The organism is Spirillospora sp. NPDC048911 (assembly GCF_043198015.1).
GTDB lineage: Bacteria > Actinomycetota > Actinomycetes > Streptosporangiales > Streptosporangiaceae > Spirillospora.
In genome coordinates this window covers 115,344-172,050 of record NZ_JBICUD010000012.1, presented here as the reverse complement: position 1 = coordinate 172,050, position 56,707 = coordinate 115,344, and the positions used below count along the sequence as shown (strand labels likewise).

The window sequence follows — 56,707 nt, the reverse complement described above, 5'->3', positions numbered from 1 at the left end:
GCTGGTCGTCCAGGCGAACGAGGAGCGGCGCGTCCTGCTCACCCAGGACCGCGGGCTCCTGCGGCGCCGCGCGTTGTGGCTGGGCGCGTACGTGCGCGGGTCGCGGCCGGACGACCAGCTCGACGACCTGCTCGGCCGGTTCGCGCCCGCGCTGCGGCCCTGGACGCGCTGCACCGCCTGCAACGGCGTGCTCGTCCCCGCCGGCAAGGCGGAGATCGAGGCGCAGGTCCGGGCGGGCACGCTCCGCAGCTACGACGTGTACGGGCGCTGCGGCGACTGCGGTCAGGTCTACTGGCGCGGGGCCCACGGCGGGCATCTTGAGGAGATCGTCGAGAGGGCCACGCGGACGGTCGCGGCGGCCGGCGCGGCGCACGCGTCCCGGGCGGCCGGGGCCTGAATTCGCCTGGGCTTCAACTCCTCCACCCGTCCCGTGCGGCCTATGGAGGGATCATTGGCTGGAGGGGTGATGACCATCAATGTTGTCGTAGGTGCCGCGATCATCCGGGACGGCCTGCTGCTCGCCGCCCAGCGGGCCGAGCCCGCCGAGCTGGCGGGCGGCTGGGAGTTCCCCGGCGGCAAGGTCGATCCGGGCGAGTCCGACCAGGACGCGCTGGTCCGGGAGTGCCACGAGGAGCTGGGCGTCAAGGTCGCCCTCGGCGAGCGCGTCGGCACCGACTGGCCGCTGGGCACCGGAAGTGTCCTGCGCGTCTGGACGGCCGAGCTCGTCGAGGGCGAGCCGCGGGCCCTGGAGCATCTGGAGCTGCGCTGGCTGGGCCGGGACGGGCTCCACGAGGTCGACTGGCTGCCCGGCGACCTGCCCGTCGTCGCGGCCATCGCGTCCCATCTGCGCTGACGCGGCGCGATGTGAGGTGACGGGTCAGGAGATGCGGTTGGCCCCGGCGTAATCGGAGCGCTCGGAGAGTTTGGAGATCTTGACGACGTCGCCGGTCTGCGGAGCGTGCAGGTAGAGGCCGCCGCCCACATAGATGCCCATGTGGTGGAGGCTTCCGCCGAAGTAGACCAGGTCGCCGGCGCGCAGGCCGCCCTTGCCGACCTTGCTGCCCAGCTCGAAGAGGTCGCCGGTGTAATGCGGCAGCCCGGACTTGCCGACCTTCGCGTACGCCCAGACGACCAGGCCGGAGCAGTCGAAGCTGTCCGGTCCCGCGGCCGCCCACACGTACGGGCTTCCGAGCTTGGTGAGGGCCTTGCGGGTCATCTTGGCGGGCAGGTCGGAGCCCCGGATGGTGACGGTCAACCCGGACTTGGGGTCCTTGACCTTCGTGGTGGTCAGCTTGTCCAGCTGCCTGGTGACCTCGTCCACCTTGGCCTTGGCCGCCGCCTTGGCCTTTTCGGCCTGGGCGGCGGCCTGCTGGGCGGCGGTGTTCTTGGCCTGCGCGTCGCGCTGGGCCTGGACGGCCTGGTCGATGCGCGCCTGCAAGGCGTTCACGACGGAGGCCTGGTTCTGGGCCAGGTAGGCCGAGTCCGAAAGTCCCTCGGTGGTGTTGCCCGAGGCGAACATCATGTCGGGGCCGCCGGTCATGTAGTTGCTGGCGGCGAAACGGCTGAGCTGCTCGCGGGCCGGGGCAGCCTGGGCCTCCAGGGCGGCGGCCTGCCGGGTGGCGTCGCGCAGGGCGGCCTTGGCCTTGCCGAGCTCGACGCGGGACTTGTTGTACTGCTCGGTCAGCTTCTCGGCCTCGGTGTTGAGGGCGTTCAGCCTCTTGCGCAGCTCACTCTCGGTGGGCTTCCCCGTCGAGCTCGGGCTGGGGGTCGCGGCGGCCGCGGGGGCCTGGGGAGCCGCGGGAGCCTTGGGGGCGAAGGCGGCGGTCCGTCCGGGGAGGGACGGCGCGGCCTGCGCGGGAGCGACGACGGCGCCGATCGCGATCACAGCGGCGGCGGACGCCGCGCCGGCGATGGGCATGACGAAACGGCGACGCTGGGGATCCGGTGTCAAACCGGTCTTCTCCTCTCCTCGTCCGCCTACCGGGTTAGCTGACGGGCTCGGGCCAGGAGTCGCCCTACCGCGTCGCGCGGACGCGGATTCGCCCCAGGGAGGTGGGTCCCCGGCTCCCCTCGAAGGGGACTCGGCGGTCCGGCCGCCGCCCTGGACAGGGCGCCGAGCGGCCGGATCCGCAGGAGCGTACAAAGGATTGGTAAATGACGCCAAATGGAACCCCCATGACCCCTGGGGCTGGAATGGTCTCTGATGTGCGCGAAAACGCCCTGCTCACAAGGGGTTCCGAGCGTTCGGGGGAGGCGTGCGCGCCGTCTGGATCCGAAGGCCCGGGACGCTGGGGAGAGATTCGCCACAGGAGCGGTCGAACTCTAGGCCCGGGCGGCACAAACAGTGCAAAATAGAGCAATCGGGGCGTAGAGTACGGCGGTTACGCCGCGAACGGCCGGGGCCCGTGGGCACGGCAAGTAGAATCGGTATGGCCGCACGTCTGCGGCAACCTCCAATCCTTCACCCAAGCGAGTTCGCATGCCCTTCTCCACGCGCGATGACCTGCGTAACGTCGCGATCGTCGCCCATGTCGACCACGGCAAGACCACCCTGGTCGACGCCATGCTCTGGCAGTCCGGCGCCTTCCGCGAAAACCAGGCCGTCGATGACCGCGTCATGGACTCCAACGACCTGGAGCGTGAGAAGGGCATCACCATCCTGGCCAAGAACACCGCGGTCCGGCACAACGGGATGACGATCAACATCATCGACACCCCCGGCCACGCCGACTTCGGCGGCGAGGTCGAGCGCGGCCTGTCCATGGTCGACGGCGTCGTCCTGCTGGTCGACGCCAGCGAGGGCCCCCTCCCCCAGACCCGGTTCGTGCTGCGCAAGGCCCTGGAGGCCAAGCTGCCGGTCATCCTGGTCGTCAACAAGACCGACCGGCCCGACGCGCGCATCGACGAGGTCGTCGACGAGACCTACGAGCTGTTCATGGACCTCGACGCCGAAGAGGACCAGATCGAGTTCCCGATCGTCTTCGCCTCCGGCCGCGCCGGCCGCGCCTCGCTCAGCAAGCCCGGCAACGGCGAGCTGCCCGACAGCGAGGACCTCGAGCCGCTGTTCGAGGTCATCAAGAACACGATCCCGGCCCCCTCGTTCGACCCCGACGCCCCGCTCCAGGCGCACGTCACCAACCTCGACGCCTCCAGCTACCTCGGCCGGATCGCGCTCTGCCGCCTGTACGCGGGCACGATCAAGAAGGGCCAGCAGGTCGCCTGGTGCCGCCATGACGGCAGCATCGAGCGGGTCAAGATCACTGAACTGCTGATGACGGACGCGCTGGAGCGCAAGCCCGCCGACGAGGCCGGCCCCGGCGACATCATCGCGATCGCCGGCATCCCGGAGATCATGATCGGCGACACCATCGCCGACCCCGACGACCCGCGCCCGCTGCCGCTGATCACGGTGGACGAGCCCGCGATCTCCATGACCATCGGCACCAACACCAGCCCGATGGCCGGCCGGGAGAAGGGCACCAAGGTCACCGCCCGCATGGTCAAGGACCGCATCGAGCGCGAGCTGGTCGGCAACGTGTCGATCCGCGTCCTGCAGACCGAGCGTCCCGACACCTGGGAGGTCCAGGGCCGCGGCGAGCTCGCGCTGGCCATCCTCGTCGAGAACATGCGCCGCGAGTCCTACGAGCTCACCGTCGGCAAGCCCCAGGTGGTCGCCAAGGAGATCGACGGCAAGAAGCACGAGCCCGTCGAGCGGCTCACGATCGACATCCCCGAGGAGCACCTCGGCGCGGTCACGCAGCTCATGGCGGTCCGCAAGGGCCGCATGGAGCACATGACCAACCACGGCACCGGCTGGATCCGGATGGAGTTCCTGGTCCCGGCGCGCGGCCTGATCGGCTTCCGCACCGAGTTCATGACCGAGACCCGCGGCACCGGCATGGCGCACCACGTGTTCGAGCGGTACGAGCCCTGGTTCGGCGAGCTGCGCACCCGCCCGTCCGGCTCGCTCGTGGCCGACCGCACCGGCCCCGCCACCGCCTACGCCATCACCAACCTGCAGGAGCGCGGCACCTTCTTCGTCGGCCCGACCACCGAGGTGTACGAAGGCATGATCGTCGGCGAGAACTCGCGATCCGACGACATGGACGTCAACATCACCAAGGAGAAGAAGCTCACCAACATGCGCTCCTCCACCGGTGACGAGCTCGAACGGCTCACCCCGCCGAAGAACCTCTCCCTGGAAGAGGCCCTCGAGTTCTGCCGCGAGGACGAGTGCGTCGAGGTCACGCCGGGCGCCGTCCGGCTCCGCAAGGTCGTCCTGGACTCCAAGGAGCGCGAGCGCACCCGCGCCCGTGCGAAGCGGTCCGGCTGACCGCATACCCTGGGCGCGACCCGGCGGGGTTTACCGGCGCCCAGGAGGGTAGGCGAAGCCCCAGCGGGGTGCTCGAACCCGCGTTACGGCGGACCGAACGCTGCGACCGACCGCGGCGGACCGAGCGTTACCGGCCGACCGAGCGCTAAGGGAACGGGGGCCGTCCCCCTCGAAAGGGACGGCCCCCGTTCTCCTTTTGACAGGTGCTCCGGGCCCTCTGGCGGGCGCGGCGCTGATCAGGTCAGCGGACGTCCACGAAGGTCGACTTCAGCGGGAAGTCCCAGTAGTGCGTCGCGTTGCCCTCGTAGTACCACTCGAAGTACATGTCCTTGTAGACCTTGAAGCGGGCCTTGAAGTAGCCCTTGGAGTTGCTCTTCGGGCGGGCGTACCAGTACCACTTCTTCTGGCCCTTGATGCGGCCGACGATGTAGACCCGCTGCCCGCCGAACGGCACGTACCTGTTCTTCGGGTCGTGCGTGAGCACACCGCTGAACGTGACATAGCCGCCCTTGCGGAGCTTGCGCGGCGTCACCTTCCACTTCTTGGTGAGCGCGTTGATCCGGGTGTCGCGCACCACGGCGCTCAGCGTGGGCTTGAGGAGCGGGCCGCCCGCGAAGCGGATCCGGTACCAGCCGTGCACGTAGCCCGTGTAGTACGTGCCGGAGAACGCACCGCCCTCGCGGGTCTTGAGCTTGACCGGCTTCGTCTTCGTACCCAGCGGCAGGCGCTTCCACTTGGATTTCTGGGTGGCGGGCGCGGTCTCGATGACGAGCTCCTTGCCCGCGCTGACCGAGCTGCCGTCGACGGCCGTCAGGCGGCCCGACACGGTCAGCCGGGCGTCCTTGGTCGTCGAGATCTTGAAGCCGACGATCTTGGACGCCGGGGCCTCGGCGGCCGCGTGGGCGCTGGCGGGCACGACTGCCAGTAGAGGCGCGGCCAGCGCGACGGCGCCGAAGGTGCTGAGGGTTCTGCGCATAAGGTTTTTCCCCGGGAGAGTTGTGCATGCGCATCACTGTGAGCGCATACATACAAGACACTCTCGCCACTGGGCAGGTTGTCCGCGAAATGATCACGGAATGACAACACCCACCGGACCAATGACGTCCGCCGCGGAAACGCCGGAAAGGCGGCTGGCACAGCAGGCCAGAAAGGCCACGGGCAGCGCGCAGAACGCCGGAAGGGCGGTCGGCATGGGAAATCCGGGAAGGCGGCGAGCAGCGCGCAGAATGCTGGAAGGACACGGCCACCGCACACAACGCCGGAAGGGCGACCTCTCTCTTGGAGAGGTCGCCCTTCCGGCGTTGCCGGTGTGCTCAGTTGAGCTGGACGGTGCCCGTCACGTCGGCGGCCAGGCGGAGCTGGTCACCGTCGCGGAGGGGGGCTTCGACGCCGCGCGGGAGCCGTTCACCGTTGACGAAGGTGCCGTTGGTGGAGCCCTCGTCGCGTACCCAGGCGGTGCCTGACGGGTCGAGCCAGACGGTCGAGTGGCGCCGGGACACGTTGTCGTACTGCGTGAACGTCGCCGCCACCGGCGACTGGCCAGCGTCGCGGCCCAGCACGAGGTGCTGCCCGACCGAGACCTTGAGCTCACCGGTCGGGAAGTGCACGCGCAGGATCGGCGTGCCCTTGCCGGGCAGGGGCCGCAGGCACGAGTCGCACTGCGAGGCGCCCGGATTGCTCAGCACCGCCTCGCAGTAGGGGCACATGAACGCCGTGTGGTCGGGCGCCGGCCGGGGAGGCTGGCCGATCTGGTCGGGCGGGAGCAGGGTCTGCTCGCGGCCGGGCGGCGGCGGCATGTGCTGCTGGTGCGGGGGCGGCGGGTACCCGTGGTCGCCCGGCATGGGCGGCTGGTGCTGCTCCGGCGCCTGCGGCGCGCCCCAGCCGCCCTGCTGCGGCGGCGGAGCCCCCCAGTCCTGCTGCTGCTGCGGGGGCGGGGGCGTGTGGCCGCCAGGGTGGTGCTGAGGCGCCTGCTGCTGGGGCGGACCCGGCAGCGGGGCCTGCTGCTGCGGAGCCTGCTGGTAGGGGTCCGGCTGGTATGGGTCGGGCTGGTAGGGGTCCGGCGCCTGCTGCTGCGGGGCCTGCTGCTGTGGCGGCGCCTGCTGCGGCGGCCCCCACTGGTCGTGCGCGGGCTGCTGGTGCTGCTGGTGGTCGGGCTGCTGCGCGCCCCAAGGGTCCTGGGGCGGCGGCGGAGCCTGCTGCTGCGGCGCCTGCTGCTGGTACGGATCCGGCATCGACGGGGCCTGCTGCTGGGGAGCCTGCTGCTGGTACGGGTCCGGCGGCTGCTGCTGGTATCCCTGCTGGGGCGGCGCCTGCGGGTAGGGCTCCTGCTGGTAGCCCTGTTGCTGGTAGCCCTGTTGCTGAGGCTCCTGCTGGTAGCCGCCCTGCCCGTACTGCTGTTGCTGCTGACCGCCGTACGGCGGGGGAGACTGAGGCATCGGCGGGGACGGCTGGTTCTCATACCCGCCCGGGCGGCGGCCGCCGCCGGCGCGGGCCAGGTTGGCTCCGCAGCTCAGGCAGACGAGATCGCCGGGCTGGAACGGCTCATCACAGACAGGACAGTTCAAGGTCGCCATGACACATCCCCGGCGCGCACCCCGGCGCGGTCGAGCGTCGATGCGAGGTGATCCATGTCACCCCGTCGCGGGATCCCGATGTAGTACACCCGCCTTCCCTCCGGCCCCTCGTCCACGGACACCTGAACTCGGGGTCCTGCGTCTTCCTTTGCCATATCTCCGTCGGCGACCGCCCCGTACCGCTGGCGTCCCAGGGGGGACAGCGGCACGATCCGCTGGTTCGCCGACCCCCTCCAGAGTAGAGAGCCACTCTCGGGGTGTCGCCCCCCGGGATTGAGCCGGTCGACGTACGGCCCCGTGATGGCGGCGTCACACATGTCCAGGATCTCGCGAGCCTCAGGGTCTCGCGAGAGCCGTGAGTAGACATATCCGCTGAAAACGAGAATGTCCAATGGAATCGTCTCACGTGCGGGGTCCTCCCGCCACGTGCGGATTCCCGCCACCAGGGCCGCCAGGGCCGCCGGCTGCTGGAACGGCTCGCCACCGGAGATCGTCACACCGTCCACCGGGCCGGGCAGCGAGGCCAGCCAGCCCAGTACCGCCTCGACCGGCACGGCCGTGGCGGGGTCCGCCTCCCAGGTGTCCCTGGAGAGGCAGCCCAGGCAGTGAAGCGTACATCCCTGCGTCCAGATTCCGGCCCGGACGCCCGGGCCGAGAGTGGTCACCGGGTAGTGCGCCTTGGCGAGCAGCATCGCGGTCACTGGATGTCCAGGCTGACGATGCTGCCCTCGCGGTGGATCCCGGAGACGGTGATCTTCTCGTCGGGGACCAGGTCGCGGTCGAACAGGGCGCGGGCCAGCGGGTTGACGAAGTAGGCCTCCAGGGCCATCCCGATGCCCCGGCCGCCCTTGTCGAGCTCGCTCGTGCACCACTCGCGCAGCGTGGTGAGCGCGTCGCCCTTGACTGCCAGGACGAGCCGGTGCTCCTCGGTGACCCGCCTGCAGATGTTGCCGAACTGCAGATCGAAGATCTTTTCGGCGGCGTCGGCCGAGATGAAGTTGAACACCACGATGTTGTCGCCGAACCGGTTGAGCAGCTCGGGCCGGTTGAGCACGTCGGTGAAGTGCTCGGCCACCGCGCCCTTGATCCGTCCCTCGACCTCGTCGTAGGTCATGCCGGGCGTGATGTTCTGCACCCGGGTGGGCGCCGGGTGCGCGGGGTCGGGACGGACCGTGATGTCGCGCGCCACCGTGTACATCCCGAGGTTCGAGGTGAAGATCAGGATCGACTCGGAGAAGTGCACGGTGTTGCCGCGGCCGTCGGTGAGGCGGCCGTCCTCGAGGATCTGCAAGAACTTGTCGAGGATCCGTGGATGGGCCTTCTCGATCTCGTCGAAGAGGATCACGCGGAACGGATCCTCGCGGACCGCGTTGGTGAGCTCGCCGCCCGCCTCGTGGCCGACATAGCCCGGCGGCGAGCCGATCAGCCGGTCGCCGGAGCCCTCCCCCGAGAACTCGCTCATGTCGAAGCGCAGGTAGGCCGACTCGTCCCCGAAGACCAGCTCGGTGATCGCCTTGGCCAGCTCGGTCTTGCCGGTGCCGGTCGGCCCGGCGAAGAACAGCACGCCGCGGGGGCGGCTCCCGGACCGGGTGGCCTGGGCGCCGGACAGGCCGAGCACCGCGCGCTTGAGGATGTCGAGCGTCTTGGTGACGGCCTGCCGCTGGCCGATCACCCGCTCGGGGACCCGTTTCTCCCCTTCGAGGACGCGGCGGCGCAGATGGCCGCGGCTCCATGGGTTGTCGAGCACGCCGAGCTTGTAAGTGCGTACGGCGTCCGGAAGATCACCCAAGGAGACGTTGCGTTCCTTGGCGAGCCTCGTCACCTCGATCATCGACTGGAGGGTGAGCCCGTCGGCCTGCTCGGCGAACGCGTCGCACGCCTCGGCCGCGGCCTGGTCGGCGCCCACGTCCGAGACCCCGAAGGCGCGCGCCAGCAGCCGGGCGGTCTCCTGCCGGTCGCCCAGGTGCGGACGCGGGATCGTGATCTCGCGGATGTTCTCGTTGTCGGCCGTCATCCAGGGCGGGAGGTCGCCGGGACGCTCGACCAGCCACAGGATCGGGTTGTAGAGGGGCTTGGGACGCGCGCCCACGACCCGCACGGGCCGGGCGGACCGCGACAGCTTCGTGCAGAAGCGGAAGAAGTCGCGCTCGGCCGGCTCAAGATCGGTGGGGGTCCGGGCGATGCGGGACGCGGAGTCGATCACGAACGCGGCGCGGACGTTCTCCTCCGGGCGCGCCACCGCCGCCAGATGCTTGGTCAGGCCCTCCAGCGACGGCTTCTCGTCGGCCTTGAGCTTGCCGAGCAGCTGCTCGGCTGCCTTGGCGGCCTCGTCGCCGATCTCGTCGTCGGTGTCGGGCAGGACCTGCAGCCCGTCCACCGGATCGTAAACGATCATGCAGGAGAAGCCGCTGGACCGCAGCGACTCCCACAGGAGGTCGCGCAGGGGCAGCAACCGGGCCGACCCGCCCGGCTCCAGCGGCGGCGCCAGGAAGCTGTCGTAGAGGTTGCCCGACAGCACGTACTGGGGGTGCACCGACAACGTCGCGTCCAGCTCGCGGATGAACGGCGGCCAGCCCGGCAGCCGGCCCCCGAGGGTCGGGGATTCAGTCATCACTCACTCCGCTCGCGTTCCCGACGGCGTTCTCGTTGTTCGGTCCGCGTCCTAGTCTGCCGTGCGTCCGCGGCGACAGGCAGTTCCTGGACGCCGGGGTCGAGCCGCCACGTCACGTTCGACCTGATCCCGGCCTCGGCCAGCCGCGCCCGCGCCGCCTCGAACGCCTCGCACCACTCCTGCTCCCGTTCGGCGTCCAGCCGCCGGTCGTCCTCGCTCTCCGCCGGGCGCTCGCGCCGCATCGCGGCCCGGATCAGCCGTCCCCCGGTATTACTGCCCTGCGTACCGAGATCACTACCCTGCGCGCCGCGGGACTCCTTGGAGACACCGCTCGCCTCGCCCGCGTCGTCGATCCGCATCTTGACGCTGTGATCGGGCCAGGAGCCCTTGGTGAGCACGACCGTGCCGTCCTTGGCGGTCAGCGTCTCGAAGCCCGCCTGCACCTCGTACCCCATCTCCTCGAAGGCCGAGGTGACCGAATCCAGCACGTACCGGCGCTCGGCCTCCGCCTGCTCGGCCGCCTCGCGCTCGGCGGCGCGGCGGCGCTCGGCGGCCCGGTGCTCCTCGGTGCGGCGGTTGGCGTCCCGGATGCGCAGGCGTACCTCGGTGAGGACGCCCTCCGCCTCGGCCTCGCTGGGCGCCCCCGCGATCAGCTGAGCCGCCTCGGCGACGGTACGCCGGTCGTCGTCGGTGGCGTCGGGGAGCAGCCTTGCGAGAACGCGTTCGAGTGTCTCTTGGATCTTCTGCGAGCTGAATCCGGCCGTATCCGCGCGTTCCGGCGTCGGCGAGGCGGAGACGTCGGTCGTGAGACCTTCGGCGGGAACGGCGAACAGCTGTGTGGTCACGTCGGCGGCGAGACGTTCGGAGATCCGGTGCTCGGCGGCGTCGAGGACGGTATCGGTGGCGGCGCACCAGGCGGCGAGCTCGTCCAGCGGTTGCTGCTCGTCCGGTGTCAGCGGCGCGGGCAGGTCGACGTCGGCCCCGACCCGGTCGCGCGTCTTGGCGAGCGCCGAGATACGCGCGTTGCGTTCGAGAACGGCGCGCAACGCCTGGTCGTACGCCTGGATCTCGGCCAGCGCCGCGGTGCGCGCCTCCGCCCTGCCCGCGGCGAGGGCGGCGAGCGCCTCGGCGCCCCGTCCCGCGAGACCGGCGCCGCGCCCCAGTACCCGGTTCATCCCCAGGCTGAGGACGACCGCCGCGTCCAGTGCGATGTCGGCCTCGACGCCGCTGCTCACGTGCCGCCTCCTAGGTCATACGTATTGGACGTATCGCGCAAACTCACCGGACGGGCGCTAGACGCCATCCCGAAGGGCCTTCCGTGTCTCCGCCTCGTGCGCCTGGCGCCAGCGGTGCAGCCGTATCCCGGCGGCGGCCGCGTGGGCGGCGGGCGCGGCGAGCAGCACCATCAGCCAGAGCAAGCTCGCGACGGGCGTCACCGCGGCAAGGAGAAGAAGGATGATCAGCAAGGGAACCGTGCCGGCCAGGAGCAGCAGTCCACAGCCTCGGCGCCCGGTCCGTTCCGCTGCGCCGGACAGCGTCTGCGAGGCCTTCGAGAGACCACGTCCCCCTACGCCGAGGAGCTTCGACATCCACGACCACGGTCCGTATCGGAGATAGTCACTTCCCTGCGCGCGCGCCAGCATGACCTCGCTGCCGCATTGCACAACCCAGGCGAGAAACGACAGTGCCGCCAAGGCAACAAACGGCACACCCGAGCTCTTCTGGAACCCGCCCACAGACTGCGTGCCGTTACCTTCATCGCCACCGAAGAAGGCACCGATGACCCAGCTGCCCACAAGCCAGAACGCGAGCAACGGCGACGACCACGCCACGGCACGAGCCACAGCGGCGCCGCGGCCCGCGAGCCGCGCGCGCTCCTTCTCGTCCCAGCGCGCCCGCAGCGCCCGCGCCTCCTGCTCGGCGGCATGCCGCCCCCGGGCGCGAGCCTCCGCGTCCACAGCGGCTTCAGGGGCCGCGCGCACGACCGCCAGCAGACGCAACGGATCGTCCCCCGCGCCCTCCACGAGCCAGGTGAACCACGGCACCGGCTCGGGCACCGCCGCACGCGCCCGTTCCGCCGCCTCGGCCAGCGAACGCCGCGTCTCGGCAGGCCGTGCGGCCAGGGCGAGCAGAGTCAGCAGAACAACCGGCGGGTCGTCGTCCCCAGCTTCAGGCAACCGGGAAGCCAGCCGCGGCGGGGTCGACTCGTGGTCGCGCAACCACCCTGCGAGGCGATTCCAAGAGCCAACATGCGACCGCCACTGCTCATCGACCCGCCCGAGATCTCGTCCCCCCTCAAACCCGGACAGAACCTGCAAAAGATGCTGATCCCAGAGCTCCCTCCCCAGCAGGCATGCCGCCCGGTGGTCAGGATGCGCCGAATCACTCGCCAGAGCCGCCAGCCCAGACAGATCCTCCGAAGTAACGCGCCGCCCCAGAAAGTGCGGCGGCAGCGCCGGATCGAGCCACCGCACCAGATGCAGGAGCTTCACATCCGGAGCGAGCTCCGTAGTCAGATAGCCGTCGATCAGCCCGATACGGCTGTCGTCGAACTCCGACAGCCACTCCCGGAGCGTCCGCCAGGCCTCGCCCGACTCGCCCCGTCCAAAGAAATAAAGCGCCGCGTAGTCCCACTTCTCCACAAGCGCACGCGCCAACTCTTCCCGCTCCACATACCGCCGCCCGTTGAACGGCAGCCCGACCCCGTCCGGCGGATGAGCCACCTCGACCGCGACTGCGGGCGCGCCCCCGTTCAACCACTCGGCGACCTCCCCATCGGCCCACCTTTGGCGCGGATCACGCGTGAGCAGCCCCTGGCACAACATCCGGAACCGCGGATCGGGCACGTCCGCGGACACCGCCCGCGTCGCCAGATGGTCCACGACCGCCGTCTCGCTCAACCCCAGGAACGGCGCCCGCCCGGTCAGCAGCTCCCGCACGATCATGCCCAGCGACCACCAGTCGCGGGCCGGCGACACCTGCCCGGACAACGACTCGGGCGCCGCGTAGGCCAGCGTCCGCGACGACGACGCGAACACCACGCTCTGGTCGAGCACCTTGCTCAACCCGAAGTCGGTGATCGCCACCCGCAACGGATCCGCTTCCAAAATCAGCACATTCTCCGGCTTGAGATCACGATGCACGATCCCCACCCGGTGCAACGCCGCGAGCCCCGCCGAGAGCTGGGCGACGATCGTGGTCACCGCCTCCGCCGGCAGCGGCCCCGCCATCAACCCCCGCAGATTCCCGTCCGGCGCGTAAGCGGTGACCTCGTAGTCGCGCCCGTCCGCGTGCCCGGTCTCCAGAATCCGCACGACATGAGGCGACTGAAGCCCCGGAAGCTTCGCCCACACCTCCCGGTCGGCGTCATAGCCGCGCCGGAAGACCTTGACGACGAACTCCGCCGGCCCGTCCCGCACCAGCAGCAAATCCGACTCGGCCCCCTGAACGGGCAGCTCCGCCACCAGCTCGAAGCGCTCCGCGAGCCCGGCCGGCAACCGCATGAGCGGCCCGCCAGGCCCCCCACCCGCATCCCGCCGGGTCACCCCCGGATCGCGCCGCGTCCCGCCAGGGTCCCGCCGTGTCTCCTGGAAGTCGGCCACCTGCATGCCCCGTCTATACGTCCGCGTAACCCCGCGAGCCTAACGCCGCCGTCTAGATCTTGTCCTTGATCACCCTGAGGTGCTCCACCCCCTTGAACCGCACCACCACCGCCTCCATCACGATGCGTACGAGCAGCGTCTCGAACAGCCACACCAGAGGCGAGGCCACGACCAGGATGACCCCCCAGGCCCAGAAGTCGTCCCAGCTCGCGACGTACAGCCCGAAGCCAAGAAAGATCAGGCACTGCATGCTGATCAGCAACAGCGCGATCACGTACCAGAGCTTGATCAGCTTCGGCGTCACCAGATGGTCGAAATCGGTATCGAAGAGCGCTCCGATCACGCCCTTGGACGCGGGAGCCGCTGCGGCCCCCCGCCCCTCCTCGCCCGGCACCCGAGGCTGCGGACCAGTACCCGGCCCCGGCCCATGCGGATGGGGCCCCGAAACGTGCCCCGGACGCTGCCCCTGGGCTGGCGGCCTTGACGGACCTGGCTGACCGTACGGCCCGGGGGGCGGGGGGTACTGCGGCTGTCCGGAGTCGGACGGGTTCGTCATCGTTGTCTCCTGGGGGGCTGAACCGGGGGCTTGCACAGCCGACCCTAGAACGATTCCCCTCCGCGATGGCATGACCCACGACCGAAGCCCTCCGCAGATATGGGCGGAACCGCCCATATCAGATTTATGACCCGGCCGGGTATTGCAATGCGACATCGCACAAGCAGGCGGCGTTGACGCTCTGAGTCTGGTGCGCTAACTCTGGCTGTACGGGCGGAAGGGACGCACAGAAATGGTCACCATGCGGCGCTGCCGGGAGCCGGTGGCGGGACGGTGAGCAGGGCGGAGCAGGCGGCGGCACAGCTGCAACGGGTCAAGCAACTGGCCGAAGACCACGGCCCCGCCCTGAGGCAGGCGTTCACCGTGCTCCTGGAAGGAGCTCTGATCGGCCCCGCCGGTCAACGACTCCTCACCGCCCTCGCAGAACATCACCGTGACGTGCGTTCGAACTTCTACGCCGCATTCGACGCGGTGAAAGACCTGGCGGCCGAGGCCGAAGGCGGTCCGCCACGTATCGGTGAGCCCTACATCTCCGGCCCGCCCCGCGGCGGCCTGCGGAGCGGCGACGTGCGAAGCGGGTCACCTGACGCCCTGCACCGCCTGGGCGTCGAACTCGATCGTGCAGGTCGCGCCTGGCAGGACGCGGGCCAGACGTTGGCCAACATCCTCGGCGGCCTGGGCCTCAGCACAGCCCCCGCCCAGAACATCGTCCGCGCCGGAGGCTGGGTCTCACAACAGAGACAGGACGTCGTCCGCCGTCGCGACGAACTCCTCAAGGCCGACCAGCAACAGCTTCTGCAGGCCGCCTACGGCACCGTGCGTGGTTTGAGCCAGGCGCTCGGTCAAGCCGACTCCAGCGCACTCGACAAAGCATGGAACGATTACGCCCACCGTTACCTGCCAGGCCTTTGGGAGGGCACCAAAGACCTCGGACTGGCTGGGCTGGCCAGCAACCCGTTCACCGCACCCGCCTATGCGATGGCCAATCCCCGCAGCTGGATGCAGCGCGGACCGATCGGCCAGTTCAAAGGTCTGATCCAAGGTGCCCAGCATCCCGTCTCCTTCGCCAAGGCAATGATCAACTGGGATCTCTGGAAGCGAGATCCGATCCGCGCCTACGGCCAGACCGTCCCATCTATCGTCATCGGCGCCCTCACGCTGGGCACCGGATCCGGCAGCGGCGCAGCCGGCCGTCTCTCCACAGCGCTCCGCCGCACCGGGAAGACCAAGCCTGAGACTCCGGCAACCGACACCGGCGGAGCAGTCCGCGCCTTGGATGAAGCGGCGGACCAGGCAGGAAAGACCGCCCCCCTAGGCAAGCAGAACACCCGAGCACCCTCACCTCCAGCCATCTCCAGACCGACCCCCGATCCCGGCCCTCCGGACATGAAGGTCGCTGGCAACAAGCCGAAAGTAGCCAACGGCGGCGCAGACGCGGGCGACCGTAAGGGCGAGAGGAATGGGGCGCCTCTGCCAGAAGCCTCCCCCAAGGAAGCGCCGCTCCAGTCGCCTCAGGAGCTCATGACGATCGCCCGCTCCGGTCTCAGTCTTCAAGAAATCTTCGATGACCTGGGCCCAGTGACCACCGGACGAGTGATCGGCGAAGTCGCCCGTCAGGATCGCGTGAAGCTCAAGGCAGGGGAAGGCCAGCGCGCTTACATGATGCGGCGTTTCGGGGAGCTCGACGTTCCGCGTGAGAAGCTGGCCGACGTCATGATGCATGCCTCTATGCAGGCCTGGGGTGAAGCCGGATGGTTCAAGCTTCCGAGCGGCGAGATCGCCGTCGTTCCCGGTAAGGATTTCGTCCCAGACACCTTCATCATCCGCGATGATGGCAGCATTTTCACGTGCAAGACCAAGCGGTGGTTTGATCCTGAAACCCACGAGTGGAGGCTCAGGTATCTCGACTGAGCCTGAGCCGGAGAGTCATGGCAGACAATAAGATCAGTGTGCTGGACTACGAGCTATACATCATCCAGACGATGAAGGACGCCCCCGAGGAATGCGTCGACGCCGCGCTCCAACGCGCGGGAGTAGACCGCGCCAGGATGGAGCGGTCCTACCACATCGTCGACCAGCAGAACTTCGCCGTACGTCCCGCCTATGAGGAGAAAAGCAGGATTCTCGGTCCCCCGGTGAGAGAGGGTGTTCGGGAGATCCATGGGCGAGAGGCTCCGATGCGTTCGTTCTTCCTTCCACTATGGGAGGACTTTCTACTCGATATCTACGCAACCCCGGACGGCAGGGTGTGGGACGAACGATTCTCCCGGGCACCGGGCCGCTCAGCGGCAAGGGCCTCCAAGCCCTCCGGGTTGAAGCCTTGGTCGTTCACAAAGGAGGAGGTCAAGTCGCAGTTCAGTGAGCTCGAGGACGATGAACTCTGGCCTCCTTATGAATCCGCCAGCCTTCGTTACAGAGGGCCGGACGGCAAGCACCACGTTTACGAAGTGATCTTTTCCTGGGGCCTCCTGCAGGACGTGAACCCGATCGAGCCGTGAGATGCCTCGCAGTGCTGATGAATTCCCTGAGCCCAGGAAGCCGCGCGTGGACGAAGGCGCTGCGATGATGCCCGAGAACGTCACCCACGTGTGGGTGCCGGTCGCGCCGACCGGTGCGGTGCCGGTCTTGCAGACCGACGCTCGGCGGATCGTTGTGGCGTTCACCTGCGAAGAGACCTTGCCGCCGGAATTCCCGCCCGGTTGCACCGAATGGCAGCACCTTCCCGTGGAGCAGTTGGCGCTCGTCTTTCCGGAGGACGTGGGCCTCTATCTGGAGCCAGGCGGACACATCATGGATCTCGATGCGGCCCGCGGACGCGCCACGGCTCTGGTGAACGCCGCCACTCAGTACCTCGACAAGCAGATCGATGCCGAAGAACTGGCGGACGTCTTCCGCCGGTCGGTCGTCTACTGCCAGGCGGGCGACGAACCCGGGTTCCTCGCGCAGGCCGAGACGGTCGCGGTGTTCAGCTCTTTGATCACTCTTACTCAGGCCATCGGAGACACTGCGTGGTTCTCCAGCACGGGACAGGACGTCCTCGACCAACTCGACGATGGCTACGAGTTGGTCCTCGACCCGTGGACGCCGCACGCCACGGAGATCCCACGAGTCGTCCGATCGACAGAACCGTAGAGCCAGCGTCACGGCTGACGGCGCGGGTCCGAATCTCTCTCAGCCTCCGGTGGGGCCTCCGGCCTGGGCTTGGAGCTCGGCCAGCTTCTTCTTGAGGTCGGGGCGTGCCAGCGGACGGGTCGTGCCGACCCAGTTGGCGCGTTTGTAGGGCTTGACGCCGATGTTGGGCACGCAGGTCGAGCAGCTGGCGACGATCATCTTGTTGGGGCCGATCACCATGCCGACGTGGCCTGGGCGGTCCGCCGACGTGCCCGGGCCTGAGTTGAAGAAGACCAGATCACCGGGTTGTTCGGTGCCCTTCTCCACGCGTACCCCGAACGGCCACTGGCCCCAGGTCGCCGGTGGGATCGTGATGCCGACCTGGCGGTAGGCGGCTTCGAGGAGGCTGGAGCAGTCCCAGGCGTCGGGGCCGTTGGCCCCGAAGACGTAGCGCTTGCCGCGTTGCGCCATGGCGAAGGCGATGATGCGCTGAACGACGCCCTGGACGTTGGCGGGCAGGTTGTTGTCCTGGCAGTCGACGCCGTTGGACTGGACGACCTTGAAGTCTCCGCCGCCGTACTTCTTGGCCCAGTCGAGGACGAGGTTCACGTAGTCCCAGGAGTGGTTGTACATGAAGATGGCAGTACGCATACGTTCTGGTGCGCCGTTGTGCTTCAGGTAGCGAGCGGCTGAGGGAATGGCGTCTTCGGGGTCGTAGCGGTTTTTCTTGTTGTCCTTGTTGCCGTCCACGGCGAAGGCCCTGAACGTGGCCTCAAGGAACTGCATTGGGCCGCCTGCACCAGCATAGTTTTCGCCACTGCTGACGCCGGGGAGTTTGGACGTGCCGTGGCTGGTCTCGACCTTGCCAATGCCGGCCAGGACGTTCCAGGGGATGCCGTAGTCCGTGCCTGCCTTCTTGTAAAGGGCCAGGTAGTTGGAGGGGATGGCACGGGCATCGCTCGCTGCGGCCGGTTGTGCACCTGCCTGCGAGACGTCCACGCAACCGCCACTGCCCGCGCCGCCTCCGCCATACATGAACTGGCTGGCGCCGAACAGCACGGGCAGGATCATCAGCGCGACGAACAACATCGAGACGGCGCCGATCGCCCCGACGAGGAGGGCGTTCCGGCGGTTCATCCGGTGTCACCCGCCTGCCCGGCGTCGGCGGGCTCGAAGGCATAGACCTTGAGGGAGCCGCCGTCCCGAGCCACGGTGACCGCGTACTGCTTGCTGTCGATGCTCTGCTTGCCGGACTTGGTGATCTGCTGCTTGCCGGTGACCAGGAAGATGATCGAGTTGTCTTCGATGTCGCGGACACGGTCGAGCGTCGCCGTGCCCTCCGCGACGGTCTGCTGGGCTCTGCGGTCGTCGAGAATGCCGGGGGCTGACGCGCCGCGTTCGATCTCACCGAGCAACTGCTCGGTGACCATGCTGGCAACCCTGGAGGAGAACACCTTCGGATCCTCATCGAAGCGATACGTGCCCTGTGCCGCGACGAAGCGCTGCGCGAGGTCTGCCGCCGTAGTGAATTCGCGCTGGGAGAACGGCAGGAGACGGTAGATGTCGAAGTTGCTCGGTGCGACCGCTCCGGAGATTCCCGGTGGCGGTGAGGCGGGTCCGGTCGGGCCGGAGGACGCCGTCGTCGTCGGGGTCGTACGCGGGGCCGCCGTGTCCGACGAGTCATGGTCGGGCGCGGCGATCGTCAGGTAGACGCCGACGACGGCCAGTGCCACCACGAGTCCCACGAAGAGGAGCTTGCGTTGGCGGTCCGTCAGGTTCATCACTCGTCCCGTTCCGACTCACGTTCGACCGGACGCAACCAGAACGGAATCGGCGGGCCGTTCTCGGCACCGCGCTTGCCCCACAGAGACGGAGGTTCCTGCTTGCCGCCCGCGCCGCCGGATCCACCGGCGCCGCTGGGTGCACTGGACCCGCCTGATCCGCTGGGTCCGTTGCCGGTGCGAGGCTTCGGGACTCCGGACGCCGGATCCGCCTTACCTCTGACCGGCGCGCCACTGGCAGAACCGCCGCCGTTCCGGCCACGGGCGGGGCTTCCTGACGATCCGGTGCCGCCGCCTGCTCGGCTACGGCCTCGGCCGGTACTCGAGGCTCCGCCGGACGAACGTCCGCCGCCTCTGAACCAGCCACCACCTGCCGCCGCGGCACCGCTTGAGCCAGTTCCGCCTGCTCCCGCGCCGCCGGGCGCGGTTCCGCCGGCAACTGCTCCGCCGGAGACACCGCCGCCGCTGCCGCCTGAGCTACTGCCTCCTCCGCTGGTCGGCCGTCCGGACCACGAGGTGGGGCGGCTGATTCCGATTCCGGAACCGGCCGACTTTCCATGGCCGCCGTTTCCCGCAGCCGAGCCATCGCCGCCCCGGGTAGTCGGCGCGCTTGATCCCGCTCGGCGGGAGTCACCCATCGCACCCGCTCGGGTCGGCAGGTTGAGCGGTGGAGCACCACGTCGCGAGCGGCCCTGTGCGGCGGCCGCACCGCTGCGCGGCTTGGCGGCGAGCACGGGAGCGGCGTCCGGTGAGGCGCCCTCTCCGGCTCCGGCGGCACCGATCGCGCTGCGCCGGTCGGTGACGGCTCCGGTCCCTGCCGCGGAGGCATCGGTGACGGCACCGGCCTCGGCCGCCGCGTCGCGCTTGCCCCAGCGGGCAAGGCGATATCCGGCGGCACCGGGGACGGCGGCCGTCGCGACCGCGGCGGTGCTCTTGCGGGCTTCGAATATCGACTTGTCGAGTTGCGCCTCGCCCTTCTCGCGCGCGCCCACCGCCGAATAGCCCACAGCAGAGAAGAGATGCTGGAACGGCTTGCGGTAGATGAACGCGGCGAACGTGACGAGTGCGATGAGCAGGATCTGCAGCCCCCACGGCAACGTCTCGCCGAGGATCAGCCCGTACGCCCACAACAACAACGACAGCACGCCGATGAGCGCCGCCTGTTTCAGCAACATCGACAGCAGTAGTTCGAGCCAGCGGATCGCGATCACCCGGCCGATGCCCGGATGGATGCCGATGCCCAGGAAGATCGGCCCGGCGACCAGCAACAGCAGGAACGCGATCTTCACCACGATGAGCGCGATCGCGATCACCATGATGAGCATGCCCGCGACGAGCGCGGCGAAGAGACCGCCGAATGCCACGGCCAGGCGGCTGGTCCAGTTCTTGCCCTGGAAGACCGGATAGACGCCGGCGTGGTTCTCCTTGATGTTCTTGGAGACTTCCTTGTACGCGTCGGCCTTCTTGCCGAGATCGACCTTCTGACCGCCGTGCGTCTCAGGGAGGTCGACCGCCTGCGCCCAGAGCAGCTTGTCGGCGTTGTCCTTGACCACCTTGGCGTTGGGATCGGTCGTACCGAACTCGCCCATCAGCCATGGCTTGCACACCAGCGCCACCCAGAGGCCGTTGGCGTTGCGGGTGGTGGCGTCGATCTTCGTCGACTTCAGCGGATCCGGCTGGCCCGCCTGCGGAGGAATGCAGGTGCCGCCCTTGGTGTCGCTCTGTGGCAAGGCCGCGTTGAACGCGGCACTGGTCGCTTCGGAGACCTTCGTGCCCAGCGTCGTGAAGTCTGCCGGGCGGGCGACCAGCCAGATCAGCGCCACCATGGCGGCGACCATCCAGATGACGCCTTCGGTGACCTTGCTGGCCCGTTTGCGGACCAAGCCCCACCAGGCGAGCCACATCGCGCCGAGGATGACCACCCACGACCAGTAGCGCGCGTTGAAGGTCTTGCCCATCCCGGTGATGACGCCGTCGACCGTGTCCTTCAGCCAGCTGAGCAGCGACTCCGACGCCGCCGCCTGGTAGACGCTGATGGTCGTCCGGTCGATCGATCTGACGAGGGTGAACGTGGTGTTGGCGAGGGCGTTGCCCATCATCGCCATGGCGTCCGAGCAGCCCATGTCGACCGCGTACCAGCTCTGGCCCGCGGTCCCGTACCGGTCGTAGTACGTGAGCTCCTGGACCGGAGTGGTCTTCAGCTTCTGGTTCGGATAGTCCGGCGGCTTGATCAGCCCGTCCGTACCCGACCCGTACTGCTCGGGCGCCGGATTGTCCGCCGGGCGGCAGGGGTCGCTGCCGAACGGGCCGGCGCCCGCCATCGGCGACAGGCCGACCACGAACAGCGCCATCACGATCGCGACCAGCACCGACCTGCGTCCGCCGAACCGGCGGCGCCGCCGTCCCTGACGGGACCCGAGATCCTTCAGCAGGGCCCGATCGAGGCCCTCCTCGGGCGAGCGCTGGATGCGTGCCTCCCGATGTCGGGGACGCCTCATCGATTGACCTCCTCGGCCTCGGCCCCCGCGGCTGTCAATTCGGACGAGCCCGGACGTGACCGGGTCGGGTTGGTATCGAGCCAGCGCTGTAGCTCGTCGGAGATCAGGTCGACGCCGATGCGCCCCGCTCGGCCGTCGAGATCACGGAAGATGCATTCGCCGTTGCCGAGGTTGCGCAGCACGGCCTTGTGCTCGTCGGACGACTCCACCCCCAGGAGAGACATCACGTTCCCGACCTCGACGCGTTCGGACGAACGGAAGGAGAACACCGATGACAGGCAGTTGGTCACCTGTTCATTCAAGAGGTCTCCGGCGTTCTGCGACACCAGGATCAACGCAGTGTTGCGAGAACGCCCCATCCTCGACACTTCTGGCACCAATTTGGCACCCTCCGGTGTCGATGTGATGGCCCAGGCCTCGTCCAGGAAGATGGCCTTCGGGAGGCGGCGGTCGAGGCCGTGCATGAGGCGGCGCGCGAACTGCGACACCAGGTACATGAGCGCCACCGACAGGCGCTGTTCGTAGGAGTAGTCCTCGCGGCCGATCGCGACGTCGGGCAGGGTCAGGCCGCCGAGGGTGAAGACGGTCGTCCATCCCGCCGTGTCGATGCGCTCGCCGCCGGACGGGTCGAAGCACAGCCTCGCGAGGCGCATCTCCGACATGGAGCGCAGGACGGCGCCGAGGTTCTTGGACGCGGGGTCGTCGGAACCTTCGAGGTAATCGACGACCTTGCCGAGCGACGGCCGGTCGGCGTTGGCCACGGCGCCGACCGCCTGGATCATCGCGGACTCGCGTTCCTCCGACATCCTCGGCAGGAGGAGCCGCAGCGTCTCGGTCGCCATGGTCTTCTTGGCGGCCAGGTCGTCGCCGAACGAGAACGGGTCCAGCAGGCCGGGCGCGGCCGAGCCCAGCGGCAGGATGCGGGCCTTCCGGCCGCGCGCCTTGAGCAGCTCCACGAGCGACTCGGCGTCGCCCTTGGGGTCGATGGCTGCGACGGTGACCCCGCGCAGCGCCATCTGGTAGAGCAGCAGCAGCGCCAGGGTCGTCTTGCCACCGCCCGGCTCGCCGGTGATCGCGACGGCCGTCGGGCGGTTGCGGGCGGCCGCGACGAGGGGGTCGAAGTGCACGATGGCGCGTGCCCGGCCCAGGGTCTCGCCGATGTACGGACCGATCCAGCCTTCGGAGTTCTCGTCGGGCCGGTCGCCGAGGTCGACCGTGGCGACCGGCATGCCGCCCGCGATCGTCCGCAGCGGCTGGCGCTGGGCGTAGGCGTTGAGCCGGATGCGGTCGCCCGGCAGCGACTCCAGGAACAGCGAGAACTGGTCGCCGGTCGAGTTGACCACGTCGATGCCGATGTCGCGGTAGTGCTCCACGACGGCGTCGACCCGTTGCGCGAGCAACTCGGCAGTGGGGGCCGACACGATCAGCCGGTGCCATCCGTACACGAACGGCAGGCGCTCCTTGGTGATGCCGTGTTCCAGCATGCGCGCGGCGTCGATCTGCTCGGCCAGCGCGATCGGCGCCTCGGCGCCCGCCTCCCGGATGTGCTGGTCCATGTCACGCGCGTGTGCCAGCTTGCGCGACACGTCCTTCGACGCCTTCGCCGGGGGGATCAGCTTCATGCGCGCGCTGATCTCTACTGGGAACGGCAGTGCGTCGGCGTAGTGCAGCCAGGGTTCGCCGTCCGGGAACGGCATCAGGTCCGGGAAGCGTGCGAACGACAGATACGCCACGTACGACTGGGCGATCGGGCCGCCGCCGTTGCCGCTGCTGTTGGGCTGCTCGACCTTCAGGTACGAACGGCCGTTGTGGATGGCCCCCTCGACGAGCGCCTCGATCTCGCCCTTGCCCCACGTACGGCGTGCCACGGCCGACGGCGGCGGATCGGCGAGCGACGCCGTCACCGCGTGCTGGAACAGCCAGGCGACCTCCGTGGACGCCGCGTGCCTCGCGTACAGGGCGGACCCGCCCAGCGCCCGGCCGACCCGTTCGGCCTGCTCGGTCCAGCGCGCGATCTCCTTCTTGTCGATCGAATCGTCCTGGATGCCCAGGGTCTGCTCGCTGCGCTTGTAGAAGCCGAGCAGCTGCGGCAGGACGCCGCCGGACAGCTGGGCGCCCATGCCACGCGGGCCGAGCCGTACGCCGAGGTAGACCTCCTTGGTCCAGAAGTCCTTCGCCCAGACGTGGGCGTACGTCTCCTCCAGGTAGTCGCGCCACCCGGAGCCGCCATCGGAGGTCTTGTCGAGCGCCAGCGCCCAGTCGGCCGCCGGGTACGTCCGGTGCGCGATCCGCAGGTGGACCTCCGCGTCCTGCATCCGGATACCGGCCAGCGCGATGGTGATGTTGGTCGCGAGCGCCTCGCGTTCCTCGCCCGTCGTGAACTCGTACGACACCGTCGGCAGCCGGAAGTACGCCCACGCGGCATGGTCGGTGAGCAGGACCCGGTCGTCGAAGTACCGCACGGCCAGCCGGCTGGACCGTGCCTTCGATGCTCTGCTCATCGCGTCGCTCCGCTCAGCGGCTCGCGGCCGGCCCTTCGCCGCGCGGCCGCGCGGCTGCTCGCGGGGCTCATCGGGTGGCCTCCTGCTCCTGCTCCTGAAGCTCCTGCAACTCCTGATACCGCTCGGGCATCACGTTGAATCCACCCGCGACGACTCCGGCGAGGGCGAGGTAGGCACGCCGCGTCGGCGCCCGCAGCGACTTGAGCTCGTTGCGGGGCGCGCGATCCATGCTGAGGTGATCGTCCCACGGGATGCGCACCAGCGCCCGGCAACGGCCGCGGGCGACGGCCTCGGCCTGCTCGACATCGTCCATGCTGCGCCGGCTCACCCCGTTGATCACGGTGACGGCCCGGGATCTGAGCTCGTCGTACCCGTGCCCGTCCAGCCACTCGAACGTCATCGACACCGCCCGCGGCGCGTCCGAACTCGCGGGCGCGACGAGAACGATCTGGTCGGCGTACGGCAGGACCCGCGCCACCACGGCCGCCGCCGCGTCGAGCAGCGTCACCGAGTAGAACCGGTCGATCGTGCGGATCGCCAGCGCGTAGTCGCGGTCGTCCAAAGCCTGCAGCGGATTGCGTCCCGCCGCTATCACGTCCAGCCCGGACTTGGCCTGCGAGGTGTAGCGGCGCATCGCGGTGAGGCTGTTGACCTGGTCGGCGCGTGTGATGAGCCCGGTCAGCGTCTCGTTGGTCTCGCTCCGCGTCCTGCGCGCGAGCGCGCCGGGCCCGGGGTTGACGTCGATCGCCACGACCGGCTCGCCGTTGTGCTGCGCGAACGTGTGGCCCAGCATCAACGAGGTCACCGTCTGCCCCGCGCCGCCCGTGCAACCGAGCACGACGATGTGCCGCGTCCCGTGGAACGGCTGCTGCAGCCGCGCCTCGTACTCCGCGTCGGCCTCACCGTGGCCGCCGCCGACGGCCTGGATGAGCCGCCGCAGACCGCCCGTGCTGACCTCGTGGTCGGGCCCCGGCGGCGTGATCGCGGGCTCGGACGGCGGCGCGGCCGGAGGCGGCGGCAACGGCCGCGGCCGCACCGGCGACGCCGGCCCGGAACGCACCTCGCGCGGCGGCGGAGTCTGCTCCGCCGGGATCTGTGGCTGCGCCGGCGGCTTGACCGGCGTCCCCTGCGGCGGCCGCCCCTCCGGGAGCCGCTGCGGCGGACCCTCGTCGCGCCGCGGGGACGGGACGGGCGGCCACACCAGCGCGTCCGACGCCTTCACCGGCTTGGACAGCCCCTTGGACCAGGGCTTGGGCGGCTCCCGCCGCGAAGCGGGCGTCTCACTTCCGGTCTCTTCCCCCGAACCAGCCTGCGGCTGCACTCCCTGCCCCCAACGAGGCTGCTGCCCCCACTGACGCTCCCGCTGAGCCCCCGACTCCGGCTCCTGTGGCTGTCGGTCCTGACCAGCCCGCGGCCCTGGCACATTCTCGCCCCGGCCAGGCATCGCCGTCTGTTCCGACTGCGGTGCTTGGCCAACCTGTGACCTGGCCCCGGCCTCCGCGTCCCGGTCGGCCTGCGGCGCCGGCACGTCCTCCGGCCGCCCGGCCTGATCCCGGCGAAGCTGCGGATCCTGCCCCCACCGCGACACCCGCGGCTCTTCCGCATCCTCAGCCGACTGCTCCGGACCAGCCGCCGCCTGCCGACGTGACGCCTGATCCCGGCCACCCCGCGGATCCTCACCCCACCGAGCCCTCTGCCCACCCGCGGCCTGGACCCCCTGACCCGACGCCGCGGCCTGCGGGCGCTGCCCGGGCTGCGACTCTGTCACACCCTGCTGCCCAGACTGCGGAGCCTGATCTGGCTCTGGCGCGTGGCCAACCGGCGCGTCCTGTACCTGCGGCTCAGACTCACCCTCGGCACCTTGAGCTGGCTCTGCCGCGTAACCGCGCTGCGGCGACTGACCGGCCTGCGGTTCTACCGCACGCTCCCGAAGCGGCTGCCGCGCCTGCTCAGGACCGACCCGCGCCCCAGACCCAGCCTGAGCGCCCTGACCCGACCGCGCCGCCTGGCCAGGCTGCGGAGTTTGTCCAGCCTGCGGATCCGTTGCGCGCTCGCGGATTGGCTGCCGCGCCTGCTCAGGACCAACCTGCGCCCCAGGCCCAGCCTGAACACTCTGACCCGACACCGCCGCCTGCGAGCGCTGCCCGGGCTGCAACTCTGGCACACCCTGCTGCCCAGACTGCGGAGCCTGATCTGGCTCCTGCGCGTGGCCAACCGGCGCGTCCTGCACCTGCGGCTCAGACTCACCCTCGGCGCCTTGAGCCGACTGCGCCGCGTGACCCCGCTGCGAAATCTGACTGGCCTGCGGGTCTGCCGCATGCTCCCGAAGTGGCTGCGACGCCTGGTCAGGCTGCGGCTTTGGCGCGTCCTGCTGGCTGCGCTGCGGAACCTGATCTGGCTCTTGGGTGCTCTGGGCCTTTGACGCATCCGCACCTTGAGGCTGCTGTCCGCGGTTCGGCCAGGGGACTGCGCCGGGCCATCCCCTGCTGCGCTGTGCATGTGTGCTTGGCGTTCCGGTTGCGGGGGATTCGCTGGCGGGTGCGTCGGGCTGCGCATGGTCGGCGGGGGTCTGGCCATCCGGCTCGGCGGGGCCTTCCTCATGGCCCTGTTTGGCGTCGCCCGTGCCGAAGGCGCCAGGGACCATGGGGATGTCGGGCCTGGTGGCGGCAGGCTGGGGGATGTCGGGACGGGTTGCGGACGCCTCGCCGGGCTGCGGCTCGGCGGGCTCGGCGATGGCCTTCCAGAACTCCGCTGCCGCGCCTGGTCGCCGTACACCCGAGGCGAGGGCGCGCTTGCCTGAGCCGACCGGCTCCGCCGCGGGCGGGACTTCGAGTTGAGGCGTCGCCGGGGGATGTTCGATGTCGGCGGTCTGCTGTGCCACGACCTGGACGTCGTCTTCGTGTGCGATCTCACGGGTCGTGCGGCGCCACGGCTTGGGGACCGGGGTGCGTTCGGGCGCCGGTCCTGCGACGCGCACGTCGTCCTCTGTGCCGAGCATGCCGACGGGCTCTGGGGCGGGAGCCGCCGCGGCGACCTGCTGAGGGTGGAGGACGGGGAGCACCGGCTGGGCCGGTGGGACGTGGTGGACGTTCGCCTGCTGCGCCGCCGCGTACTCGGCCAGCGACTGCGGAGCGTCGACCATGGCTGGGCCTGGCAGCAGGGAGGCCGCCGTGGGAACGGTGACCTCCTGGACGACCGGCTGGGCCTTCTGCGCCTTGCGGGCCTTGCGGCGCGACTTGACGGCGGCGCGTTCGGGCACGGCCACCGGGGCGGGGGCCTCGGGGCGCCGCCAGACGCGGGCGACGATGACGACCTCGCGCGGCTCCCGGATGGGCGTGAGCCGGCACCAGGTGCGCGGCTCCGCCACGTACCGCCCCTGCGAGATCATCAGCTCGGTCAGGCGTTTGCCCTCGATGACCGGACGGGTGGCCAGCCAGGTCAGGACGCCGGGCGGCACGATGTAGAGCACGTGCCAGGGGGTCTCGAACGGGATCCCGACGAACAAGAGCAGCAGGATCCAGGGCACGAACACACCGGCGAACACGCCGATCTGAACCAGCGGCAGAGGCATCGGAAGCCGCAGGTCGTACAGCTTGTAGAGCCTCTTTTCAATGCGCCATATGTTCGTGTACGTGGGTAGATCCACGCCCCTACTCCCCTAACTGTGCAAGCACAGCGTCGCCTGCCGCGGCCCCTGGCAGGGCCGTCCCGACCTCGGTGTCCGCCATCCGGGGGTCAGGTCACGCTTCCACCCCCAAGGCCTTGGCGATCGCCTTGGCCATGGTCTCGATGATGTTGGGCACGTAGAAGACCACCCCGATTCCGATCGCCAGAACGATGAATTGCACGAAGCGCGTTATCTCGCGGGTGAACAGAAAAAATATCGCCACAATGGACACGATCACCAAGAACAACGGACCGAAGAACTGCCGCAGAAAGTCGGCGAGGTCATCGGTTTTGAGTTCGTCGTTCGGTGCCGCCAAGACCTCATGCGGAATCGACGCCATGATGTGGTGCAGCATCGACCACTACCTTTCCAGGTCGGCGGGATGTGAGGGGAAGACCAGACCCCGGGGACGTCTCACGTCGCGGCCTCTCATCATGCGCCCTGCCCGGGCGTGCCGCGGATGTCTCTTACGAACCAGTTCGCGCCCTTCTTCACCATGTCGAGTTGATAGGCCTGCTCGAGCGCGCCGCCGTTGCCGCCGGCACTGCCGGGGATCTGCCACACCACCGTCGCCGTCACGGTACGTTCACCCGCCGCGCCCTTGGGCGCGACGACCTCTCTGACCTCGACGAACGTGACCGCGTTGGCGAGCCCCGACAGCGCCTTGCCGTCGGCGTAGCGTGCCAGCGCCGCCGGGTCACCGTTGGCGTAGGCCTGGAAGAACGGGCCCAGCACCGGCTGCAGCTCGGTCTCCAGCGCCTGGTCGCGGTCGCGCACACCGGCCTGCGGGAGGGTCGCCCGGGCGGGCGGCGGCAGCAGTGCGGGACGACCGGAGATCACCAGCGCGCCGTCCTTGGCGTAGACCGGGACCGCGAGCCGGAACCACTTGTCCTGGTTGCGGGCGAGGACGGTCACGGTCGCATTGTTGGCGTCCCGCGCGTCCACTCCGGCGACCTGCACCGACTGAACCTGTAGCGTTCCCACGCCGTTCCAGCCGAACTGGCCCTCCGCGTCGTCGGCGATGAACGCCCGCATTTGATTCTCACGCGCGGCCGCCGTCTTCTGGTCGTAGTTGAGGTAGACGGTCGCGAACTGCATCGCGAAGGCGCTCGCGCCACTGCTCGGGAACTGCGCGGCCTTGCCGGGCTTGGACGTCTCGGTGGATCCGGACTCGTTCGCGGTGAAGCGTTCGAACGGGGCCCTGATGCCGTTGACCAGGATGACGAGGATGACCGCCCACAGGATCGCGCGCCCGACCCAGACCCACCAGCGTCCGCCCGAGCCGCCCCAGCGACCGCCGCTCCGGCCGCCGCCCCCGCCGCGCCGCTGCTTTGGAGCGTCCCAAGGGTCGGCGGACGGATCGAGGCCGAGGCCGGCCGCAGGGGCCTCCTCGACAACAGCGGTCTCACGGCCGTGTCCCACGGCCGACCTGCGAGCCATCACGCCTCCGCTCGCGCCTCGCCCCCGGTCGGCGCGTCGTCCTCTTGTCCTGTCGTGTGCAGTACGGGTCATTCCGGACCCCACCACAGGCCCAGGGTAACCACGAGCGTCAATTGTTCCAGCGCATCGCGGCGAAGCACACCCCCGGCACGCGGTTGTGGATAATGCAATCCACCCCAGTCGGAACCGGAAAGATTGCCAAACGGTGACGATCCCCTGTCCATCGGGGCGAAAGACGCGTCGCACTCCTATCCACACAAGTGCTCCGCCACGGCAGTTGCTTCCCGACGAGATGTCCGGCTAGGACGACATCTCTTTCCCATCGAATCCGGCATTGTGTCGCTTTTGGGACAAACCACTCGACACGCCACGTACTCCACCCGCCACCCAGGGTGCAAAACCCTCAACTCGAACACCGTCCCACCAAAGCCCGAACGAGCCCACAGCTGCGGGCAAATCGCACCCGGCACGCGGGGGCCATGGGCCACCGCCTCGCACAGACGTCGCACGTCAGGGCCCACACGGCCGTCGTCCGCACGAGCACGGACGAGCACGGCAGCCAGCCGGAATCCGCCCCGGACGGGTCAGCTACGCATACGTGACACAGACGGCCGGGTACACGCCGACGTCAACGGCGCCCGCGCGAGACACACGGACGCTCGGCAGCGGACGGGCCGCCCGACGGCACGCGTCGACGGCGCATGAAAACGGTAAGCGGCGACGACCATGCAAGGCACGCAAACGTGGCGCACCAGCGACGCCCACAGACCGCCTGGCAACGCCCGGACGCCCGGCACCGCCCCATGGGGGACTACCGGGGCGCCATGGAGAACCCGGCAACGCCCCGTGGACCGCCGGGGTGCCTTGGACAGCCCGGCGACGCCACAGACCGCTGGGAAGGCCACGGATCAGCTGGCGACGCCAGAGACCCTTAGGCAACCCCACGGACCGCCTGGCAACTCCACAGAACCGCTGGCGAGATCTACGACCGCCAGCGACACCACGGAGGGCTTGGCGAGGCCCGCGAACGCCTGGAGCGGGCCAGGAGAGGGCGTGGGGAGCGTCAGACGTTGAAGCGGAACTCGACCACGTCGCCGTCCTGCATGACGTAGTCCTTACCTTCCATGCGGACCTTGCCTGCCGTGCGGGCGGCGGCCATGGACTTGGCTGCCATGAGGTCGTCGTAGGAGACGATCTCGGCCTTGATGAAGCCGCGCTGGAAGTCGGTGTGGATGACTCCGGCGGCCTCGGGGGCGGTGGCGCCCTTGCGGATCGTCCAGGCGCGGGACTCCTTGGGGCCGGCCGTCAGGTACGTCTGGAGGCCCAGGGTGTCGAAGCCGATGCGGACCAGCTGGGAGAGGCCCGACTCCTCCTGGCCGAGCCCCTGGAGGAGTTCGAGGGCCTCGTCGTCGGGGAGCTCGATGAGCTCGGACTCGATCTTGGCGTCCAGGAAGATCGCCTCGGCGGGGGCGACGATCTCGCGGAGCTTGGCGCGGAGCGACTCGTCGCCGAGCTCCTCCTCGTCCAGGTTGAAGACGTAGAGGAACGGCTTCGCGGTGAGGAGGTGCAGCTCGCGCAGGAGGTTCAGGTCGACCTTGTCGCCGGCGGCGAAGAGCGTGGTGCCCTCGTTCAGGATCTGCTGCGCGGTCTGGACCGCGTCGACGACGGCGAGCTGCTCCTTGTCCTTCTTGGTGCGGGCCTCCTTCTCGAGGCGCGGCAGGGCCTTCTCGATCGTCTGGAGGTCGGCGAGGATCAGCTCGGTGTTGATCGTCTCGATGTCGCGGGACGGGGCGACGTCGCCGTCGACGTGGGTCACGTCGGGGTCGTCGAACGCCCGGATGACCTGGCAGATCGCACTGGTCTCCCGGATGTTGGCCAGGAACTTGTTGCCCAGGCCCTGGCCCTCCGAGGCGCCCTTGACGATGCCGGCGATGTCGACGAACTCGATCGTCGCCGGGATGATCTTCGCGGAGCCGAAGACCCCGGCCAGTCCCGCCAGCCGCGGGTCGGGCACCCCGACCACGCCGACGTTGGGCTCGATGGTCGCGAACGGGTAGTTCGCGGCCAGCGCGTCGTTCTTGGTCAGCGCGTTGAACAGGGTGGACTTGCCGACGTTGGGCAGCCCAACGATTCCGATGGAGAGGCTCACGGCGGTCAAGTTTATGGGCCCGCCCGACCTCTCTCGGACGCGGCTCCGTGGACGGCGCCGGGGCCCGTTCCGGCGCGTCGCGCGGGCACTCCCCGCGTCCACTGTCACGATGAGCGGATGGATCTCGCGCTGCTCGCCGGCCTCGCCATCGGGGTGGTCTTCGGCGTGGTGATCGGCTTCGCGCTCGCCACCGGGCGCCAGGGCGCCCTGATCGCGCGGGCGAAGGCCGCCGAGGAGAAGCTCGCCTACGCCGAGGAGCGCATGGCCGAGCACTTCGAGAACCTCTCGTCCAAGGCCCTGGACGCCAGCAACCAGCGCTTCCTCGAACTCGCCGACGCGCGCCTGAAGGCCGCCGGGGTCGAGGCGGCGGGCGAGCTCGAACGCCGCAAGCTCGCCGTCGAGCACCTGGTCGCGCCGCTCCGCGAGACCCTCGCCAAGGTCGAAGAGCAGCTTCGCGAGGTCGAGACCGGCCGCCGCGAGTCCCATGCGATGCTCGCCCGGCAGGTCGACTTCGTCCGGCAGAGCTCTGATCAGCTGCGAGCCGAGACGCAGACGCTCGTCCGGGCGTTGCAGCGTCCCGAGGCGCGCGGCCGCTGGGGCGAGCTGCAGCTGCGCCGGGTGGTCGAGCTGGCGGGCATGACCCACCACTGCGACTTCGACGAGCAGGCGAGCGCCGCGGGCGAGAACGGCACCGTCCGGCCCGACATGGTCGTCCGGCTGGTCGGCGGCAAGAACATCGTCGTCGACTCGAAGGTGTCGCTGGCCGCCTACCTGCAGGCCGCCGAGACCGGCGAGCCGGTACGCCTGGACGCGCACGCCCGGCACCTCCGCGACCACGTCGAACGTCTCTCGGCCAAGTCGTACTGGCAGGCCTTCAGCCCCGCGCCCGAGTTCGTGGTGCTCTTCATCCCGGGCGAGGCGTTCCTGGCGCCCGCGCTCGAACGGGACCCCGGCCTGCTGGAGTACGCGATGAGCCGCCGCGTGCACATCGCCACGCCCACGACGCTGATCACCATGCTGCGCACCGCCTCGTACGCCTGGCAGCAGGAGGCGCTCTCACGCAACGCGCGCGCGGTGTTCGAACTGGGCAAGGAGTTGTACGAGCGGCTCGGCACGATGGGCCAGCACGTGGACGAGCTCGGCCGGTCGCTCACGAACGCGGTCAAGTCGTACAACCGGACCGTGGGTTCCCTGGAGACGCGGGTGCTCGTCAGCGCGCGCAAGCTGAACGAACTGGGCGTAGTGGAAACCACGCTGGACGGCCCAAGCCCTATCGAGGAAAGCCCTCGTTCCCCCTCCGCGGCCGAACTGTCCGAAGACGAGCTCACCGCCAGGGAGAGGGAACGTCTGGACGAGCTCGCCAACAGATCCCAGGCCGCGCCCGAGGGCTCCGACGATCACGCCCCCGACGACGAGCGGCACCGACCCGGCTCCGCCGCGGAACCGGTAAGTTTCGGCGGACGGGCCATCCCCGAGCAGATTGATCGCAGGGAGAGATGGCAATGAGTACATCGGTACGCGACGCGTCGGGCGACGCCTCGCCGGCCTCGGGGGGATCTGTGCGACGTGAGGGCGGCGCTCCGCGCTCCGCCGCCGGCGGCGGGCCGATCGCCCTCACCGGACGCGGCGGCATCGTCGTCGTCTTCGGCACCGGGCTGCTCGGGGCGCTGTTCGCCCGCTGGCTCGACATGGAGATCATGGCGGGCCTCGCGTTCGCCGCCGGCTGCGTGCTCGCCGCGTTCACGACCCGCCCGGCCGACCTGCTCACGCTCGCCGTCAGCCCGCCGCTGGTCTTCTTCGCCGTCACGTTCATCGCGGAGCTGGTGACCACGGCCGGTCACGGCTCGCTGCTGCGCGGCGTGACCGTCGGCCTGCTCACCACTCTGGCGAGCACCGCTCCCTGGCTGTTCCTCGGCACGGTCCTGGTGATCGCCATCGGGATCCCGCGCGGCCTCGTCACCGCGTTCAGGGAACTGCGCACGAAGCTCGCGGGCAGCCGCCTCTTCGAGGAGGAGGAGAACGAGGACCCCGTCCGCTGGGACGACACGCCCTCCGCGCCGCCCGCGACGCGCACCCAAGGCCGCCACGCCCGCAAGGAAGAACTCCCCCACAGCGAGGTCGACTGACCCGCACGCAGGGCCCGAGATCACTCGCTCCACAACTGAGCAAGACGGACAACCCGGCGGGGCCTGGACGCACGGAGACAACCGGCGGGACCACCAGCAGGCGGGACGATCCGTCGAAAGCCAGGCCCACGAGACGACCCGGACGAAGCCACGCGGGCGGGACGGCCCGGCGGAAGCCGGACGGGGTGACGATCAGGTGGGGACGCCGATCAGGCGGAACGGAGGTCCTTGCGGAGCTCGTGCGGGAGGGCGAACCGCATGCTCTCCTTGACTGACTCGATCTCCTCGACGCCGCCGTAGCCGCGTTCGTCCAGCCAGGCCAGCACGCCCTGCACCAGCTCGTCCGGGACGGAGGCGCCGCTGGTGACGCCGACCGTGCCGACGCCCTCCAGCCAGGCGGGGTCGATCTGCTCGGCGTAGTCGACCAGGTAGGCGTTGTCGGCGCCGTGCTCCTTGGCCACCTCGACCAGGCGCACCGAGTTGGAGGAGTTCGTCGAGCCGACCACGATGACCAGCTGGGACTGAGCGGCCATCTCCTTGACGGCGACCTGCCGGTTCTGGGTGGCGTAGCAGATGTCGTCCGAGGGCGGGTCCATCAGCTTGGGGAACCGCTCACGCAGCTTGGCGACCGTAGCGAGGGTCTCGTCCACCGACAGGGTGGTCTGCGACAGCCAGGCGACCTTCTCGGGATCGCGGACCTTCACGTTGGCGACGTCGTCGGGGCCGTCCACCAGGTGGATGTGGTCCGGAGCCTCGCCGCTGGTGCCGATGACCTCCTCGTGGCCCTCGTGGCCGATCAGGAGGATGTCGTAGTCGTCCTTGGCGAACCGTACGGCCTCCTTGTGGACCTTGGTCACCAGCGGGCAGGTCGCGTCGATCGTCTTCAGGCTCAGCCCGCGGGCCTCCTCATGGACGACGGGGGCCACCCCGTGCGCCGAGAAGACCACGATGGCGCCCTCGGGCACCTCCTCGGTCTCGTCGACGAAGATCGCGCCCTTCTCCTCCAGCGTCTTCACCACGTGCACGTTGTGGACGATCTGCTTGCGCACGTAGATCGGCGCCCCGTACTTCTGCAGAGCGATCTCGACAGCCTCGACAGCGCGGTCGACACCGGCGCAGTAACCACGCGGCTTGGCGAGCAGGACACGGCGCTGGGTGGAGGAGGTCATGCCCCTATCGTACGAGGCGTCCCAGGCGTCCCGCACCGCGTCCTCCATCACCCTGCCGGACCCGGAGGTCCTGTGGCCAAAGCTCTGATGAAGCCCGCAATGTGACCCACTCCACGCCCTCTTGGACAGAAATCCATTAAGCCGGGGTGACCGGATTCGCACCCATGCGGCAAAGTGTGATTGACAGACGGTGCCGAATCGACCGAGTCCGGTGATCAGGACAGCAGGGAGATGGAGAACAATGGTGAAATCGCCGCGCCGCATCAAGCAGCAGGTCCAGGACACGGTGGGCGAACAGGTCCGTGACCTCCCGCTGCACGCGGTCCGGCTGGCCATGTTCGGCGTCGGCCGGGCGCTGCTGCTGAGCGACCGGGTGACCAAGGACTACAAGGAGATCACCGAGGGCGGCGGCGTCAAGCCCGTGCTCGGCAGGCTTCGCGACGACGTCCAGCACACCGCCGTCCTGGTCGTGGGCCACGTGGTGGAACGGGTGCGCGGCACCGAGGAGCCCGAGCCCGCACCGGCCAGGTCCCGTACCGCGGTGGCCGAGCCCCCCGCCCGGACCAAGGCCACGGTGAGCCCCGGCGGCTCGGAGATCGCGGTCGGCAAGCCGCAGGCGGCACCCGCGCCGAAGCCGCAGGCCAAGCCCGCTACCGAGGCCAAGCCGACCACTGAGGCGAAGCCCGCCGCCACTGAGCCCAAGCCCGCCGCTCAGGCCAAGCCCACCACTGAGCGCAAGCCTGCTGCCCAGCCCAAGCCCTCCACCGAAACCAAGCCCGCGGCTGAGGCCAAGCCCGCCGGGGAGCCCAAGCCCGCCGCTGAGCCCGCCGCCCAGGCCAAGCCTGCAGCCGAGGCCAAGCCTGCCGCTGAGGTCGAGCCGAAACCCGAGCCCGCCGCCGAGGTCAAGCCCGAGTTCGAGCCGAAGCCCGAGGCCAAACCCGCAGCGCAGGCCGAGGTGGAGAAGATCGCCGCCGACCTGCCGGTCCCGAACTACGACGAGGCAACGCTGCCGCAGCTTCGCGCCCGCCTGCGGGGCCTCTCGGTCGACCAGGTGAAGCTGCTGCGCGAGTACGAGCGCAAGCACTCCGCCCGCGCCGAGGTCCTCAGGATGTACGAGAACCGGATCGCCAAGCTCAACGGCAACCACTGATCGGCAGCACTCTCGCGTGATGAACGGCCCCCGGAGTTCCGGGGGCCGTTTCGGTTTCTGACAACCGCCCGCGGCAGCGGGCCGCGCCGCTCAAGCCGGTCACACGGGCAGGTTGATCACGCGGCTCCGGTTGGTCAGACGCTCGGACCGGTCACGCTCTCGGGACGGGACGGGACGGGACGGGACGGGGGCGCGTCTTGGAAGGTGTGGTCGACGTCCACTCGTTCCAGGGCGGTCGGGTGACGGCGGCGGACGATGAGACGGCACAGCGGGCGGCACCCGCGTCTTACGGGACGTCGCTCCTCTTCGGAGAACTTGCCGGCGACAGGGTCACGGTAGGCGGGCGGCCCAGATTCCGCGCACGTGCCGGAGGTGATGGCGCATCAACGCCATGGCGGCGGCCGCGTCACCGGCGGCGACGTGGTCGAGGAGTTCGAGGTGCTCGGCGGCCGACGGCACCAGTTCGTCGCGTTCGGCCAGGGACGGCACGCCATAGAGACGGGAGCGGTGCCGCAGATCCCGCACCACTCCGATGAGGTGAGCGTTGCCTGCCAAGGCTAGGAGATCCAGGTGGAAGGCATGGTCGGCCTCGATGTACGCCAGGATGTCGCGGCGCTCGGCGGCGGTGACGATGGCCTCGGCGAGCGGACGCAGCTCACGCACGGCCGTGATCGGCACCTCGGCGGGAACGGACGCGGCGACCCGGCCGATCGTGGGCACCTCGATCAGCGCGCGCACGTCGGTGATCTCGTCCAGATCGCGCTCGGACAGCGCGGTCACCCGGAAACCCTTGTTGCGCACCGCCGTGACCAGGCCCTCCTTGGCCAGGTCGAGCATCGCCTCGCGCACCGGAGTGGGCGAGACGCCGAAGCGTTCGGCGAGCGCGGGAGCCGAGTAGACGACGCCCGGCCGCATCTCCCCCGCCACCAAGGCGGCGCGGAGCGCGTCGGCGATCCGTTCGCGCACGTTCCGCCGCGCACCGAGATCGGGCAGGTTCGGCTCGTCTTGCCCCGGCGTGCCCCGCCCCGGCGTGCCTCGTCCCCGTCCTGGCACGCTCTGTCCCCGCCCATGCGTGGCACGCTCGCCTTTCGGCATGCCTCACTCACCTCCAGGCGCGGGCCGCTCGCGTCCCGGCGTGGCTGGTTCGGCTCGCGATGCCACACGTTCGCCACGCGGTCTGCCGCGCTGACCTCCCGGCATGGCCCCGCTCCCCTCGCTCAAGGTGCCCGGTCAGACACCGCCCAGGTAGGCCTCCACCACGCGGGAGTCTTCGGCCAGCTCGGCGGCCGTGCCGTGCAGCACCGTCGCGCCGTTCTCGATCACATAGCCCCGGTGCGCGATCTTGAGGGCGGCCTTGGCGTTCTGCTCGACGAGCAGGACGGCCGATCCGGCGGCGTTGATGTCGCGGATCACGTCCATCACGGCGGTCACGATCAGCGGTGCGAGGCCCATGGACGGCTCGTCCAGCATCAGCAGCCGTGGCCGTGCCACCAGCGCGCGGCCGATGGCCAGCATCTGCTGCTCGCCGCCCGAGAGCGTCCCGCCCTGCTGCCCGCGCCGCTCGGCCAGGCGTGGCAGCAGCTCGTACACCTGGTCGATGCGCCGCCGCAGCTCGCGTCCGTCCCGGACGAGGTGACCGCCGAGCTGGAGGTTCTCGTGGACGGTGAGGAGGCTGAAGATCCGGCGGCCCTCCGGAACGTGGATCACGCCGGCCTCGACCACCTTCGGCGCGGTGGACTTCGTCAGATCGCGTCCACCGAGCGTGATCTGCCCGGCCGTGGCCCGGACGAGGCCGGAGATGGCTGAGAGCGTCGTGGTCTTCCCTGCGCCGTTGTTACCTAGCAGAGCGACGATCTCGCCCTCGCCGACCGTGATGCTGAGTCCCCGGAGGGCCCGCACCCCGCCGTAACGAACGTCGAGGTCGCTCACGTCCAGTAGGGCCTGGTCCGTCGTGCGCTGCGGGGGCTGGTCGGTCGTGTCCCGCTGGGGCTGGTCGTCTTCGTCAGCCGGCTTCACCGCGCACCTCCTCGCGTCCACCGCGTACCTGCTCGCGGGCGGCGGCGAGCTCGTCCTCGTCGGCGTCGCGGCCCAGGTAGGCCTCCACGACCGCCGGGTCGCGGCGCACCTCGGCCGGGCCGCCGACGGCGATCTCGCGGCCGAAGTTCAGGACGACCACGCGTTCGGACACCTCCATGACCAGGCCCATGTCGTGTTCGATGAGCGCGATCGCGGTGCCGAGCCCGCGGATACGCCGGATGAGGTCGAGCAGCTCGGTCTTCTCCGTGTGGTTGAGCCCGGCGGCCGGCTCGTCGAGGAGCAGCAGCTTCGGCCGCCGCGCCAGCGCCCTGGCGATCTCGACGCGGCGCCGTTCCCCGTACGGGAGGTTGCGGACGAGCCCGGCCCGTTCACCGCGCAGGCCCACGAAGTCCAGCCAGTGGTGCGCCTCGTCCGTCGCCTCCTGCTCGCTGCGGCGGTAACGCGGTGTGTGCAGCAGCGCGTCGAAAACGCTCTGCCGCAGCCATAGATGTGTCCCGGCGCGCACGTTGTCGAGCACTGAAAGCTCGGCGAAGAGCCGCGGGTTCTGGAACGTGCGCGAGACGCCGAGGGCGGCGATCACGGCGGGGCGCCGGCCCGTGACAGGCGTCCCGTCCAGCAGAACGCTGCCGCCGGTCGGCTTGTAGAAGCCGGTGACGCAGTTGAACGCGGACGTCTTGCCCGCCCCGTTCGGCCCGATCACCGAGACGATCTCGCCCGCGTCCACCTCGAACGACAGCCCGTCGATCGCGCGTACGCCACCGAACGACAGCCGCAGATCCGTCACCTGGAGCAGGGTCATGCTCTGCTCGCTCATCCCACGGGCTCCTTCGAACGGGCGGCGGTGCGCGCGGTCTCCTGCGACCGGTGCGGCCACAACCCCTGTGGCCGGACGATCATCACGAGGATCAGCAGGACCCCGAACACGAAGAACCGGTAGTCGGCCAGGTCGCGCAGCAACTCCGGGGCCAGGCTGATGAACACCGCGCCGATGACGACCCCGGGTGTGGACCCCATCCCGCCGAGCACCACGGCCATCAGCACCAGCGCCGACCACAGGAACGTGAAGCTCGGCGGCGAGATCGCGGTCAGGTGCGCGGCGAACAGCACGCCCGCCATCCCGCCCCACACGGCGCCGCCGATGTACGCGGCGAGCTTGACCTTGTACGTGTGGACGCCCATGGCCTCCGCCGCGTCCTCGTCCTCGCGCACGAACCGCCACGCCCGGCCCAGCCGCGACCGCCCGAGCCGGGCCGCGAGCAGCACCGCGACCGCCACGATGAGCACAGTGACGTAGTAGAACGCGGCGGGCTCGGTGAGGACGTCGTCGCCGAAGAGCCCCGGGATGCCGTAGATCCCCGACGGTCCGCCGGTCACGTCCAGGTTGTTGGCGCAGATCCGGATGATCTCGCCGAAGCCGAGCGTCACGATCGCCAGGTAGTCGCTGCGCAGCCGCAGCGTCGGCGCGCCGATCACGATGCCCGCCACGACCGTCACCACGAGCACGGCCGGCAGCGTGGCGATCAAGGGGATGTCCAGCTCGGACGCCAGGATCCCGCCGGTGTACGCGCCGACGGCGAAGAACGCGGCGTATCCGAGATCGAGCAGCCCGCAGTAGCCGACCACGATGTTGAGGCCGACCGCGAGCATCACGAAGATCGCGGCGCTGGTCATCACGTTCAGCGCGTACGGCGTCGCGATGATCAGCGGCGCGCCGAGCGCGATGCCGAGGCCGATCCAGCCCAGATACCGGGTCTCCATCAGCCGCGTGACGATGGACGGCCCGCGCCCGCGCACCGGCTTGACCGGCGGCCCGTGCTTGACCGGCGGCCCGTTCCCGGCGGGCGGCCCGTTCTCGATCTGCGCGCCGTCCGTCATACGCGCTCCGTCACTCGTTCGCCGAGCAGGCCGGTGGGCCGCACGGTCAGGAAGACGATCAGGCAGCCGAACGCGAACACGTCCCGCCATTCGCCGCCCAGCAGGTCGGTGCCGAACGACTCCAGCAGCCCCAGGACCAGGCCGCCGAGCATCGTGCCCTGCATGTTGCCGATGCCGCCGATGACGGCCGCGGTGAACGCCTTGAGCCCGATGATGAAGCCCATCAGGAAGTCGATCTTCCCGTAGTAGCCACCGGCCATCACGCCGGCCGCGCCCGCCAGCGCCGAGCCGATGAAGAACGTGCGCGCGATGACCGCGTTCACGTCGATGCCCATGAGCTGCGCGGCCTTGGGATCCAGCGCGATCGCCCGCATGGCGCGTCCCTGGCGGCTGCGCATCACGAGCCAGTTGAGCGCGAACATCAGCCCGACCGCGATGCTGACGAGCACCAGCTGCTGGACGGTGATCCGCGCGCCCAGGACGTGCAGCGTGGTGCCGCCGAGCCGCACCTGGTAGACGCGCGGATTGGGCCCGGCGATGATCCGCATCCCGTACTCCAGCACGAATGACGCGCCGACCGCCGTGATGAGCAGCGACAACCGCGGCGCGCCCCGGAGCGGCCGGTACGCCAGCCGCTCCAGCGCGACCCCGCCCATCCCGGTGACCGCCATCGTCGCGATCAGCACCAGCAGCAACGCGAGCAGGGAGTGCGACTCCACGAGCCCGCCCATCGCGCCGAGCATCGCGAAACCGGAGAACGCGCCGAGCATGTAGAGGTCGCCGTGCGCGAAGTTGAGCAGCTTGATCACGCCGTAGACCATGCTGTAGCCCAGCGCGACCAGCGCGTAGAACGACCCGACGAACAACCCGTTCCAGACGAGCTGGCTCACACGATCTCCTCGCCTGGCGGCTCGTCGAACGCGCGAGCCATGTGCGCGCTCTGCTCATTTTTGGTCGCTGCGCTCACGGCAACTTCTCCTGCAGGACGAACGTGCCGTTCTTGACGACCTGGATCTCGAAGCCGCCGACGATGGTGTGCTGCGGCGTGAACTTCAGGGGCCCGCTGAAGAGCTTGAAGCCGTTCATGCCCTCCAGCGCCTTGACGATCTTGTCGCTGTCGGTGCTGTCGGCCTTGGTGATCGCCTCGGCCGCCAGCCGGATCCCGTCGTAGGCCTGCGTCGAGTACGGGCCTGGAGCGGCGCCGAACTTGCTCTTGTACGACGCGATCCAGCCCTCGGCGCCCTGCAGTGTGGCAGGCGTCGGGGTCATCGTCGCGTACACGCCCTCGGCGTTCTTGCCACCGGCGACCTGTGCGAGCTTGTCGGCCACGGAACCGTCGCCGACCAGGAACTTGCCCTTGTAGCCCGCCTGCTTGAACTGCCGGATGAGCAGCCCGCCCTCGGCGTAGTAGCCGGTGAAGTAGATGTAGTCGGGCTTGCCCTTGAGGACGCTCGTGACCGCTGCCGAGAAGTCGGTCTCCTTGGGCGTGATGGCCTCAACGGAACTCTTGTCCGGTGCCCCTGCCGCGTCCAGTGCGGCCGCTGTCCGGTCCGCGATGTCCTTGGAATAGGACGTGTTGTCGTGCATCACGGCGACCTTGGTGGCGCCGTCCTTCTTCAGCCACGTGAACGCGGCGGCGGCCTGCTGGTCGCCCGTGCCGTTGATCATGAAGACATGCTTGAGCTTCTGCGCCGCGAGCTCCGCCGAGTTGGCCACCGGGATGATCATCGGGATCTTCGCCCGGTCGAACACCGGCAACGTCGGCAGTGTCGCGCCCGAGCAGTAGCCGCTCACCGAGACCTTCACGCCCGCCGACACCAGCTTGTTGGCCGCCGCGACCGCCGTCTTGGGATCGCACGCGTCGTCCTCGGCTCGCAGCTCCAGCTTGCGTCCGCCCAGCACCCCGCCCTTGCCGTTGATCTCGTCGATCGCCAGCTGCGCGCCGTTCTTCATGTACGGCCCGATCTCCGCGCTGTCACCCGAGAGCGGGATGTCCATCCCGATGAGGATGTTGCCCTTGTCCTCCTTGTCGTCCCCGCCCAGCAATCCCTGCCCGCAACCCGACACCGCCAGTCCGCTGACCAGCGCGACCGCGACAACACTCCGCTTCATTGGGGGTTTCGCCTCCCTGGATGACTCCCCCGAGCTGTGCTGTGTGACATTGCACTTCTGCCCCGAAGTGTGTTCGAGACCACACTCGTGGCCGCAACCGGCCGCCGGGTGCCCCTAGGCTTCCTGGCATGGCGATGGAGACCTCAGCGGAATCACCCGTCCCCGTCCGGACCGTCCTGCAGGCCGTGGGCGGCTGGATCGGCAAGCTGGGCCGCATCTGGGTCGAGGGCCAGATCACCGACCTGAACGCCCGCGGCGGAACGGTCTACCTCACGCTCCGCGACCCGGTCGCCAACATGTCGGTCCGCGTGGTGGGCCCCCGCCCGGTCTTCGAAGCCGCGGGCCCCGCGGTCACCGACGGCGCCCGGGTCGTCATCCACGCCAAGCCCGACTTCTGGATCAACCGGGGCACCTTCTCCCTCAGCGCCATCGAGGTGAAGCCTGTAGGCGTAGGCGAACTCCTGGCGCGCCTGGAACGCCTCAAACAAGTTTTGGCCTCCGAGGGCCTCTTCCGCCCCGAACGCAAGAGGCCGCTCCCCTTCCTTCCCGCCAAGATCGGCCTGATCTGCGGCCGTGACTCGGACGCCGAGCACGACGTCCTCAAGAACGCCCGCCGCCGCTGGCCAGCCGTGGCGTTCCAAGTCGAGAACACCGCCGTTCAGGGCCACTACGCCGTGGGCGAGGTCATGGAAGCGCTCCGCAAACTGGACGCCGACCCCGACATCGAAGTCATCATCGTCACGCGAGGCGGCGGCTCGATGGAGGACCTGCTCCCGTTCTCAGACGAGGCCCTGATCCGCGCGGCCTCCGCCGCCCGAACCCCCATCATCAGCGCCATCGGCCACGAACAAGACAGCCCCCTGCTCGACCTGGTAGCCGACGTCCGCGCATCAACCCCGACCGACGCCGCCAAACGAGCCGTCCCCGACGTACGCGAGCAACTCCAACTCATCCGCCAGCTACGCGACCGAGGCCGCCGCTGCCTCTCAGGCAACCTGGACAGAGAAAAGGCCTGGCTGAACGCAATCCGCTCCCGCCCTGCCCTAGCTGACCCGATCCGCGAGATAGAACGCCAAGCCGAACAAACAGAGGCCCTACGCGACCGAGCCCGCCGCTGCCTGGCCTCAGCCCTGGACCGTTCATCGGACGAGCTGACCCACACGAAAGCCCGCCTGCTCTCCCTCTCCCCCGCCGCCACCCTCAACCGCGGCTACGCCATCGTCCAGCGCGAGGACGACTCGGTCGTCCGGAAGGCCACAGACATCAAACCCACCGAGCACCTCCACGTCCGCCTGGCCGAAGGCCACCTGAACGTGACCGTCACAGAGATCCCCGAGCCCTAAACCGCCTCACCGCAAGAAGAGGCTCAGCACCCGGCCCCACTTCCCGACACGCCGCGCGGGAACGGGTGGCGACACCCCGAGCCGTTCCGCGACGGGCCGGAACGCCGCGAGCAACACCCCAACCCGTGCTACCGCGAACGGCACATCCCACACGGGCGCTAGCGGTACCCCCGTAGACGACCAGAACCATGCCTCGCCACCAGGCCCCAACTCGACGGTGACGTGCTCGCCAAAGCGTGGTGTCGCCGGATCGAACACCCGAAGCCGCATCGGATCATCGCCATAGCAGCGACGGCACGCCAAGCCCACCGCCGTCAGCGCCCGCCCAAGCCGATCCAGGTCATCCGCTGCATCCCTCACCTCGACCACCGCACCCGGGCATCGGTCCTCCACGCCCTCGCCACCACCGCCAGATCCACATAGGCGGCAAAACGCGAGCCGCTCAGCGCCACCCGCCGAACCACCCCACTCGACCCGCTCGGCGCCCTCTCCAATGCGCCGTGCAAGAGCTTCACCGCCACCTGTTGATCACCACAGACCCCACACGCGCCCCCATGTAGGGCGTCAACCGACACCTCCACCTCCCACACGAAGAGCGGAGGCGGCTCCCAGGAACGTCCGCGTTGCACCGCCAGATCACCTCCAGATCATCAAGTGGTGGTAATCATCGCGTTACCCTCCGTAGAACAGGAACACCTGGTTAAGTGAGGTACAGACCGGTGCGTCAACGGCATCACCAGGGGCGATCTGATGGTCAGACGTAGCGAAGACCCGTACGCCTTCACTCACACACAGCTCTACGCGGCCGTTTTCAACCACTTCGCCCGCGCCAGTGGACGTCCCGCCAAGGCAGTCGCCCACGACGCAGGATGCACCGAGGCCTACCTCTCGCAGATCAAGAAGGCCGACAAGCTCCCCTCCCTGGACAAGACCCGGGGTCTCGACCGCGCCCTGCGCGCCGACGGCTGCCTGTACGAAGTACGCCGCCTCATCGAACGCCTGGAGAAGCAATGCGCCCTGCGTCCGCCTACCCTGGATGCAGGAGACCCGCCAACCTCCGGTCAGGAGGACGCCGACGTGAAGCGTCGCGCCGCGCTAGAGCTCATGGCCGCACTCACCGCCGGGACGGCGATCCCGCCTGGAGCCCTCGAACACGTTCTCTCGGGCATCGAAAAGGCGCTCGGCAATCCGGTCGACCTCGCCCAATGGGACACAGCCGTCCACGAGTACGGACAGCAACTCGCCACCCGCCCCGCCGGGGCACTCATCGATGACCTGATGGCCGACATCATCGCCGTAGGAGAGCTGCTCAAGCGCCCCTCAGTAGACCAAGCCCGACTCCTCCGAGTCAGCGCCGGGCTCTCCGGTCTCCTGGCGATCGACCTGGGCGACGTGGGCAACCGGCGCGCAGCACGCCTCACCTGGAACACTGCCCAACGCGCCGCCGACGCGTCCGGTGACCGGGATCTGCGCGTCTGGGTCCGTGGACGCGCCGCACAAGACGCGGCCTGGGTCGAACGGCCCCGGCAAGTGGTCGTAGACCTAACCCACGAAGCCATGGAGATCGCAGACGGGAGTGCCATCGCCAGGGCTGGCCCGCGCGCACGCCGCACGTGCCTACGCGGCAGTCGACCAGGGCGACACCGCCCAGGCACAAATCTCACTCGACGCCCTCAAGCGCACCTTCGACCGGCTTCCGAACGACACACACGGTCAGTCCGCCCTGGCCTTCCGGGAGAGTCAGCTCCGCTGGACGGAGGCCTACGTCCACACCCAAACCGGCGACAAGAAGGCCGAGGTGACGCTGACGCAGGCCCTCGCTCTCTACCCGACCGACGCCGTGACCCCCGCCGGAAACCTGCGCCTGATGCAGGCTGCGTATCTTGTCAGGGCCCGGGAGATCGACGCGGGCCTCCAGCAAGCCATCACCACGATGCAAGGCCACCTCAGACCTGTCTCCTCCGGCACGACCATCCTCGTGGGGAACGTCCTACGCGCGCTCCCCGACCAGGCGCGAGCCCTCCCCGCCGCCCGCGATCTGCGGGCGCTCGCGTCCAGCCAAACCTGAGCAGCCGACAACCAGCCTGAGCCTCAACCGTTCAGCAAGGTCCGCGCACCTGCCAGGACACGGGCCGCATCGCCTACGCCGAGCCGACGGCCACCTGCAGGTCACCGCCGTCGATACGCCATAGGGTGAACGATGTGGCCGATGAGAAGCTGACCTACGAACAGGCACGCGACGAGCTAGCCGACGTCGTCCGCCGCCTAGAAGCCGGTGGCCTGACCCTGGAGGAGTCACTCTCCCTCTGGGAACGAGGCGAAAAACTAGCTACCACCTGCGAAGAGTGGCTAGAAGGAGCCCGAGCCCGCCTGGCCGCCACCCTGAAAGCCCCCGCCGAAGGCGAAGACTCCCCTGCCAACAAGGCCCCGTTCTAGCCGTCCGCGAGCGGTTTCGCCGATCCCTGCCCACGCTTATGCCGATAGAGGCGAGCAGGGTTTGGCCAACCCAAAGCTCACGGCGTTTCCAAGCTCACGATGTGAGAGCGGGTGTCGGGCCTGTTCGAGAACGTGTGCGGGCCTGGAGGAACCAATGCGCGGCGACCAACGGGATGACGCCGACGGGGTACCAGGCAACGTCAATGAGGTCGAACTGGGCGCCTAGCAGCAGGCGCGCGAACCTGCTGCGTTCGGAAAGTGCCGCGGGTATCGGGGTGAGCTGCGCGAACTCGATGAACCAGCAGTATGCGAGCGCGGCGCTGCCAGCGGGCAGTGGGGAGGTCAGCGGCCGTATGAAGAGCACTATCGTGTAGACGAGCGCCGCGAACAAGACGGTGCCTGAGTACTGTTCGATGGGCCCATCCATCGTGGCGCGGATTGCGAAGGCCACGCCTGTAAAGCCGGCTGCCGATACCACCATCAACAGCCGAGTCCAGCGCACTCCAAGCGACATCGCGCAATCATAAGGGCACCGCAGCCAAGGCGATAACTGGTCGGCTGAGCTAGGACGGGCAGCACCCGACCGCTGCCAAGGGCGCGACAGCAACCCGTCGGGCTCTCCCTCTGGGAACGAGGCGAAGAACTAGCCACCACCTGCGAAGAGTCGCCAGAAGAAGCCTGAGCCCGCCCGCCACCCTGACCCGCCTCACAGACGGGAATTCTTCGGAAAGCGCGCCCTTCTGACGAGTCAGATTAATCAGCTATCACGTCGGGCGGAAACACCGCAAGGCGACACAAGAAGCTTCCCGCGCCTTTACCGGTGAACAGAATCACCGATGCCATTCAGAGCTTCCATCGTTCTGAGATAGCCAGAACCGGCGATTTCATAAACCTCCCGCTTGACAACCGGATCTTCCGCCAGAAATGCGAGCATGCTCACTTGGTCGCGTAGCTCCGAAAATTCCATGGGAGTGAGATTTGGATATTCTCCTGCAGGATAGAATATTGGCCCGCGTGTAGAACCTGACGAATCCAAGGCATCAAACTCCTGGGAGATATCCAAAGCAAGCGTGGATGACCAGTACGCCCACTCGGAGGTCGAGAACTCACCCTGCAAGGCGCGCAATATAATTTCGCCTGCCATAGCGGGAATATCCCCCAACTCAACACCAGGCTCAAGAAATTATTTGCTCCTGACTTTACCTTCGAGTCCGCTTAGAAATTCAAGGAGCACTGACTGGCCAGCCTCCGAACTCAAAAGCTCTCGGGGGAATTCTTCTGCAAGTCCACTCTCTGAACAGAGCTCGACAATAGGCAGAATTCGATAGAGGCATGCGGCACCGAAAGCAACACTTGCCGACTCAGTCGCAGAGCCAAGCGCATCATCAAGCCTCCGATGCGATACTTCTAGGGCTTCCAAAACATCCTCCGTGGGGAGTTGTTCTTACTACTCCGAAACTCTGGACCTCCAAAGTCAGGAATCGCCTCTCCTTCGACGAGGTGATCACCGAAGAAGTCATCGAGTGCGTCGTGGACATGGGTTGCTGATCGGCCGCATCCGCAACGCATCGCCGACCAGTCATGTCTTCGGAGCTCTGCTGCCACCAATCGAGAGGGGGCTTCATTCAAAGCTGTCCCAGCCCGGGCAACTCAAGCGAGGATCGACTCGTAATATTCAAAGCGCTCCTCATCGCGCTCGACCACGTCGAAGATATCGAGGGCAGCCTCGCCATCCCCATACATGCCTTCATGCAGGATGACGTTTATTCCTTCGAGAATCCGCGCTCTGCACTCTCCGCCAAGGTTCGGCCGGCCCCGTTCCGTCTCCGATCGGTGCGAGTCACCTGCGGCCATGACTACCAATATGTTGATGAACTCTCTGCGCGCATAGTTCGCCTCACTCTCTGACAGCGCGGCCAGCATGACCTCTACGGCGGGGACGGCAACCTCAAAAAGGTTGCTCTGGATCTCCAAGTGGTTTCCCAAGATGCATCCATGGGCATCTTTATATATTTCAGCACGGAGGATCTTGTCGAAGGTCCACCTAGAAGGAACGGGCCGGTCTCCTGAAGGAGGAGACCGGCCCGTCGTCGACCGTCGAGCTATCTACTCGACTTTCAGCCGCAGTGGCCGTACTTGCTCAGCCACTTGGTGCTGCCGATGGAGCCGCCCCAGCGGACGCACTTCTTGCCGACCTTGGAGATCTTCACCGGGCCCGCGTACTGCGAGAAGCTGCCCGCGTCGGTCTTGGCCTTGCCGCCCTTGGCCTGGAGCGTCGCCGACATCTTGACCTTGGCACCGGCCTTCTTCACCGTGATGGTGCAGTTGGTGCCGCCGCTCGCCTTGCTGTAGCCCAGGTAGACCGTGGCGCTCTTGCCCAGCGCGTGCTTGTCGATCTGCTTGAAGCCGGTGCCGCAGATCTTGGCGACCGGGCTGGTGCCACCGCCGCCACCGCCGCCCTTGCAGGCGGTGCGGGCCTGGCTCGGGTACTGGAACTTGCTGCCGTCGAAGACCGCCGGCACCTGAGTGCCATTGGTACGGCGGGTCTCGAAGTGAAGGTGGGGGCCGATGTTGTACTTGGCGCTGGTGTGGCCGACCGCGCCGATCTTCTGCCCGGACTTCACGCTCGCGCCGCGCTTGACCGACCGGTACTTCAGGTGCGCGTACCGGGTGACGTAGCCGCCGGAGTGCTGGATGTAGACCACGTTGCCGTAGCCGCTGACCGCGCGCGAGTGGTACTCGGACCGGATCACCTTGCCGGCCGCGGCGGCGACGACGGTCTTGCCCTCGTCCTGCTTCTCGCCGTTCACACCGTAGTTGAAGTCGATCTCCCACCCGGTGTGCGCGTAGCTCTTTCCGCGTCCGCGCCAGGTCTCGCCGCACGTGAACGGCAGGCGGAACTTCGGCATCGCGGTGGCCGAGGCGTCCTGGGCCGCGACCTTGGCGGCGGGCTTGCTCGCGGGCGAGTCACTGCTCGCCGCGACACCCACGCCCGCGGCGACCAGGCCGGCGGTGGCCACAGCACCGCCGATGAAGATCGCGGGCTTGCGCTTGATGCTCATATGTTTTCGTACCTTTCTGACCCTTTGATGAAGCAGGCGAGATCGACGCGTCATCGCGTCCGGATCTCAGGGACGTGCGTCAGCCGCAGTGGGACCAGCCGCTGTACCACTTGGTGCTGCCGATGTAGCCGCCCCACTTCACGCACTTGTTGTTCGCGGAGGACCGGACCGGGCCCGCGTACTGCGTGAAGTTACCGGTGTCGGTCTTGGCCTTGCCGCCCTTGACCTGGAGGAGGGCGGACATCTTGACCTTCTTGCCCTTGCCCTTGACCGTGATGACGCAGTTGTTCTTGTTGGACTTGTTGTAACCCAGGTAGATACGGCCCACCTTGCCGAGGGCGTGCGAGTCGATCTGCTTGAAGCCGCTGCCGCAAATCTTCGCGACCGGGCTCGCCGGCGGGGTGCTGCCGCCCTTGCAAGCGGTCAGGGTGACGCCCGGGGCCGGTGCGGGATAGGGGAAACGCTTCCCGGAGAAGTACGCGGCGACCGGCGGATACTGGCCGTTCTTGCGGACCTCGTAGTGCAGGTGAGCGGTCATGCCCTTGCGGCTCGGCTTGGTGGTGCGGCCGACCGCGCCGATCTTGGTGCCGGACTTGACCTTCTGGCCGACCTTGACCGAGCGGTACTTCAGGTGGGCGTACCAGGACTGGTAGCCACCAGAGTGCTGGACGACGACGTGGTTGCCGTAACCGCTCTGGTTGACGTGACGCGTCGAGCGGATGACGGTACCCGCCGCGGCGGCGACGACCGTACGGCCCTCGTCCACGTTCGAAAGGTGCGGGCCCTGGTTGAAGTCGATCTCGTACTTCGTGTGAGCCAGGCTGTTCGTGCTGTCGCCGCGCCACTTCTGTCCGCAGGGGAACGGGAGGCGGAACCCGGGCATCGCGGCGGTGGAGGCGTTGTCCGCGGAGACGGGAGTCGCGGTCTTCGGGGTCCCCGTGTCACCCGAGGTGGCGACCATGCCGCCGATGACGAGGCCGGAGGCCACGGCCACGCCGCCGGTGGCGGCGACGACCTTGCCCTTCCAGCTGCTCAGAATATGTGTCACTGCATCGTCCTTCGCTTCTGACCCTTGGTGCGCGCATGTGATCATCCAGATGCGCATGCGATCATGACAAACGCGGGGGTCCGGTGGGAAGCGAACTCGTAAGTTTGTGAGGAATCTCGTTCAAATGAGCTCGTCTGGACAAAGATTGCCAGCGCTTGGACATTTGCTGTGACCAGTCAGGACGCCGGTGGAGAGCCCGCCGGGAGCTTGGCGTCCTTCTTGGGCTGCGGCTTGATCGCGGCGGCCAGGATCGCCAGTTCCTCGTACGGCGCGGTGCCTGTCACGACCAGGGAGACGCCGTCAGGGAGGGTCCGCGCGAGCGAATTGGCCTTCTTGTCCTTGCGGTAGTACGTCGTCCACGTGGTACCACCGACCCGCATTGAGCCGTTCGGGTTCTTGTTGTTGGTCATTCGGTGGACGTACTGGGAGGCCTTCTCGTTGCTCTGTTCGAGGGCGGCGTAATGCTTGCTCGGCGTCACAAAGCCCAGGTGCCAGGCGACCGGTCCCTTGCCGTTCAAACCGTTGATTCTTGAACTAGTCGGCCGCCAAGTCGCCGGCAATCCCGCCGGCGCCCACACGGTGTACGGGGCGTCCGTGGTCATCGCCCACTGCTGGCTGCCATAGTCGATCGTCGGCAGGACCTCTTCGTTGCTGCGCGGGGTGATGAGGTAGATCACGCCCACGAGCACCAGGCACGCCGCGATCGCCAGCGTGAAGCCGCCCAAGCCGGTGGTGAGGCGCTTGTAGACCCCTGGCGCCACTTCCACTGTCGGCCGCCCGGCCGAACTCCCGCCTGCGGCCTCCCGCGCGCCCGGTGCCGGGGTGTCGGTGGCCGTGGGCTCGCTCTTGGTGGGCGCCGGGGCGCCAGCGGTCTCGTCCGGTGCGGGGGCCTCGGACGCGGTATCGGCAGAGGAAGAAGGGGTCTTGTCCGTCACCTTCTCAGGATCCACCACGGTCAGGTCTGCTCCGTACCGGGGTTCCTGATCGTGCCGACGATGGCCATGATGTCGGCGGCCATGCGGCGGGAGGCCTCCTCGTCGTCGCTCAGCGAGACCTCGGAGACCGCGCCGGCCATGGCGCCGGTGAGGACCACGACCAGGGCCTCATCCGTGCCGCCGTCGGCGGTGTGGAAGAGGGCGGCGTTGCGGCGGGCCCACTTGTTGAGGCGCTGGCGCATGACGCGGTCGAAGCCGGGCGGGCCGTCGCCGGAGATGAAGAGGCGCGCCACGCCGCGTTCGGCCAGGCAGCCGTTGAGGTACGCCCCGGCGCCGGCGATGAACTGCCGCATCGGGTCGGTCTCGCCTTCTTCGCGGACGGCGTTGATCGCCTCGCGGGTGCGTTCCTGCTGGCGGACCTGGAACTCCTCGAACAGCGTCAGGTAGAGGTCGGCCTTGCCGTTGAAGTGGTGGTAGAGACTTCCCACGCTGGCGCCGGCCTTGGCGACGATGTCGGTGACGGCGGCCTGGGCGAAGCCCGCCTCGCAGAACACGTCCCGCGCCGCGGCCAGCAGCGCGCTGCGCGTGGCGGCCCCGCGGTCCGAGGTCGTCCGGGCGGGCGCGTCAGGCCCGGCGGACGGGACATCGATCTCGCTGCTCATGACCCGAGAGATTACGCCCTCCCACGCTGATGGAACGATCCCTTCCTCTCCGTTACCGGGAAATCACTCGATCCGGTGGGTGACGCCGGGTGCCTGGTCTGGTCCAATTTGAATCCCAGGGCTGGTCACACGGAGAATCCGAGTCATCCGCCGACCGAAGGGGCTGCCTCGCATGTCCGACGAATCCACCGTCTCCTCGCCGCTCGCCACCGACCCAGCGGCCCCGGACCGGAACCTGGCGATGGAACTGGTCAGGGTGACCGAGGCCGCCGCCATGGCGGCCGCGCGCTGGGTGGGCCGGGGCGACAAGAACGGCGCCGACGGCGCCGCGGTCAACGCCATGCGCCAGCTGATCAACACGGTGTCCATGCAGGGTGTGGTGGTCATCGGCGAGGGCGAGAAGGACAACGCCCCGATGCTCTACAACGGGGAGGAGGTCGGCGACGGCGGCGGCGCGGAGTGCGACGTGGCGGTCGACCCGATCGACGGCACCCGGCTCACGGCGTTCGGCATGAACAACGCCATCGCGGTGCTGTCGGTGGCCCCGCGCGGCTCGATGTTCGACCCGTCCGCGGTGTTCTACATGGAGAAGCTCGTCACCGGGCCCGAGGCGGCCGACGCGGTCGACATCGAGCGGCCGATCGCCGACAACATCCGGGCGATCGCGCGGGCCAAGGGCTCGGCGACCGAGGACGTGACGGTCGTCATCCTCGACCGGTCACGCCACGAGGGCATGGTCAAGGAGATTCGCGAGACCGGCGCCCGGGTGAAGCTGATCACCGACGGAGACGTGGCCGGCGCGATCATGGCCGCGCGGGAGGGCACGGGCGTCGATGTGCTGCTGGGCATCGGCGGCACGCCCGAGGGCATCATCGCGGCCTGCGCGATCAAGGCTCTGGGCGGTGTCATCCAGGGCCGCCTGTGGCCGCAGGACGAGGCCGAACGGCAGAAGGCGATCGACGCGGGGCACGACCTGGGCCGGGTCCTGACCACCGACGACCTGGTCACCTCGGACGACGTCTTCTTCGCGGCGACCGGCATCACCGACGGCGAGCTCGTCGACGGGGTGCGCTACAGCAAGGGCACCGCGTTCACCCATTCCCTGGTGATGCGCTCGCGCAGCGGCACGATCCGTACGGTCTCCAGCGAGCACCACCTCAGCAAGCTGCGGGCCTACAGCGCGATCAACTTCGACACGGCGGTCTGATCCGGAGGGGCCGCGAGATCCGTCTCGCGGCCCTCCGGCGCGTTGTGACGGGCAGCGCTATTTGTTGCGGCCCAGACGGCCGCGGAAGCGCTGGCGGAAGGTCTGCTTGGGGGCCCGTGCCCGCACCGAGCCGAAGATCATGGTGCCGCTGATCTCGACCGTGGGCCCCTCGTGCGCGGGCCGGGTGCGCAGGTCGCGCGTGCTGGCGAAGGTGCGGCCGGTCACGTCCACCCGGACGCCCTCGGGCACGAGGATCCGGATCCGGCCGCCGAGCACCATCGAGTCGAGCACCACGTGCCGCCGCTGGAGCACCGCCTCGCGCAGGTCGAGCTCGACGGTGCCGAAGAGGGCGACCAGGGGCAGGCGCACGGGGACCACCCAGCGGCCCTCGCGGCGCGTCCGGCCGAAGAGGATCGAGATGGGACGGTCGTCGACGAGGATCGGCTGGGCCTCTTCGGGGCTGAGGTCGGTGGTGAGGCCGGTCAGCTCGCCGAGGGTGCGCGCGGCGTAGGCGGCCGAGGTGCGCTCGGAGTGCTCCTCCATGGTGATCCGCCCGTCCGCGAGCGCGTCGCCGAGCACGCTGACGACGCGCTCCCGGTCGGCGTCGGAGGCGCGCAGGTCCCGGACGGGGGGTGCCTTCTCGGCGGGGGGCCGTCGGCTCGGCATGTCCACGTTATGAAGGGTAAAGGACCGGAGGGCTTGATCGGCTGGGCGTGAACGGCCGGAAAAGCTGTGGGGTTTTGTCCCATCCTGTGCTTATCGTGACGAGCATGGCGGTGCAACGGACCGAAGCGGTCTCGATCCAGCGAGCGACCGAGCCGGCAGTGGCGATCAGCCTGCGCGGGGTCGTCAAGCGCTTCGGCGGGCTCACGGCCGTCGACGGGCTCGATCTGGAGGTCCCCAACGGGATCTGCCTGGGGCTGCTCGGCCCGAACGGCGCCGGCAAGTCGACCACGATGAAGCTGCTGACCGCCCAGGCCATCGCGGACGAGGGCGCCATCGAGGTCCTCGGCTTCCCGATCCCCCGCGAGTCCAAGCGGGCCCGGGCCGTGATGGGGGTCGTCCCCCAGCAGGACAATCTCGACGAGGAGCTCACCGCCCGCGAGAACCTGGAGGTCTTCGCCCACCTCTACCGCGTGCCGCGCGCGGAACGGAAGAGGGCGGTCGACGACGCTCTTGAGCTCGCGCATCTGACCGATCGACAGCGGACCAAGACCGGTGATCTGTCCGGCGGGATGCGGCGGCGGCTGCTGATCGCGCGCGGGCTGGTGCACCGGCCCGCCCTGGTGCTGCTGGACGAGCCCACCGTGGGCCTCGACCCGCAGGTGCGGGCGGAGCTGTGGGGCCTGATCGACGGGCTGCGCTCGCGCGGCACCACCGTCCTGATGTCCACGCACTACATCGAGGAGGCCGAGCGGCTGGCCGACGACTGCGCGCTGATGTCGCACGGCAAGGTCGCCGCGCGGGGCGCCCCCGCCGAGCTCATCGCCGAGTACGCCGGTGAACGCGTCGTCGAGCACTACGGCCCGCCCGAGCGCCTGGAGACCGTCGAACGGCTCGCGCGCGCCGCCGGGCTGCCCACGCGCCGGACGGGCCCGTCGGTGTCGGTGCTCAAGGCCGAGACGATGCCGCGCTCACTGATCGACGACCTCGGACCGGACGGGGTGAGCCGCGCGGCCAACCTCGAGGACGTGTTCGTGGTGCTCACGGGAGAACGAGTCGAATGACCCAGATCACCGAGACGACCGTGCCGCGGTTGCGGCGGTTCGAGCTGGCGCCCATCAGGGGCGTCTGGCGGCACGAGATCGCGCTCTTCCGGCGGTACTGGCGGTCGTCGTCGTTCGCGTCGATGTTCGAGCCGACGTTCATGATGCTGGCCTTCGGCTACGGCTTCGGCTCGCTGGTGGCGGTCGTGGGCGACTACCGGTACCTCGACTTCGTCGGCACCGGCATGGTCGGCACGGCCGCGCTGTTCACCTCGGTCTTCCCGGGAATGTTCAACGGCTACATCCGGCGGGTCTTCCAGCACACCTACGACGCGATGCTGGCCGCGCCGGTCGACACGCACGAGCTGGTCACGGGCGAGGCGCTGTGGATCGCGTCGAAGTCGGCGCTCTACTCGTGCTCGCCTCTGGTGGTGGCCATGTTCTTCGGGCTCGACCCCGCTCTGGGGATGGTGTTCGTGCCGCTGGTCACGTTCGTCACCGCGCTCGGTTTCGCGCTCTTCGGCATGTGGGCGTCGGCGGTCGTGCCGTCGATCAACTCGTTCGACTATGTGATCACCGGCGTGGTGACACCGCTCTTCCTGATCGCGGGCACGTTCTTCCCGGTCGACTCGCTGCCCGGCTGGGTGCACGTGGTGGCGCAGCTCAACCCGCTGTTCCACTGCGTGGAGCTGGTCCGGCACGCGGTGTTCGGGCTGGAACCGCCGGCCGACCTGGGGCATCTGGCGGCGCTGGCGGCGTTCGCGGGACTGATGTGGATCATCGCGGTACGCGCCATGCGCCGCCGCCTGATCGCCTGACGCGCGCGGTAGCGTGACGCCGGTCACGTTTGACCGGTGAGCTCGCTCATCTCTACGCTGACGCGAAAATCTCTCACATTCAAGATCGCAGCTCGGAGAGGTGGATGCCGCATGGCAGCGTCGGCCCCGCAAGGCATCACCGGTGACGTTTCGGAGCGAGACCGGCAGGCGCGGTTCGCCACGTACGCCGCGTTCGCGATCCAGGGGCTGTGCTTCGCCTCGCTGGTCACCCAGGTCCCGAAGATCCAGAAATCCCACGACCTCAGCGACGCGACGCTCTCCCTCGTCCTGCTGATGGTCCCCGTCATCGCCGGCGTGGGCAGCGTGCTCTCGGGCTTCCTGTTCGCCCGGCTCGGCAGCAGGCCGGTGCTCCGGATCAGCCAGCCCGCCGTCTGCCTGACGATCGTGCTGATCGGGCTGACCGGCGACGACGACCCGGCGCTGTACGCGGCCGTCGCGCTGTTCGGGCTCTGCGTCGGCGCCGTCGACGCCTCCATGAACGCGCAGGCCGTCGCGGTCGAACGGCGGTACGGCGTCAGCCTGATCACCGGCTTCTACGCCGTCTGGAGCGTGGCCGGCATCCTCGGCGGCCTCTGGTCCTCGCTGGCCAACAAGGTGGACCTCTCGTTGCTCACGGGCTTCGCGATCGCCGCCGCGGCCGGCGTCGCCGCCTCGCTCCCCACCGGGCACCGGCTCTACGACAAGATCGAGGAGGCCGCCGGGCAGCCCGCGCCCGCGGACCTCAAGGCCGCGGGCCGCAGCGTGCCGTGGCGCCCGATCCTGATCGTCGGCACCGCGATGGCGGTGTTCTACCTCGCGGACGCGGCGATCTCCAACTACGGCGCCAAGTACCTGGAGGACGAGCTCTCCAGCAGCGACTGGGTCGGCCCCCTCGGCTACGTCGCCTACCAGGTCGCCATGGTCTTCAGCCGCGCCGTCGCCGACTTCGGCGTCCGCCGCTCGGGCCCGATCCCTGTCGTGCGCCTCGGAGCCCTCGTCGGGCTCGTCGGCATGATCGGCGTGGTCATCGCGCCGAACGCCTTCGTCGCCATCCCCGCGTTCGCCGTCGCGGGCCTCGGCCTCAGCGTCATCGCGCCGATCTCCTACACCGCGGCCGGACGGGTCGACCCGACCGGGCTCGGCATCGCCGTCTCCCGCGTGAACGTCTTCAACTACGTGGGCTTCGTCCTCGGGGCCGCCGTGGTCGGCGCGATCTCCCCGATCAGCAGCGAGAACGGCCTGCGGCTCGCGTTCATCGTCCCGACCGCCCTGATCCTCGTCATCTTCGCCACCGCGCGTGGTTTCGATCCGAAGCCCGTGGCCGGCGCACGCCCCGACACGCCCGTCGCGGAGCGTCCCACTGTCTGACGTACGTGAGCCCGGTCTCCGCAGGGAGACCGGGCTCACGTCATGTCAGCTGGGCTCGCGAGGTCAGGCCTCTTCCAAGGCCACTACAGCGCGTTCGCCCTCCGACTGTGCTTGCTCCGGGGACATGTCCTGAATCGCACGTGCCAAGGCGGCTTCTGCGGCATCTGCTGCCGTACGGGCGGTGACCGCGTGCTCTTGAGCCCGATCCAGATCCCCTAGGCCGACACAGTCGAAAGCCACCTGAGAATCGTGAACGGCCATCTTGAGCTGCCGTGCTGCTTCTTCCAAGCTCATCCGTCGCCTCCTCCGCTGAGGTGACGTACCTACCCGCGAGCCTCCTGCGCAATCGCCCTTCCCAGCAGGTCGGCAGCCTGGGCCAGGCGAGACTCACCGAGGCGCCCATAACCGAGTACCAGCGCGGGCGGCGCCTGCCTCGATCTGGCGGGCGACCACATCGCTGCGGCCCCCGCCACCGAGACGCCGAGGCTCGCGGCGGCCGCGACCACCGCGCCCTCGTCGGAGCCCGGCGGCAGCTCGACGTAGAGGTGGATGCCCGCCGAGACACCGCGCACCTTGACCGAGGGCGCGTGCTTCGCGAGCGCCTCGACCAGCACGTCCCGCCGTGTCCGGTACTGGCGGCGCATCATGCGCAGGTGCCGGTCGTAGGAGCCGGTGGAGATGAGGTTGGCGAAGGCGTACTGGTCGAGGACCGGCGCCCCCAGGTCGTTCTGCGCCCGGTGGACGCGGAGCCGGTCGGCCAGCTTCGGCGGCGCCGCCGCCCAGCCCAGCCGCAGCGCGGGCGCGAGCGCCTTGCTCACCGAGCCGAGCAGC

The 56,707-nt window shown here is 69.0% G+C and carries 51 protein-coding genes, 1 pseudogene and 1 riboswitch (2 of these 53 only partly in view); of the genes and pseudogenes, 18 read left to right on the top strand and 34 right to left on the bottom strand.

The features are described 5' to 3' along the window. Both ACGFNU_RS42015 and ACGFNU_RS42010 read left to right on the top strand, forming a co-directional pair. Window positions 1–397, top strand: partial view of a Mut7-C RNAse domain-containing protein gene (locus ACGFNU_RS42015; RefSeq protein WP_392602448.1) — the 3' portion only. 380 nt of this gene lie to the left of the window's left edge; the window shows 397 of its 777 coding nt (coding positions 381–777); its start codon lies off the left edge, out of view; the stop codon is at window positions 395–397. Between the two features lie 69 nt (window positions 398–466). Next, window positions 467–853, top strand: coding sequence for a (deoxy)nucleoside triphosphate pyrophosphohydrolase (locus tag ACGFNU_RS42010; protein ID WP_392602218.1), 387 nt, complete (start codon window positions 467–469; stop codon window positions 851–853). Window positions 854–877: 24 nt separating this feature from the next. Here ACGFNU_RS42010 and ACGFNU_RS42005 read toward each other — a convergent pair whose 3' ends face one another. Next, a complete protein-coding gene (locus tag ACGFNU_RS42005; RefSeq protein ID WP_392602217.1) occupies window positions 878–1,918 on the bottom strand; it encodes an NlpC/P60 family protein in 1,041 nt (346 codons plus the stop codon). Between the two features lie 40 nt (window positions 1,919–1,958). Beyond that, window positions 1,959–2,097: riboswitch (cyclic di-AMP (ydaO/yuaA leader) on the bottom strand. Window positions 2,098–2,479: 382 nt separating this feature from the next. Here ACGFNU_RS42005 and typA point away from each other — a divergent pair. Continuing rightward, window positions 2,480–4,333, top strand: a complete 1,854-nt coding sequence (gene typA, locus ACGFNU_RS42000) for a translational GTPase TypA (RefSeq protein ID WP_392602216.1) — start codon at window positions 2,480–2,482, stop codon at window positions 4,331–4,333. Between the two features lie 241 nt (window positions 4,334–4,574). Here typA and ACGFNU_RS41995 read toward each other — a convergent pair whose 3' ends face one another. The 7 genes from ACGFNU_RS41995 to ACGFNU_RS41965 all read right to left on the bottom strand — a co-directional run bounded on the left by ACGFNU_RS41995 (window position 4,575) and on the right by ACGFNU_RS41965 (window position 13,462). Further along, on the bottom strand, window positions 4,575–5,309 hold the full coding sequence (locus tag ACGFNU_RS41995) for a hypothetical protein (RefSeq protein WP_392602215.1): 735 nt from the start codon (window positions 5,307–5,309) through the stop codon (window positions 4,575–4,577). A gap of 337 nt (window positions 5,310–5,646) precedes the next feature. After that, entirely contained in the window at window positions 5,647–6,906 is a 1,260-nt protein-coding gene (locus tag ACGFNU_RS41990) for an FHA domain-containing protein (RefSeq protein ID WP_392602213.1), read from the bottom strand. Then, window positions 6,894–7,598 carry a 4Fe-4S single cluster domain-containing protein gene (locus tag ACGFNU_RS41985; protein WP_392602447.1) on the bottom strand — a complete coding sequence of 235 codons (705 nt, stop codon included), beginning with the start codon at window positions 7,596–7,598 and terminating at the stop codon, window positions 6,894–6,896. The genes ACGFNU_RS41990 and ACGFNU_RS41985 overlap by 13 nt, the downstream gene beginning before the upstream one ends. 5 nt (window positions 7,599–7,603) lie before the next feature. Next, window positions 7,604–9,517: an AAA family ATPase gene (locus ACGFNU_RS41980; protein WP_392602211.1), complete on the bottom strand. Its 1,914-nt coding sequence runs from the start codon at window positions 9,515–9,517 to the stop codon at window positions 7,604–7,606. After that, a complete protein-coding gene (locus ACGFNU_RS41975; protein WP_392602210.1) occupies window positions 9,517–10,752 on the bottom strand; it encodes a response regulator receiver protein in 1,236 nt (411 codons plus the stop codon). The genes ACGFNU_RS41980 and ACGFNU_RS41975 overlap by 1 nt, the downstream gene beginning before the upstream one ends. Window positions 10,753–10,809: 57 nt before the next feature. Next, window positions 10,810–13,125, bottom strand: coding sequence for a serine/threonine-protein kinase (locus tag ACGFNU_RS41970; RefSeq protein WP_392602209.1), 2,316 nt, complete (start codon window positions 13,123–13,125; stop codon window positions 10,810–10,812). Between the two features lie 46 nt (window positions 13,126–13,171). After that, entirely contained in the window at window positions 13,172–13,462 is a 291-nt protein-coding gene (locus ACGFNU_RS41965; RefSeq protein ID WP_392602207.1) for a DUF4282 domain-containing protein, read from the bottom strand. A 486-nt stretch (window positions 13,463–13,948) separates the two neighbouring features. On the opposite strand from ACGFNU_RS41965, the gene ACGFNU_RS41960 reads away from it, so the two are divergent. From ACGFNU_RS41960 to ACGFNU_RS41950, 3 genes are all read left to right on the top strand, one after another. Continuing rightward, window positions 13,949–15,586, top strand: a complete 1,638-nt coding sequence (locus tag ACGFNU_RS41960) for a hypothetical protein (protein WP_392602205.1) — start codon at window positions 13,949–13,951, stop codon at window positions 15,584–15,586. Window positions 15,587–15,603: 17 nt separating this feature from the next. Continuing rightward, window positions 15,604–16,173: a hypothetical protein gene (locus ACGFNU_RS41955; protein ID WP_392602203.1), complete on the top strand. Its 570-nt coding sequence runs from the start codon at window positions 15,604–15,606 to the stop codon at window positions 16,171–16,173. 64 nt (window positions 16,174–16,237) lie between these two features. After that, on the top strand, window positions 16,238–16,807 hold the full coding sequence (locus tag ACGFNU_RS41950) for a hypothetical protein (protein WP_392602202.1): 570 nt from the start codon (window positions 16,238–16,240) through the stop codon (window positions 16,805–16,807). A gap of 39 nt (window positions 16,808–16,846) precedes the next feature. Here ACGFNU_RS41950 and ACGFNU_RS41945 read toward each other — a convergent pair whose 3' ends face one another. The 5 genes from ACGFNU_RS41945 to ACGFNU_RS41925 form a co-directional block, all read right to left on the bottom strand. Further along, window positions 16,847–17,923 (bottom strand): NlpC/P60 family protein, encoded by a 1,077-nt coding sequence (locus ACGFNU_RS41945; RefSeq protein WP_392602201.1) that lies wholly within the window; start codon window positions 17,921–17,923, stop codon window positions 16,847–16,849. Beyond that, window positions 17,920–18,567, bottom strand: a complete 648-nt coding sequence (locus ACGFNU_RS41940; RefSeq protein ID WP_392602200.1) for a hypothetical protein — start codon at window positions 18,565–18,567, stop codon at window positions 17,920–17,922. The genes ACGFNU_RS41945 and ACGFNU_RS41940 overlap by 4 nt, the downstream gene beginning before the upstream one ends. Further along, window positions 18,567–21,065, bottom strand: a complete 2,499-nt coding sequence (locus tag ACGFNU_RS41935; protein WP_392602199.1) for a type IV secretion system protein — start codon at window positions 21,063–21,065, stop codon at window positions 18,567–18,569. Before ACGFNU_RS41935 ends, ACGFNU_RS41940 begins: the two co-directional genes overlap by 1 nt. Beyond that, window positions 21,062–23,566, bottom strand: a complete 2,505-nt coding sequence (locus ACGFNU_RS41930; protein ID WP_392602198.1) for an ATP-binding protein — start codon at window positions 23,564–23,566, stop codon at window positions 21,062–21,064. The genes ACGFNU_RS41935 and ACGFNU_RS41930 overlap by 4 nt, the downstream gene beginning before the upstream one ends. Window positions 23,567–23,633: 67 nt before the next feature. Beyond that, window positions 23,634–24,788: a MinD/ParA family protein gene (locus ACGFNU_RS41925; protein ID WP_392602464.1), complete on the bottom strand. Its 1,155-nt coding sequence runs from the start codon at window positions 24,786–24,788 to the stop codon at window positions 23,634–23,636. A 588-nt stretch (window positions 24,789–25,376) separates the two neighbouring features. On the opposite strand from ACGFNU_RS41925, the gene ACGFNU_RS41920 reads away from it, so the two are divergent. Continuing rightward, window positions 25,377–25,988: a hypothetical protein gene (locus ACGFNU_RS41920; RefSeq protein WP_392602463.1), complete on the top strand. Its 612-nt coding sequence runs from the start codon at window positions 25,377–25,379 to the stop codon at window positions 25,986–25,988. Between the two features lie 748 nt (window positions 25,989–26,736). Beyond that, a complete protein-coding gene (locus ACGFNU_RS41915; protein WP_392602462.1) occupies window positions 26,737–27,030 on the top strand; it encodes a hypothetical protein in 294 nt (97 codons plus the stop codon). Here the strand turns inward: ACGFNU_RS41915 and ACGFNU_RS41910 are convergent. The 4 genes and pseudogenes from ACGFNU_RS41910 to ychF form a co-directional block, all read right to left on the bottom strand. Continuing rightward, window positions 26,967–27,212 (bottom strand): annotated as a pseudogene (locus tag ACGFNU_RS41910) (conjugal transfer protein); the annotation flags it as partial. The gene ACGFNU_RS41915 and the pseudogene ACGFNU_RS41910 sit on opposite strands and share 64 nt — an antisense overlap. A 94-nt stretch (window positions 27,213–27,306) precedes the next feature. After that, window positions 27,307–27,588 (bottom strand): hypothetical protein, encoded by a 282-nt coding sequence (locus ACGFNU_RS41905; RefSeq protein WP_392602197.1) that lies wholly within the window; start codon window positions 27,586–27,588, stop codon window positions 27,307–27,309. Between the two features lie 77 nt (window positions 27,589–27,665). After that, on the bottom strand, window positions 27,666–28,673 hold the full coding sequence (locus tag ACGFNU_RS41900) for a conjugal transfer protein (RefSeq protein ID WP_392602196.1): 1,008 nt from the start codon (window positions 28,671–28,673) through the stop codon (window positions 27,666–27,668). A gap of 1,063 nt (window positions 28,674–29,736) precedes the next feature. Beyond that, entirely contained in the window at window positions 29,737–30,822 is a 1,086-nt protein-coding gene (ychF, locus tag ACGFNU_RS41895; protein WP_392602195.1) for a redox-regulated ATPase YchF, read from the bottom strand. Between the two features lie 117 nt (window positions 30,823–30,939). On the opposite strand from ychF, the gene ACGFNU_RS41890 reads away from it, so the two are divergent. Then, window positions 30,940–32,328, top strand: coding sequence for a DNA recombination protein RmuC (locus ACGFNU_RS41890; RefSeq protein ID WP_392602194.1), 1,389 nt, complete (start codon window positions 30,940–30,942; stop codon window positions 32,326–32,328). Next, window positions 32,325–32,948 (top strand): DUF6542 domain-containing protein, encoded by a 624-nt coding sequence (locus ACGFNU_RS41885; protein ID WP_392602193.1) that lies wholly within the window; start codon window positions 32,325–32,327, stop codon window positions 32,946–32,948. The genes ACGFNU_RS41890 and ACGFNU_RS41885 overlap by 4 nt, the downstream gene beginning before the upstream one ends. A gap of 209 nt (window positions 32,949–33,157) precedes the next feature. Here ACGFNU_RS41885 and ACGFNU_RS41880 read toward each other — a convergent pair whose 3' ends face one another. Then, window positions 33,158–34,117, bottom strand: a complete 960-nt coding sequence (locus tag ACGFNU_RS41880) for a 4-hydroxy-3-methylbut-2-enyl diphosphate reductase (protein WP_392602192.1) — start codon at window positions 34,115–34,117, stop codon at window positions 33,158–33,160. A 241-nt stretch (window positions 34,118–34,358) separates the two neighbouring features. On the opposite strand from ACGFNU_RS41880, the gene ACGFNU_RS41875 reads away from it, so the two are divergent. Beyond that, a complete protein-coding gene (locus ACGFNU_RS41875) occupies window positions 34,359–35,267 on the top strand; it encodes a hypothetical protein (protein WP_392602191.1) in 909 nt (302 codons plus the stop codon). Window positions 35,268–35,597: 330 nt separating this feature from the next. On the opposite strand, the gene ACGFNU_RS41870 is transcribed toward ACGFNU_RS41875, so the two are convergent. The 6 genes from ACGFNU_RS41870 to ACGFNU_RS41845 all read right to left on the bottom strand — a co-directional run bounded on the left by ACGFNU_RS41870 (window position 35,598) and on the right by ACGFNU_RS41845 (window position 41,291). Beyond that, a complete protein-coding gene (locus ACGFNU_RS41870; RefSeq protein WP_392602190.1) occupies window positions 35,598–36,320 on the bottom strand; it encodes a GntR family transcriptional regulator in 723 nt (240 codons plus the stop codon). A 177-nt stretch (window positions 36,321–36,497) separates the two neighbouring features. After that, complete coding sequence (locus ACGFNU_RS41865; RefSeq protein ID WP_392602446.1) at window positions 36,498–37,202, bottom strand: ABC transporter ATP-binding protein; 705 nt, start codon at window positions 37,200–37,202, stop codon at window positions 36,498–36,500. A gap of 67 nt (window positions 37,203–37,269) precedes the next feature. Continuing rightward, window positions 37,270–38,118 carry an ABC transporter ATP-binding protein gene (locus ACGFNU_RS41860; protein WP_392602189.1) on the bottom strand — a complete coding sequence of 283 codons (849 nt, stop codon included), beginning with the start codon at window positions 38,116–38,118 and terminating at the stop codon, window positions 37,270–37,272. Continuing rightward, entirely contained in the window at window positions 38,115–39,179 is a 1,065-nt protein-coding gene (locus tag ACGFNU_RS41855) for a branched-chain amino acid ABC transporter permease (RefSeq protein WP_392602188.1), read from the bottom strand. Before ACGFNU_RS41855 ends, ACGFNU_RS41860 begins: the two co-directional genes overlap by 4 nt. After that, window positions 39,176–40,069, bottom strand: a complete 894-nt coding sequence (locus ACGFNU_RS41850) for a branched-chain amino acid ABC transporter permease (protein WP_392602187.1) — start codon at window positions 40,067–40,069, stop codon at window positions 39,176–39,178. Before ACGFNU_RS41850 ends, ACGFNU_RS41855 begins: the two co-directional genes overlap by 4 nt. Window positions 40,070–40,142: 73 nt before the next feature. After that, window positions 40,143–41,291: a branched-chain amino acid ABC transporter substrate-binding protein gene (locus ACGFNU_RS41845; protein WP_392602186.1), complete on the bottom strand. Its 1,149-nt coding sequence runs from the start codon at window positions 41,289–41,291 to the stop codon at window positions 40,143–40,145. A 128-nt stretch (window positions 41,292–41,419) separates the two neighbouring features. Here ACGFNU_RS41845 and xseA point away from each other — a divergent pair, with 128 nt between their 5' ends. The 3 genes from xseA (at window position 41,420) to ACGFNU_RS41830 (ending at window position 45,070) form a co-directional block, all read left to right on the top strand. Beyond that, window positions 41,420–42,634: an exodeoxyribonuclease VII large subunit gene (xseA, locus tag ACGFNU_RS41840; RefSeq protein WP_392602185.1), complete on the top strand. Its 1,215-nt coding sequence runs from the start codon at window positions 41,420–41,422 to the stop codon at window positions 42,632–42,634. A gap of 1,576 nt (window positions 42,635–44,210) precedes the next feature. Continuing rightward, on the top strand, window positions 44,211–44,702 hold the full coding sequence (locus tag ACGFNU_RS41835; RefSeq protein WP_392602184.1) for a hypothetical protein: 492 nt from the start codon (window positions 44,211–44,213) through the stop codon (window positions 44,700–44,702). Between the two features lie 134 nt (window positions 44,703–44,836). Continuing rightward, the gene (locus ACGFNU_RS41830) at window positions 44,837–45,070 is read left to right on the top strand and encodes an exodeoxyribonuclease VII small subunit (protein WP_392602183.1); all 234 of its coding nucleotides are present in this window, start codon (window positions 44,837–44,839) and stop codon (window positions 45,068–45,070) included. A gap of 94 nt (window positions 45,071–45,164) precedes the next feature. Here ACGFNU_RS41830 and ACGFNU_RS41825 read toward each other — a convergent pair whose 3' ends face one another. From ACGFNU_RS41825 to ACGFNU_RS41795, 7 genes are all read right to left on the bottom strand, one after another. Next, on the bottom strand, window positions 45,165–45,584 hold the full coding sequence (locus ACGFNU_RS41825; protein WP_392602182.1) for a DUF2809 domain-containing protein: 420 nt from the start codon (window positions 45,582–45,584) through the stop codon (window positions 45,165–45,167). Between the two features lie 300 nt (window positions 45,585–45,884). Further along, window positions 45,885–46,214: a hypothetical protein gene (locus ACGFNU_RS41820; protein ID WP_392602181.1), complete on the bottom strand. Its 330-nt coding sequence runs from the start codon at window positions 46,212–46,214 to the stop codon at window positions 45,885–45,887. Window positions 46,215–46,720: 506 nt separating this feature from the next. Beyond that, the gene (locus tag ACGFNU_RS41815) at window positions 46,721–47,044 is read right to left on the bottom strand and encodes a hypothetical protein (protein ID WP_392602180.1); all 324 of its coding nucleotides are present in this window, start codon (window positions 47,042–47,044) and stop codon (window positions 46,721–46,723) included. Window positions 47,045–47,187: 143 nt separating this feature from the next. Further along, entirely contained in the window at window positions 47,188–48,132 is a 945-nt protein-coding gene (locus tag ACGFNU_RS41810; protein WP_392602179.1) for a M23 family metallopeptidase, read from the bottom strand. Between the two features lie 79 nt (window positions 48,133–48,211). Continuing rightward, complete coding sequence (locus ACGFNU_RS41805; RefSeq protein WP_392602178.1) at window positions 48,212–49,180, bottom strand: M23 family metallopeptidase; 969 nt, start codon at window positions 49,178–49,180, stop codon at window positions 48,212–48,214. Between the two features lie 176 nt (window positions 49,181–49,356). Then, window positions 49,357–50,115, bottom strand: coding sequence for a DUF4245 domain-containing protein (locus ACGFNU_RS41800; RefSeq protein ID WP_392602177.1), 759 nt, complete (start codon window positions 50,113–50,115; stop codon window positions 49,357–49,359). 20 nt (window positions 50,116–50,135) lie between these two features. Next, a complete protein-coding gene (locus ACGFNU_RS41795) occupies window positions 50,136–50,777 on the bottom strand; it encodes a TetR/AcrR family transcriptional regulator (protein ID WP_392602176.1) in 642 nt (213 codons plus the stop codon). A 172-nt stretch (window positions 50,778–50,949) separates the two neighbouring features. On the opposite strand from ACGFNU_RS41795, the gene glpX reads away from it, so the two are divergent. Beyond that, on the top strand, window positions 50,950–51,984 hold the full coding sequence (gene glpX, locus ACGFNU_RS41790) for a class II fructose-bisphosphatase (protein WP_392602175.1): 1,035 nt from the start codon (window positions 50,950–50,952) through the stop codon (window positions 51,982–51,984). Between the two features lie 57 nt (window positions 51,985–52,041). Here glpX and ACGFNU_RS41785 read toward each other — a convergent pair whose 3' ends face one another. Further along, complete coding sequence (locus tag ACGFNU_RS41785; RefSeq protein ID WP_392602445.1) at window positions 52,042–52,650, bottom strand: DUF1707 domain-containing protein; 609 nt, start codon at window positions 52,648–52,650, stop codon at window positions 52,042–52,044. Window positions 52,651–52,754: 104 nt separating this feature from the next. Here ACGFNU_RS41785 and ACGFNU_RS41780 point away from each other — a divergent pair, with 104 nt between their 5' ends. From ACGFNU_RS41780 to ACGFNU_RS41770, 3 genes are all read left to right on the top strand, one after another. Further along, window positions 52,755–53,711, top strand: a complete 957-nt coding sequence (locus tag ACGFNU_RS41780; protein ID WP_392602174.1) for an ABC transporter ATP-binding protein — start codon at window positions 52,755–52,757, stop codon at window positions 53,709–53,711. After that, entirely contained in the window at window positions 53,708–54,508 is an 801-nt protein-coding gene (locus ACGFNU_RS41775; RefSeq protein ID WP_392602173.1) for an ABC transporter permease, read from the top strand. Before ACGFNU_RS41780 ends, ACGFNU_RS41775 begins: the two co-directional genes overlap by 4 nt. A gap of 111 nt (window positions 54,509–54,619) precedes the next feature. Next, entirely contained in the window at window positions 54,620–55,876 is a 1,257-nt protein-coding gene (locus ACGFNU_RS41770) for an MFS transporter (RefSeq protein WP_392602172.1), read from the top strand. Window positions 55,877–55,939: 63 nt separating this feature from the next. Here ACGFNU_RS41770 and ACGFNU_RS41765 read toward each other — a convergent pair whose 3' ends face one another. Beyond that, window positions 55,940–56,170 (bottom strand): hypothetical protein, encoded by a 231-nt coding sequence (locus ACGFNU_RS41765; protein WP_392602171.1) that lies wholly within the window; start codon window positions 56,168–56,170, stop codon window positions 55,940–55,942. Between the two features lie 29 nt (window positions 56,171–56,199). Then, window positions 56,200–56,707, bottom strand: the end of a protein-coding gene (locus ACGFNU_RS41760) for a PLP-dependent aminotransferase family protein (protein WP_392602170.1). Its footprint extends 929 nt past the window's final position; 508 of the gene's 1,437 nt are visible here — the last part of the coding sequence; the start codon falls outside the window, past its right edge — the gene reads right to left on this strand; its stop codon occupies window positions 56,200–56,202.

What these genes read in the sequence shown, in the direction of transcription:
- ACGFNU_RS42010 (WP_392602218.1), top strand. Translation starts at nt 467, where the DNA reads ATGACCATCAATGTTGTCGTAGGTGCCGCGATCATCCGGGACGGCCTG.
- ACGFNU_RS42005 (WP_392602217.1), bottom strand. Translation starts at nt 1,918, where the DNA reads ATGCCCATCGCCGGCGCGGCGTCCGCCGCCGCTGTGATCGCGATCGGC.
- typA (WP_392602216.1), top strand. Translation starts at nt 2,480, where the DNA reads ATGCCCTTCTCCACGCGCGATGACCTGCGTAACGTCGCGATCGTCGCC.
- ACGFNU_RS41995 (WP_392602215.1), bottom strand. Translation starts at nt 5,309, where the DNA reads ATGCGCAGAACCCTCAGCACCTTCGGCGCCGTCGCGCTGGCCGCGCCT.
- ACGFNU_RS41990 (WP_392602213.1), bottom strand. Translation starts at nt 6,906, where the DNA reads ATGGCGACCTTGAACTGTCCTGTCTGTGATGAGCCGTTCCAGCCCGGC.
- ACGFNU_RS41985 (WP_392602447.1), bottom strand. Translation starts at nt 7,598, where the DNA reads ATGCTGCTCGCCAAGGCGCACTACCCGGTGACCACTCTCGGCCCGGGC.
- ACGFNU_RS41980 (WP_392602211.1), bottom strand. Translation starts at nt 9,517, where the DNA reads ATGACTGAATCCCCGACCCTCGGGGGCCGGCTGCCGGGCTGGCCGCCG.
- ACGFNU_RS41970 (WP_392602209.1), bottom strand. Translation starts at nt 13,125, where the DNA reads ATGCAGGTGGCCGACTTCCAGGAGACACGGCGGGACCCTGGCGGGACG.
- ACGFNU_RS41955 (WP_392602203.1), top strand. Translation starts at nt 15,604, where the DNA reads ATGGCAGACAATAAGATCAGTGTGCTGGACTACGAGCTATACATCATC.
- ACGFNU_RS41950 (WP_392602202.1), top strand. Translation starts at nt 16,238, where the DNA reads ATGATGCCCGAGAACGTCACCCACGTGTGGGTGCCGGTCGCGCCGACC.
- ACGFNU_RS41945 (WP_392602201.1), bottom strand. Translation starts at nt 17,923, where the DNA reads ATGAACCGCCGGAACGCCCTCCTCGTCGGGGCGATCGGCGCCGTCTCG.
- ACGFNU_RS41940 (WP_392602200.1), bottom strand. Translation starts at nt 18,567, where the DNA reads ATGAACCTGACGGACCGCCAACGCAAGCTCCTCTTCGTGGGACTCGTG.
- ACGFNU_RS41935 (WP_392602199.1), bottom strand. Translation starts at nt 21,065, where the DNA reads ATGAGGCGTCCCCGACATCGGGAGGCACGCATCCAGCGCTCGCCCGAG.
- ACGFNU_RS41930 (WP_392602198.1), bottom strand. Translation starts at nt 23,566, where the DNA reads ATGAGCAGAGCATCGAAGGCACGGTCCAGCCGGCTGGCCGTGCGGTAC.
- ACGFNU_RS41905 (WP_392602197.1), bottom strand. Translation starts at nt 27,588, where the DNA reads ATGCTGCACCACATCATGGCGTCGATTCCGCATGAGGTCTTGGCGGCA.
- ACGFNU_RS41900 (WP_392602196.1), bottom strand. Translation starts at nt 28,673, where the DNA reads ATGGCTCGCAGGTCGGCCGTGGGACACGGCCGTGAGACCGCTGTTGTC.
- ACGFNU_RS41890 (WP_392602194.1), top strand. Translation starts at nt 30,940, where the DNA reads ATGGATCTCGCGCTGCTCGCCGGCCTCGCCATCGGGGTGGTCTTCGGC.
- ACGFNU_RS41885 (WP_392602193.1), top strand. Translation starts at nt 32,325, where the DNA reads ATGAGTACATCGGTACGCGACGCGTCGGGCGACGCCTCGCCGGCCTCG.
- ACGFNU_RS41880 (WP_392602192.1), bottom strand. Translation starts at nt 34,117, where the DNA reads ATGACCTCCTCCACCCAGCGCCGTGTCCTGCTCGCCAAGCCGCGTGGT.
- ACGFNU_RS41875 (WP_392602191.1), top strand. Translation starts at nt 34,359, where the DNA reads ATGGTGAAATCGCCGCGCCGCATCAAGCAGCAGGTCCAGGACACGGTG.
- ACGFNU_RS41860 (WP_392602189.1), bottom strand. Translation starts at nt 38,118, where the DNA reads ATGAGCGAGCAGAGCATGACCCTGCTCCAGGTGACGGATCTGCGGCTG.
- ACGFNU_RS41855 (WP_392602188.1), bottom strand. Translation starts at nt 39,179, where the DNA reads ATGACGGACGGCGCGCAGATCGAGAACGGGCCGCCCGCCGGGAACGGG.
- ACGFNU_RS41845 (WP_392602186.1), bottom strand. Translation starts at nt 41,291, where the DNA reads ATGAAGCGGAGTGTTGTCGCGGTCGCGCTGGTCAGCGGACTGGCGGTG.
- xseA (WP_392602185.1), top strand. Translation starts at nt 41,420, where the DNA reads ATGGCGATGGAGACCTCAGCGGAATCACCCGTCCCCGTCCGGACCGTC.
- ACGFNU_RS41825 (WP_392602182.1), bottom strand. Translation starts at nt 45,584, where the DNA reads ATGTCGCTTGGAGTGCGCTGGACTCGGCTGTTGATGGTGGTATCGGCA.
- ACGFNU_RS41820 (WP_392602181.1), bottom strand. Translation starts at nt 46,214, where the DNA reads ATGGCAGGCGAAATTATATTGCGCGCCTTGCAGGGTGAGTTCTCGACC.
- ACGFNU_RS41810 (WP_392602179.1), bottom strand. Translation starts at nt 48,132, where the DNA reads ATGAGCATCAAGCGCAAGCCCGCGATCTTCATCGGCGGTGCTGTGGCC.
- ACGFNU_RS41795 (WP_392602176.1), bottom strand. Translation starts at nt 50,777, where the DNA reads ATGAGCAGCGAGATCGATGTCCCGTCCGCCGGGCCTGACGCGCCCGCC.
- glpX (WP_392602175.1), top strand. Translation starts at nt 50,950, where the DNA reads ATGTCCGACGAATCCACCGTCTCCTCGCCGCTCGCCACCGACCCAGCG.
- ACGFNU_RS41785 (WP_392602445.1), bottom strand. Translation starts at nt 52,650, where the DNA reads ATGCCGAGCCGACGGCCCCCCGCCGAGAAGGCACCCCCCGTCCGGGAC.
- ACGFNU_RS41780 (WP_392602174.1), top strand. Translation starts at nt 52,755, where the DNA reads ATGGCGGTGCAACGGACCGAAGCGGTCTCGATCCAGCGAGCGACCGAG.
- ACGFNU_RS41775 (WP_392602173.1), top strand. Translation starts at nt 53,708, where the DNA reads ATGACCCAGATCACCGAGACGACCGTGCCGCGGTTGCGGCGGTTCGAG.
- ACGFNU_RS41770 (WP_392602172.1), top strand. Translation starts at nt 54,620, where the DNA reads ATGGCAGCGTCGGCCCCGCAAGGCATCACCGGTGACGTTTCGGAGCGA.
- ACGFNU_RS41765 (WP_392602171.1), bottom strand. Translation starts at nt 56,170, where the DNA reads ATGAGCTTGGAAGAAGCAGCACGGCAGCTCAAGATGGCCGTTCACGAT.